The organism is Glaciimonas sp. OK215 (assembly GCF_057787885.1).
Window position 1 is genome coordinate 5,457,830 of sequence record NZ_CM173544.1, and the last position, 57,671, is coordinate 5,515,500.

Here is a 57,671-nt window from a genome sequence, read left to right on the forward strand (position 1 = left end):
GCGACAGCTCGATTTTTCTTCAATGGCGACGGAGCAAGCGTGGCTTCCTCAACTTGCCGGCGTGGATGCGGTGGTCAACTGTGTGGGCATCATTCGCGAATCCCGATCGGGCGACTTCGACCTGCTCCATCGCAGCGCGCCGGTCGCGCTCTTTGCCGCTTGCGAGCGACTCTGCATTCGTCGTGTCATCCAAGTCTCAGCATTGGGCAGCAAAGCCGACGCCTTGACCGGATACTGGCGCAGCAAGGGCGCAGCCGAAACGGACCTGCTGCGGCGCCGGCTCAGCGCCACGATCGTTCGGCCGTCGCTTGTGTATGGGGACCGTGGTGCCAGCAGCCAACTGTTTCTCGCGCTCGCTACCTTGCCCTTGCTGGCTATGCCGATGGCAAACCGGGCGAAGGTGCAACCGATACATGTCGATGACCTGGTCGCCGCGCTGGTCAAGCTGGTCATCATGGATGGAATAGTTCCGCGCGAAATAGCCGTCGTTGGACCACGTCCGCTAACCATGGCTGGCTATTTGACGGCATTGCGTAGCGGCTTGCGTGCCCCGCCGGCAATCGTACTTGACCTGCCAATGCCGATTGCCAGGATAGTTGCGCGCGCTGCCGCTCTGCATTCTGGCAGCGCCCTGACGCCGGATTCTCTCGTTATGCTGGAAAAAAGCGCCGATGGCAGCAACACTGCGGATGCCGGGCCGGTCTCGGCCTTGTTAGGACGCTCATTGCGCGACCCGGCTGCTTTCGCAAAGCCTGAGCAACGACCGGCGGCAGTGGTTGCCTGGGGCTTGCCATTGATCAGAATCGCCATCGCTGCGTTGTGGCTGATCACCGCTGGCGTTTCCTGGTTTGGCTGGCCGCACCAGGAAAGTGCCCGGTGGCTGGCGTCGTGCGGCGTACCAGCCGATTGGACGGAAACCGCCTTGCTCGCAACGAGCCTTCTGGATGGCGCTATCGGCTGCGTGCTCTTGTTTCATCGCCGCCGCTGGCTTTGGCCTTTGCAGATCGGCCTGGTAACGGGGTATACGGCGATCATGAGCATATGCCTGCCAGAATTCTGGCTGCACCCGTTTGGCCCTTTAAGCAAAAATCTTCCCATGCTTGCGTTGATGGCGGTGATGTGGCGAATAACCGGAAACAGGAATTGAGATGGATTACCTCGCAATCAAATGGCTGCACATATTGTCTGCCACTTTCATGTTCGGCACCGGATTCGGCACCGCGTTCTACATGTTCTTCACCAATCGCAGCGGCAATGTGCAAGCCATCGCCGTCGTGACCCGCTGGGTAGCGAGAGCCGACTGGTGGTTCACGCTGCCTGCCGTGATCATGCAGCCGCTGTCGGGTTTCTGGATGATTCGCATGGCAGGCTTTCCGTTAAGCGCAACATGGATCGTATGGACGCTCGTACTCTACGCACTTGCCGGAATTTGCTGGCTGCCGGTCGTATGGCTGCAATTGAAGATGCGCGATATGGCCGCAATCGCCGCGACCAACAATACTTCGCTGCCCGATCGCTACTGGCATTTCGAGAAAATCTGGACCGCGCTTGGTTTCCCTGCGTTCGGCGGGCTATTGATAGTGTACTGGCTGATGGTCCATAAACCTGCGTAACCGGTTCGTTAGGCGAGTTTCCAGAACCGGCCCGTACCTAATTCCGGATTTCCGCACGAAAAACGCGGACCGCGCTTTCCCCGCGATTGAATAAACGTCGACAAATCAATTACTTGGCTGTTCCGGGTTGGCTGGCACGAAGTCTGCAATGGCTTGTAGAAAAATTCAACCACAGGAGACAGCCATGTCCAAGCAAGCCCCCGCTACCACGGTAGATAACCGGAAACGCATTTTCGCCATTGTCGGCGCCTCGTCCGGCAATCTGGTCGAATGGTTCGACTTTTACGTCTACTCGTTTTGCGCGATTTATTTCGCACCGGCATTTTTCCCTCACGGCAACTCGACCACACAACTGTTAAATACCGCCGGTGTATTTGCCGCCGGTTTCCTGATGCGCCCGATCGGCGGCTGGTTGTTCGGACGGATTGCCGACAAGCATGGCCGTCGTACCTCGATGATGATCTCGGTCTTGATGATGTGCGGCGGCTCGCTGATGATTGCCCTGATGCCGACTTACGCCACCATCGGTGCGCTGGCGCCGCTGCTGCTGCTGGTTGCTCGCCTGTTTCAGGGCTTGTCGGTCGGCGGTGAATATGGCACCAGCGCGACCTACATGAGCGAGGTTGCCATCAAGGGCCGGCGCGGCTTCTTTGCTTCGTTCCAGTACGTGACGCTGATCGGCGGCCAATTGCTGGCGGTGCTGGTGCTGGTCGTTCTGCAGCAATTGCTGAGCACCGAACAGCTCAGGGACTGGGGCTGGCGCGTGCCGTTTCTGCTGGGCGCGGTGGGCGCGGTCGTTGCCTTGTATCTGCGTAAATCGCTGAGCGAAACCTCCACTGCGGAAACCCGCAAGAATAAAGATGCCGGCACGCTGGCGGGGCTGATGAAGCACAAGGGCGCATTTCTGACGGTAGTCGGTTTTACTGCGGGCGGTTCGCTGATTTTCTATACGTTCACGACGTATATGCAAAAGTATCTGGTGAATACCGCCGGCATGAATGCGAAGACCGCGAGTAGCGTCATGACCGGCGCGCTGTTGGTCTACATGCTGATACAGCCGCTGTTCGGCATGCTGTCCGACAAAATCGGCCGGCGCACGTCGATGATCTGGTTCGGCGCGCTGGCGACGCTGTCGACAGTGCCGATTTTGCACGCACTAAAGGATGTTTCCAATCCTTACGCCGCTTTTGGCCTGGTGGTGTTGGCATTGGCGATTATCAGTCTGTACACCTCGATCAGCGGCTTGATCAAAGCCGAAATGTTCCCGCCGGAAGTCCGGGCATTGGGCGTCGGGCTGTCGTATGCGGTGGGCAACGCAGTCTTCGGCGGTTCGGCGGAATTCGCGGCGCTGTCGCTGAAGTCGATCGGCATGGAATCGACCTTTTATTGGTACGTGACAGCGATGTGCGCGATCGGGCTGGTAGTGTCGCTGCGGATGCGCGACCCGAGCAAGGAAGGCTATCTCAGAAACGAGGCTTGAGCGTCAGAGGCTATCTCCAGACGCTATCTCATATCTCGCCGCCTTTATCGTAGGAGGTATTATGTCGGCACCTCCTATCGATGCATGCTTTGGCGAGTATGTTGACGAGCAAATGATATTTAAAAAACGCACGGGCTTTCTGGTGTTTGCCATCGGCTTTGCCAGCGCGGTGGTTTTTGCGACGTATGTTCTCGCCGCACAGAAAGCCGGCAACGATATTCGCGCGGCGGGCGAACGTCAATTGCAAATCATCGCACTCGACCTTGGGTCGGTGCTGGAAAAGTTCGAGTCCCTGCCATTCGCACTCGGTTTTCAAGCCGATGTCGAACAGGCGCTGCGCCATCCCGACGATCATGCCGTCATCGATCGCCTTAATCTCGCCCTGCAGTCGGTCCAGCGCCAATCGAAAGTGGTCGCGATCTATATGCTGGATCGCAACGGCACCACGCTGGCATCCAGCAATTGGGACCGGCCGTTCAGCTTCGTCGGCAAGGATTTCCGGTTTCGCCCGTATTTCCAGGAAGCCATCAAAGGCCAAGCCGGACGCTTCTACGGGATTGGCAACACCACTGGCGAACCCGGTTATTTCATCGCCCAGCCGGTCTATCCGATCGACGCCAGCCACGGTGCGGTCGCGCCGATCGGCGTGATGGCCGTGAAGATCGACCTGGCCGAATTTGAACATACGTGGCGCAGCAGCGAAGACCCGATCACTCTGGCCGATCGTCGCGGAGTGGTTTTTTTAAGCAACCGGCCCTCCTGGAAATACCACAGCCTGCAGCCGCTGAATGGCGCCATGCAGCGCGAGATTGCCGGCACGCTCCAATACGCCAACCAAACCATTACACCGATTGGCGCGCTACCGAAGGCGCTGCAGACTGGATTCGGCGCGCATGTCACACGCACAATCGGCCGTCTGGGCTGGCAACTCATGCTGTTTCCGTCGCAGGCACGGATCCAGCGGGTAGCGCTGCTGTGGACTTTGGCGGCGGCGCTGCTGCTGGCCATTGCGGGCATTGCATTGTGGGCCGCTTATCAGCGGCGGCGGCGGCTGGAGGAACGGCTGGAATCGCGCAATGCGTTGCAACGGGCGGCGGCGGATCTGGACAAGAAAATTGCCCAGCGCACGCAAGAGCTGCTGCTGGCGAACCAACACCTGGAAATCAAATACGTGAAGCTGAAGGAAACCGAGCATTTGCTGCGCTCGACCCAAAACGAACTGGTGCAGGCCGGCAAGCTGGCAATGCTGGGTCAGATGGCGGCCGGCGTGACGCATGAGCTGAATCAGCCGCTGGCTGCGATCCGCGCTTTCGCCGACAATGCACGCACCTTCCTGACGCGCGGCCAGGCCGACCAGGCCGCTGAAAATCTGGCACATATCAGCGCTGCCAGCGCGCGCATGGGAGCGATTATCGGGCAACTCAAAGGTTTCGCCCGCAAAAGTCACGAGACGGTCTCCACCGTGGACTTGCCGCATGCGATCAAGGCCGCAACCTTATTGCTGCAAAACGAATTTCAACTGCATGCAGTCCATCTCGCCGTCGATATCCGCGCGGCGCTGCAGGTGGTGGGCGATACGGTGCGCACCGAACAGGTGCTGATCAATCTGCTGCACAACGCGATCGATGCGGTCGCGACGGCACCGGTCAGATCGGTGTCGGTGCTGCTGGAGCGCGAGGCAGAGCACGCGGTGATCCGCATCCGCGACTCGGGGTCGGGCATTCCGGAGCAGGTTGCGCCACACCTGTTCGAACCGTTTTTCACCACCAAGCCATCCGGCAAAGGCCTCGGCCTCGGGCTGGCGATTTCATCGTCCATCGTGCAGGCCATGAATGGACACCTTACGGCGCATAATCACGCTGACGGCGGCGCGGAATTCGTGTTGCGCTTGCCCTTACTAACTTAGGACTTACGCAAAATTGTCCCAGCAACGAGCTTGTCAAAACCTGCCGACGAAGACAGTGCGAAGGTACGGCTAGGAGGCGTAACGCCGCTGGGGCGGTTTTGCGTAAGTCCACCAACTGTGGAGTCTTGATGGAAACCAGCGTGTCGGCACTAACAGCGGTATTAATCGAAGATGAAGATGCGCTGCGCCGTGCGACTGCGCAAACGCTGGAACTGGGCGGCTTCGCGGTACACGGCTGCGCCAGCGCGGAACAGGCGCAGCCGTGGCTGCATGCCGGCTTCGCCGGCGTGATCGTGACCGACGTGCGCCTGCCCGGCCGCTCCGGCCTTGAGGTACTGGCGCAAGTCGTCGCGCTCGACCCGGACCTGCCGGTGATCGTGGTCACCGGCCATGGCGACGTCGGCATGGCGGTCGAAGCGATGCGCGCCGGTGCCTACGACTTTATCGAAAAGCCGTTCGCCGCGGAACGACTGCTGGAAACCGCGCTGCGGGCGCAAGAAAAGCGCAGCCTGGTGCTGGAAAATCGCCGCCTGAAGGCGGCCTGGGCAGCGCATCCCGACATGCCGGCCCTGATTGGCCAATCGGCGGCGACCGAGCGGGTGCGGACCATGATTCGCAGCCTCGGCCCGACTGCGGTCGATATCCTGATCAATGGCCAGACCGGTACCGGCAAGGAAGTAGTGGCGCGCCAGTTGCATCTTGCCAGCGAGCGCAAGGGGCCGTTTGTTGCGATCAATTGCGGCGCGCTGCCGGAAGCGGTATTCGAAAGCGAAATTTTCGGCCATGAAGCGGGCGCGTTTACCAGCGCACAGAAACGCCGCATCGGCAAACTCGAATATGCCAAGGGCGGAACGGTGTTCCTCGACGAGATCGAAAGCATGCCGCTGGCGTTGCAGGTCAAGCTGTTGCGCGTGCTGCAGGAGCGCCAGCTGGAACGGCTGGGCGGCAATGAGAGCATTGATATCGATTGCCGCGTCATCGCCGCCAGCAAGGTCGACCTGCTGCGCCTGAGCGCGGAAGGAAAATTTCGCGAAGACCTGTACTACCGGATCGGCGTGGTCAGCATCGGATTGCCGCAGCTGGTGGAACGGCGCGATGATATCCCGCTGCTGCTGGCGCATTTTGTTCAGGGAGCTGCGATGCGCTATCAGCGCCCGGTCCCGCACTGGACAGCGGCGCAAATGGCGCAATGGCAGGCGCGCGACTGGCCCGGCAATGTGCGCGAATTGCGCAATTTCGCCGATCGGCTGGTGCTGGGCGTGGTGGAAGGATTGACAGACGCGTCCGATCCTGAGCAGGCAGCAGCATCGTTGCCGCACCAGCTCGATGCCTATGAGCGCGTGCTGATCGCGGACGCATTGACGGCCAGCGATGGCAATGTCGCGCTGGCCGCAGAGCGCCTCGGGGTTCCCAAAAAAACCCTGTATGACAAGCTCAAGAAATATCAGTTGGCAGCCGGGCGTACAAATGATTGAGCCCCGACGGCCTCAAGCCTGATTCATTCAACAACGCCCATGAACAGCATAAACAACGCTGCCTGCGTGGTGATTCCCAGCTTGGCGTAGATGTTGCGTCGATGCACTTTCACCGTATCCAGCGAAATTCCCAGCCGTTTAGCGATGCCCTTATTCGAGTGCCCGCTCAGCATCAGGAGTGCGATTTCCATCTCGCGCCTGGTGAGCGGCGCCGCACCGTGCTGCGCTAAAGCATGCTCAAATCGGGAGGTCATGTCCTCCCCCTGCGACGGGCTGTCTTCGATCACTGTCAGGCTGCGCTGGCAGTGCAGCCGCATCAATTCAATCACCCAATCTTTATACAGCGACAGTCCGCCGATATCCTGTGCGTCGAAACGGATCGCCTTTCCCAACGATAACGATACCGTGCCGATGCCCGGTACCGGTGCCAGGTACTGCACTTCATCTTCGACGATATTAATCAGGAAATAGCGGCGAAAGTACTCCGTCTGCCGAAAATCGTCTGGCGCCACCTCGTCCAGCCGATACAAGCCGCCAGCCGGATTGTCAGAGGTAAATTGAAAAAACGGGTCGAGCAGATAGACATCGCGCTGATACTCGGCAAACAGATCTTCGGCATGCCGGTTTGCATTGAAATCGGCAAGCACCAGCGGCGGATGATCCGGGCGGCACAACATTGCTACCCAGTTATCGAAGTGGGCGGCCTCACTAAGGCATTGCGCCAAGCGCTGCCAAAATATCGGCGTATCCAGATGTGCCAGCAGGCGCGCCAACTGCTGATGAAAAGCCAAATCGGAAACGGGTATCAGCAAGGAATTCTCCTGGCGCCAACGGAATTAGTTCCGCTGCATGCCGATATAACGGCGGTCAAGAAAAGTAGGTAGCTTTGGCAGCGTCGTTTTCCAGTAATTCGGTTGCGCTGCCACTCGCCGCCACTCGCCCCTTGACCAGGAAATAAGCCCGGTCGGCGATGGCCAAGGCTTTCTTTGCATTTTGCTCGATCAGCAGTACGGTCGCCCCGCGTTTGTGGATCTCGTCGGTGATGGCAAAATATTCGTCGATCAATTTTGGCGACAATCCCAGCGAGGGCTCATCCATGATGACCAATGCCGGTTTGGCAATGAGCGCCCGGGCCAGGGCAACCATCGCCTGCTCGCCGCCAGACAGGGTTCCGGCAGACTGATCGAAGCGCTCCCGGATGCGTGGAAACAATTCCGTCATCTCGGCAAGATCGGTGTCGAAATCAACTCTTTTCCCCAGTGCTCTCCAGCCGACAAGCAAGTTTTCGCGAACAGTCAATCCGCCAAAAAGTCTCCGCCCTTCCGGAACAAGGCCGACGCCGAGAGAGGCTACCCGCTCGGCGCCCACCGAAACTACGTCCTTGTTCGCGATGTGCACCGAACCGGATGTCGGTTTTATCAGACCGGCTATCGTACGAAAAGTCGTACTCTTGCCCGCGCCGTTCGGTCCCAGAATGCATACCAACTCGCCACGACGGACCTCGAGGTTGATGCCACGCAGCATCGGCACACCATCGTAAGCAGTATCAACCTGTTTCAGCTCAAGCATGGATTGCTCCTCCTAAATAGGCTTCCTGGACGCGTTCTATCGCACGCACTTCATCAAATGACCCTTCGGCTATCAAGGTGCCGTAGTCGAGTACCATCACACGGTCGGGAAGATCGGCAACAAGTTGCATATCGTGTTCGATAATGATGACCGACAGCTCGGGCTCCCGTTCGCGCACGCGGCGAATGTCGTTCACCAGTGCGGCGGTTTCTTTTTCATCCATCCCCGCAGATGGCTCGTCCAGCAGCAGCAGCATTGGCCGCGTTGCCAGCGCACGCGCGATTTCGAGCCTGCGCCGGTCTGCCTGCGCCAGTTCCCGCGCCGGACGGTAACGCTGTTCATACAGGTCCTTGCTGACGGCGGCCAGGAGTTTACCGGCTTCCAGTGCTGACTGCGCCATTTCGCTACGCGACCTGGCGGGATTGAAAATTGCGGTGAGTACGCCGGTATTGGTACGCGCGTGCATACCAATGATGACGTTGTCCAACACCGACAAGTCGACAAACAGCCGACTGTTTTGAAAGGTCCGCGCCACGCCCCTGGCCACGATTTCATGCGGTGCGAACTTGCCGATATCGGCACCGTCGAAAAGTAGATTGCCGGCACTGGGACGGTATATGCCCGAGATCATGTTGAAAATGGTGGATTTTCCTGCGCCGTTGGGTCCGATCAGGCAAAGGATCTCCCCCTTGTCCAGACTGAAAGACACGTCATTGGTGGCGACCAGGCCGCCGAATCGCATGACAAGGTTGCGGCATTCGAGTAGTAGTGTTGACTGTTTCATTATTTGCCCCCGTGCTTGCGTAAGCGCTACGGAAACAGTCCCTGCGGCCGGACAATCAGCATGGTGATGACGATGACCCCGTACATGAGCAGCCTGTAGTCGGAAAACGCCCGAAATTTCTCCGGCAAAATCGTCAGCAGCAAGGCGCCTACGATCACGCCGAATGTGCTGTCGAGGCCGCCGACAATCACCATCGTCATGATGGTCACGGACACCAGGAATGTGAAATTGTCCGGTGAGATATAGCTCACATAAAACGCATAGATGGTCCCCGCAAACGCTGACAGGAAAGCATCCACTGCGAAGGCGAGCACTTTATACCCTGTGACATTGATCCCCATGCATTTTGCAGCCAGTTCATCGGTCCGTAATGCATTCCAGGCCAGGCCCACCCGAGAATTGTGCAGGCGTTTTGACACGACAATGGCCAGCACCACCAGCAAACTGGCGAGGTAATAGAAATTGGCCTGGCTTGGGAGCGTTTGTCCGAAGATCGTCAGTGTGTCTGCAAAGGAGTGTCCGAAAAGCACCGGTGCCGGAATGCCGACCAGTCCGTTGGCGCCTCCGGTCCATTCAAAATTGGTGATCAATTGATGGATGACGACACCAAACGCAATGGTCACCAGGGCCAGATAGGACTCCCGGGTGCGCATGCAGGGAATGCCTAGCAGAAAGCCAAACGCGGTAGCCACCACTGCCGATGCCAGCAAGCCCCACCAGAAACTAACGCCAAAGTGGATGGCGAGAAGAGCGGACACATAAGCGCCGATCCCATACGAAGCACCCGTGGCGAAATTGGGAATATTGGCGCTGCCGAGCTGGAAGTTCAGCGCCAACGCCAGCACTGCGTATAGCTGCCCCATGATCAATAAATGCAGAATGTAGCTATCGCTGCCGACAAAAAACGGGAGCACTGCAACCAGTATCACCGTCGTTATCAGAACGGTGCGAGGCGCTACCTCCATCAACTCGCTCAGATGCCGCTCTACAGCAGGTTGCCGCTGCGCCCATAGAAATAGCGCGGTTGGCACCGCCAGCAACGCCATCAGGATTCGCCAGTCATCGCTTTTCAAGAACCCTAGCAACCAGGCGGCTGCGAAAAGTTCCAACAACACGATACGTAGCATAACCGCCATCTTTCCCAGCGTTGACATTGGCGTCATATGTGAAGCTGTTATTGCGTTCATTGCTAGACCTTTTCGATGACAGGTTTGCCAAAAATACCGGCTGGCTTAAACAGGAGAAACAGAATGACCAGAACGAAGGCCGCTACCAGTCGATAGGATGTGCCGCCTGGTACCGTCGCCTGCACCAGGGTTTCAACCCCTGCCAGCAACAGGCCGCCGACAATCGCGCCCGTCACGCTGCCGAGACCACCGATGACGGCAGCCGAAAAGGCCATGAGTCCCACCAGAATCCCGAAATCGAAACGCACTACGCCAATATGCGCGGTATATAACAAGGCGGCGATCCCGCCGGTAAAGGAAGTGATGAAAAACGTCACACGAAAAATGCGGCCGGGATGAATCCCCATCATGCGTGCTGCGTCCCGGTCCTGCGCTACAGCACGCACCTCGATGCCCAATGGCGTGCGATGCAGGAAATACCATATGGCGCTCAACAAAGTCGCTGTTACGCATAGATCCACGACAAACAGCCAGTTGAATGAGACCCCCGCCAAGCTGAATGCGGCGCCACTGAAGGGCGTTGTAAAAGCATAGGGATTGCTGCCGGCCGGATATACATGCCGGATCAATTCACGCACGACGATGCCGAGCGCCACGGTTGAAACCATCACCATCATTGCTGGAGCATTGCGGAATGGCTGTACAACCACCTTGTCGATGCCGATTCCGATCAGGCCAACCACTACGGACGCCATCACGAAAAGAAGAATCAACGATCCCGTATCAATGCCGGACATGAACATTTTGGCGCCGGCCAGCACCAAAAACGGCGCGATCAGCGACACATCTCCGTGAGAGAAATGAATGATGTTAAGTACGCCGAATAAAAGACTGAATCCGACCGCCAGCAAAGCATAAATGCTCCCCAGCACAAGCCAGTTCATCAGCTGTTGAAGTAACTCCTGTGTCATTGCGTCTCCTCGCATGGTTTGGCCCCTTGGGCCGGTTTGCATTTTTTTTGCAAATTTAATTGGTGTATTCGAATCCTAGTGATATATTTGATGAACGTCAACCGATATATCAGTTAAATTTGATGTTTCTTTTAAGCATTTCGTAAAGTCTTTTTACTCGGAAAGGATTCCAAAAATGACGTTTTCCATTGCAGGGCGTTGCGAGAGAACCGGCGCATTGGGAGCTGCGATCAGCAGTTCCAGCATTGCCGTGCCTAGTCGCTGCGTTTGGATTCTTCCCCGCACCGGCGTGGTGCTTAGCCAAAACGTGACGGATCCGCGTCTGGGCTTGTTGGGCACAAAGCTGTTGCAGGATGGCTTCGGCGCCGCAGCGGTATTGGACCAAATTCAGCGCGCCCGGCCCTATTCAGCCTGGCGGCAGTTGGCGGTATTGGATGCGGACAGCGCCTCAAGCTGGGTGAGCGGCGAGAACACGCTTGGCACACATGCCGGCGCTTCGGGACCGCATTGCGTAGCGGTTGGCAATATGCTCGCGAATGCCCGGATACCGCAGGCGATGGTCGATGCGTTTGCGGAGCATTCTGCCGACGACCTGCCGACGCGCCTGCTGAAAGCCATTCACGCAGGTGTGCAAGAGGGAGGGGAAGAAGGCCCCCTGCATTCAGCGGGCCTAAAGGTCTACATGGACGAGTCTTGGCCAACCGTCGATTTGCGTGTTGACTGGGAAGATGAAGGGCCGTTAGAAAAATTATCTGCACTGTGGGCGCTTTACCAGCCACAAATGGCGGATTATGTCCTCCGCTCGAAGGATCCATCCCGCGCACCCTCTTATGGGGTGCCCGGCGACCTTTAATCGCAAGATATAACCGACAAGGAAAGCATTATGAGCAATACACAAAGAGAACCTGAACCTATGGACAGCCGTACAGACCGTAGCTTGCTTCAGACAGAACAGGCTTACCTCAAAATCAAGGAAATGATTTTGCTGGGAGAGATAAGCCCGCTTGCAATGCTGGATGAAAAAAAACTCATGGCCGAGCTGGGTTTCGGGCGTACGCCGATACGGGAAGCGCTGCAGCGTCTGGCCCACGCGGAATTGGTAACCATCATTCCCTACCGCGGCATGTTTGTGGCCGGCATCGACATGGCCGACCTGGACGAAATCATGGAAATGCGGGTTCCCCTGGAAGTCCTGGCAAGCCGACTGGCGGCAGAGCGTATTACGGATGAAGATGTTAAGAATTTGCGCAAGCTGATAGCGCAATACGATGTGGAGGAACTATGTAAAAAAACTGATATCCCGAACTTACTGAAGTTGGATCACGAATTCCATCGGGCCGTCACAACCATCACCAACAATCGATTTATCGAAAAAACACTCGATAACCTGCGCGATTTCACGTGGCGCTTTCATATCTTGTTCTATCGCAGAAGGCGCCCGAATCCGCGTGACCACTTCAATAACTATATTTCAATCATCGATGCGCTGGAGTCCCGCGATCCCGATCAAGTAGAGAAATGCATCCTCGATCATTTTGGAGAGGAACAAACCGGCAATTAAATGACTTTTGTAGTTGCAGTCGATCCATAACGCGCAAGCCCCGTGCAGGTCAAAAATATAAATGGAGATTTTGATGAAAATGTTACCTCAACTAAAACTGGCTACAGGTGTTATCGCCATCGCAGCAGGATTGTTACTAGGCTCATCAGTACAAGCAAAAGACACGATAAAAATCGGCTTTATCGGCCCGCTCAGCGGCGGCAACGCTTACAACGGTGAAGGCGCGCGCAACGGATTCCTGCTGGCGCTGCAGCAAGCCAATCAAAGTGACTTCCCCTACAAGGTGGAAGCGGTCGTTCTGGACGACGCAGCCGACCCCGCCGTAGGTGTGTCGGCGGCATTGAAGCTGGTCAACGACAAGGATGTAGTGGCTGCGACCGGCCACTGGAACAGCGCAGTCGCCCTCGCGACAATTCCGGTGTTCAGCCGCAACAAGATGCCGTTTATCGTATGGGGTGCGATTAGTCCGAAAATCACGGAAATGAACGTCCCGGAGGTAACGCGTGTCGTGCCGACCCTTAGCGCAGAAAATATTCCGCTGGCCAAATGGGCAGTGAAGACGAAAGGCATGAAGACTTTTGCGATCGTATCGGATACCAGCGACTATGGTGCGAATAATACGAAAGCCTTCACAGAACTGGTCAATGCTGCCGGCGGCAAAATTGTTTCTGCCGATTCGGCCCCTGTCGGCACCACCGATTTTCTCGCGATTTTGACCAAGATACGCGTTGCCAAACCGGATGCGGTGTATTTCGGCGGCGTGGTCACCGAGGCGGCATTGGTGCGCAAGCAAATGGCGGACGTTGGCATGGGCAAAACGCCAATGCTTGGCATTTCCGGGATTTTTGACGAGAAATTTACTGAATTGACCGGCCGCTCAGGCGACGGGGCGATTGCGAGTATTACCAAAATCCGGGACAACGCCAAGCAGGTCGCGTTCAGTCAGGCCTATGACAAAGCCGGTTTCAAAGAACCGGCCGGTTCCTATGGAAAATTTGCTTACGACGCGGCAAATATTCTACTGACAGCCATTAAACAGAACGGCGCCAAAGACAAAGTAAAGTTAGCCAAAGCGATCCGCGGGATGGATTATCAAGGGGTGCTCGGTCGCACGCAATTTGATGCGAACGGACAAACCAGGTTGGAAATCGATGCGGACCGCCATATCGTCAAAGATGGCAAGTGGGCCGAGTTGGCCGATTAATCAAGCGCCATTTCTTGCGTAACAGGATCGGGGGAGATCCCCCATCCCTTTCTAAAATTTGACAATGAACAACCCCGCATCTTCTCGCGCGCTCGCCATTTTGGAAAGCCTGATCGCATTCGACACCACCAGTCGGAACTCGAATCTGGCGCTGATCGAATTCATCCGTGATTATCTTTTGCAGCATGACGTGACAAGCAACCTGATTTTTGACGAGAGCAAGAGCAAGGCAAACCTGTATGCAACGATCGGTCCGCACAACAAGCCAGGCATTTGCTTGTCCGGCCATACGGATGTTGTCCCCGTCGATGGCCAGAACTGGCATTCAAATCCGTACGCGATGACGCTACGCAATGGGCTGGCCTATGGCCGCGGCACGGCTGACATGAAAGGCTTTATCGCCTGCGTATTGGCAATGGTGCCGGAATTTACAGAACAAGCTCTCCAATTACCGCTTCATCTTGCGTTTAGTTACGATGAGGAGATTGGTTGCGTGGGCGTACGTGGCTTGCTGGCGGCACTCGAACAGGAGCCGGTACGGCCGCTCGCCTGCATTATTGGCGAACCAACTCTTATGCAGGTGGCCGTTGCCCATAAAGGGAAACAAGCCTACCGCTGCACCGTACACGGCAAGGCAGGGCATTCCGCATTAACCCACCTGGGCGTCAACGCGGTGGAATATGCCGCTAATTTGGTCGCCTTTGTGCAGCGCAAGGCTGACGAGATAAAAAATCATGGCGCGCACAACGCTGCTTTCGTGCCACCGCACACAACCTTGCACACGGGAAGATTCCGTGGCGGTATTGCCTTGAACATCATTCCTGAACATTGCGAATTCGATTTCGAAATTCGCAATCTTCCCGAGGAAGATCCGCACAGCATCATGAGCAGTATTCAATCCTATGCCCAGCATCGCCTTGAACCGGCGATGCGTGCAAAGCATCCCGACGCCCGAGTGAACTTCGAGAAACTTTCAGCGTATCCGGGGCTGCGGGGCGAAGGCTCAAAACCGCTGCAAAACCTGTGCTGTCAACTTGCGCAAAAACCCGACACGACCACGCTTTCCTTCGGCACAGAAGGCGGATTATTCGAAGCGATGGACATTCCTACCGTCGTCTGCGGTCCCGGCTCGATAGAACAAGCGCATCAGGCTGACGAATTTGTCGCGGTTGAACAGCTCAATCTGTGCCTTCAATTCCTTAGCGGCTTATGTGAGCAAATGTGCGTCCCCACTTTCTCCCTGGAGCCTGCCGCACAGCCTTCTTACTCCCATCAGTGAACCAGGCGAGGTATCTCGCTCGCACAGAAATCACTGAAGACCGTAACGATTTTCCGTGTGGGTGAGCTACCGATTGGTCATCACCAGGAATGAAAATCGTATTTTGCATCAGAAAATACTATTCAGGTTATCGATTTTCAATATTTTACATATGCACTTCAGAAGGTAATAATCCAGTCCTGATTTCGAATTTCAAACCTGCAATGGAATACGTTAAAAAATTGGCTGGTTTGTCGGATCAGGTAACCGCAGAACCAGTGCCAGAGACAGTTAAAAAAGTAACTTGAGGAGTAATGACCATGACACACAAAAGAATTCGAAAATTCAACACCAAGCAGACCTACCCTGAACAGAATCTGGACAATGATTTATGTCAAGCAGTCGTGGCCAATAATATTGTTTTTGTCCGAGGACAAATCGGGCAGGATCTGGATACCCGCGCTTCAGTGGGTATAGGTGATGTCGAAGCACAGGCAGATAAGGCCATGGCCAACATCAAGATGTTGCTGGAAGAGAGCGGAAGCCATCTGGATCATGTGTGCAAGATCACGATTTATCTGACTGATATCCGTTACAGAGAAGCGGTTTATAACGTAACCGGACGTTGGCTCAAAGGCGTATTCCCAGTCTCTACCGGTCTGGTGGTTACCGCACTGGCGCGTCCGGAATGGCTGGTGGAAATTGATGTGACTGCCGTCATTCCAGACAATAAATCAGTCGCTTGATTGAAACCGAATTATTAGTCGATGCCACCGGGCAGATGATGGAGCAGATTCACACCGCATTTAAGGACACAGACATGACAGTTGAAAAAATTGATACGCTTGTTATTGGCGCCGGGCAGGCCGGCGTGGCCATGAGCGAACACCTGAGCAATCTCGATGTGCCCCACCTCGTTCTGGAGCGCAATCGTATCGCCGAACGCTGGCGTTCGGAGCGCTGGGATTCTCTGGTTTGTAATGGTCCGGCCTGGCACGATCGTTTCCCGGGTCTTGAGTTCGACGACGTCGATCCCGACGCTTTTGCTTCGAAAGAAAGGGTTGCGGATTATTTTGAAGCCTATGCCAAGAAGTTCAACGCCCCCATTCGCACAGGCGTGGAAGTAAAGATGGTGAAACGCAATTCAGGCCGACCGGGTTTCACTATTGAAACCTCTGAAGGCGTGATCGAGGCCAAGCGCGTGGTTGCCGCAACCGGGCCTTTTCAGCGCCCTGTTATCCCGCCGGTCGCTCCTGCAGATGAGAAAATCAAGCAGATACATTCTGCCGAATATCGCAATCCTGAGCAATTGCCCAAGGGTGCTGTTCTGGTGGTTGGCGCCGGGTCGTCTGGGGTGCAGATCGCGGCTGAGCTGCAACGTGCCGGCAAGAAGGTCTACCTCTCGGTCGGAGCGCACGATCGTCCTCCGCGCGCATATCGTGACCGCGACTTCTGCTGGTGGCTGGGGGTTCTCGGCGAGTGGGATGCCCAGGCCATGAAGCCGGGAACGGAACATGTCACCATTGCAGTGAGCGGCGCTCAGGGCGGCCATACGGTTGACTTCCGGGTTCTTGCCAATCAGGGGATCAGTCTCGTTGGTATGACGAAATCGTTCAAAAACGATGTGGTGACCTTCCAGTCGGACCTTGCAGACAACATTGCGCGCGGCGATGAGAACTATCTGTCGTTGCTGGATGCAGCAGATGCCTATATTGAGCGCAATGGTCTCGACCTTCCGGAAGAGCCTGAAGCCCGCAATTTCCTCCAGGATCCGGAATGTTTGACCAATCCTATTCTTGAGCTAGACCTGGCCGGGGTTGGCGTTACCGCGATCGTGTGGGCAACCGGCTTTGCGGTTGATTACAGCTGGCTGAATGTCAACGCCTTCGATGAAAACGGCAAGCCGCAGCATCAGCGCGGAGTTTCGACCGAGCCTGGCGTCTATTTCGTGGGTTTGCCGTGGCTGTCGCGTCGTGGATCCACCTTCATCTGGGGCGTCTGGCACGATGCCAAGTATATTGCGGACCATATCGCCACGCAGCGCAAATATTTTGCCTATCGTGATGTCTCACAACGCAAGACAAAAGCAAAGGGCTGATCGAAAGGGTGGGCGACTGGCCGTGATGTTTTGTCCACCCCATTTCGTGTGAACCATCAATCTACGCGAGTCGAATCCACTTTCTCCCTGGAGCCTGCCGCACAGCCTTCTTACTCCCACCAGTGAACCAGGCGAGGTATCTCGCTCGCACAGAAATCACTGAAGATCGTAACGATTTTCCGTGTGTGTGAGCTACCGATGGTGGCGAGTCCAAGCGTGGTATGTCGCAGCCCCTTTTGTAGCGGGCGTACGATAAAACGCTGACCATCCAGTGCCTGGTCGCTCTTAAAAGGGAAATTCCAGATACTGTAACCAAAACCGTTCGCCACCATCGCCCGGACGACTTCCCCGTGTGCCGAGAGATAGGCAATATTTGGTTTTAGACGCGCTTCGGCAAACAGGGACAAAAAATATTCCTTGCTTAACGGCAGGTCAAGCAAGACCATCGGCTCATCGCACAGATCCGTGAGATTGATCATCTTTTTTTGCGCCAACTTGTGTTTCGTCGGCAGCAAAACATAAGGCGGCAAATCGACTAACGGCTGAAATTTCAATTCATTGGCAATGTTCAGATCGTAGGTCAGCACGCAATCAAGCGTGCCATCACCCAGTGCGGCCAACAGCGCTTTCTGGTCCCCTTCCACTATGTCAACTTTGGCGCCCGGATAACGGTCGGTAAATAGCTTGGTCAGCGACGATAAAAGGATCGGCGCAAATGTGACCAGGCAGCCAATGGCGATTGGCCCCGCAATCCCCTCGGAAAACTCATCCGCAACCGACATCACTTCCTGCGCATGCTTCAGCAACCCACGGGCTTCACGCAACAAGCGATGCCCGGCAGGCGTCAGCGAGATGCCCTGGGCATGATGCCGAATGAATAGCTGCACGCTAAACAGCGCCTCCAACTCCGCAAGCGCGGCCGAAATGGATGGCTGCGAGATATGCAACTGGCGTGCCGCCGCAGTCACGGACAGTGTTTCCGAGGCCGCCACAAAATAGCGCAACTGTCTCAGCGAAAAGGGAATGTGAGCTTTATCCATCGGTCGGCCTCCTGCAATAAATTCGTATTCTGCATCAGAAAATCCTATCTCAAAGATAAATATCTAATATTTTACATATTATTCGCGGAGAACAATAATGACCCAGTCAATTCGATCCGAACTTCATTTCAGATTTTCAGGAGGCCATGATGGCACCCACCGCGCAAGCAAACATGCAAGAGACAATGGATTTTCAGAAGACCGACCCGCAACTTCGTGCGCGCTTTGTTGAGGCTATGGGACTTAATGCAACATCGGTAAATGTTATTACCACCGCAGGAGAATCCGGTCGCTTCGAGCTGACTGTCGGCGCATTCAACTCCGTATCGGCAGATCCACCGACCCTATTGGTTTGTATCAACCGACGCAGCCCCGCCTGCAGCGCAGTGCTGAAAAACGGGAAATTTGCCATCAATATCCTCCATCAAAATCAGACCCACATTTCCGACACTTTCGCAGGCCGCCCGGCTTCAGGTGAGGCCTTTGATTTTTCCTGCTGCGAATGGATCGGCGGAGTAACCGGAATACCACTTATCAAGGACGCTGTCGCCTCGTTCGAGTGCCTGGTGGAAATCGTACACGATGTCGGATCTCACACCGTCTTTATCGGTCGTGCAGTAGCGGTAGAAAAATCGGAACAAAAACCACGCCTGTATTCAGGTCGTGGGTATGGTCATTTGTCTCTGGTTTAAGAGTTCATCAAAGAACAGTCGTGTCCCAACGTTCGTCATACGAAAGTGAGCTGAATTTCCATTTAGACGCTTGTCTGAATTTTCAGCGCCACCTCTATGTGATTTCTTCTCGTACGTTTCATTCCTGCTCCTAATACGCGCATCGCGCGTTCTCAATTGAGCAGAATTTCCACTTAGACGTCTGTCTGAATTTTCAGCGCCACTTCTGACATCTTGCGTCCGGAAGTTCTGACCCAACCACGCCTGCTGCCATCCCGCATGGCGCAATCGGTTGAAGGACGCCAAGGTGGGTTTTGTGGCTGCTCCAAGTCAGAAACAGGCACAAGCAGGCGCTCGCTCTAGCTCCAAATAGTTAATCACTTAGTCGCAGCTAACACGATCGGGTAATTACTATGCGCAACCACGACTGCTAGCATGTTTATGTCATTCCAATTCACCGTTTGAAGTCCGGATACCCACAATGAATTGCCAAATCACCTTACATCACACCAAAAGCATGCCAATCAATTTATGCGCTCAAATTCGGTAACCAGCGGTGAGTAAGGGTTGTCTAATTAGTCGTATTTCCATATTGATCCAAGAGGAGACAAACATGAAAGCATTAACGAAGAAGTTGAAGGCGAAGGCCCAGAGTGAATGGAACTTGAAAGGCCTGATTGGCGCCGTTGCATTGGGGGTGGCAGCTTTTTCCGCGATGCCCGCTCTGGCACAAGAAGAAAAAGCGCTGAATATTTACAACTGGTCGGACTACATCGGAGAGGACACGATCAAGAATTTCGAAAAAGAGACTGGTATCAAGGTCCGCTACGACAACTTCGACAGCAATGAAATCCTGCATGCAAAGCTGGTCGCCGGTAAGACCGGTTACGATATCGTGGTACCGTCCGCACACTGGGCACACCTGCAAATCGAAGCCGGCCTGGTGCGCAAGCTGGACAAGAGCAAGTTGCCCAATCTCGTCAATCTCGATCCCATCATCCAGGCCAATATCGCCAAGCTCGATCCCAACAATGATCATTTAGTCAGCTGGATGTGGGGCTACACCACGGTCGGCATCAATGTCGAAAAAGTCAAAGCCGCGCTCGGCGACCTGCCGATGCCCGACAATGTGTGGGATCTGGTGTTCGACCCGAAATATATTTCCAAACTGAAATCCTGCGGCGTCAATTTCCTCGATGCGCCATCGGAGATCATCCCGGCAGCCCTGCGCTATCTAGGTAAAAATCCCTATTCAAAAAATAGCGGCGATTATCAAGACGTGACCCGTTTGTTGCAAAAGATCCGCCCCTCCGTCACGCTGTTCAGTTCCTCCGGTTATATCAACGACATGGCGAATGGATCGATTTGCATGTCGCTCGGCTGGTCCGGCGATATGAACATCTCTCGTCAACGCGCGATTGAGGCCAAGAACGGCAACAACATCGAAGTGCTCATACCGAAGAACGGTGCAACATTGTTCTTCGATACGATGGAAATTCCAAGCGATGCGCAACATCCGAATAATGCATTGCTCTTCATGAATTACATCCTGCGTCCTGAAGTCCAGGCAGGACTGACGAATAAGGTGTTCTATGCCAATGCGAACATCCCCGCCCGCAAATTCGTCAAAAAAGAAATCGCCGAGAACAAGTCAGTTTTCCTGTCCGATGCCGACATGAAGAAGATGATTGCGCCGGAGTCCCTGAACAACGATATCCGCCGTCAAGTCACGCGGATTTTCACCCAGTTCAAGACCGGGCTCTGATCCACTGAGCAGGTCGTCCGGATTCGCCGGATGACCTGCAGCGTTTCCGACCAGACCTGCTTCCTTTCTTTTATTTTTTCGTATCGAGCCCGTCATGACCTCCGCTCCTCCAGTCATCTCCTTATCTTCTATCCCCATCGCCAACAGTGCCGGCCAACCGATTCTGCACATCCGCAACCTCGTCAAGGAATTCGACGGCGTGCGGGCAGTCGATGACGTCTCCGTCACCATCAACAAAGGCGAGATTTTCGCCTTGCTCGGCAGTTCCGGCTGCGGCAAATCCACGCTGCTGCGGATGCTGGCCGGGTTCGAGTCCCCGACCTCCGGCGAGATTTCGCTGGCCGGGCAGAACATCATCGGCATGCCGCCCTACCAGCGCCAGATCAACATGATGTTCCAGTCCTACGCCTTGTTCCCGCACCTGTCGGTCTGGGACAACGTCGCGTTCGGCCTGCGCCGCGACGGTATGCCGAAGGATGAAATCGCCGCCCGCGTCGACAAGATGCTGGACCTGGTGCAACTCAAGGCGTACGGCAAGCGCAAGCCGCACCAATTGTCCGGCGGCCAGCAGCAACGGGTCGCGCTGGCGCGCAGCCTGTCCAAGCGGCCGCAATTGCTGCTGCTCGATGAGCCGCTCGGCGCGCTCGACAAAAAGCTGCGCGAGCGCACCCAGCTCGAACTGGTCAACATCATCGAACAGGTCGGCGTGACCGTCGTGATGGTCACGCATGATCAGGAAGAGGCGATGAGCATGGCCTCGCGCATCGCGGTGATGAGCGAAGGACGGATTCTGCAGATCGGCAAACCGAGCGATATTTACGAAACGCCGAACTGCCGCTTCGTCGCCGATTTTATCGGTAGCGTCAATCTGTTCTCCGGCAAACTGATCGAGGATGAGCCCGACCATGTCGTCATCGCCTCGCCGGAATGCACCCATCACGTCGGGCATGGCATCACCGGGACCGTCGGCATGGCGGTGTCGGTCGGTATCCGCCCGGAAAAAATCGCGGTCAGCTTTGACATCCCCGGTGCGGCCAATGCACCGAATTGCGTGCAAGGCGAAGTGGTTGAGTTGGCTTATCTGGGCAGCTACACCGTATATCACCTGAAACTGGCCAGCGGCATGATCCTGAAGGCGACTTCCGCCAACACCGTACGCCATGCGACGCATCGGCCGAAGTGGGGCGACACAGTCTACGCCAGCTGGAATGACGACGCGATGGTGGTCTTGACCCAATAAGGAAGCAAACATGAAAAAATTACTTACCCGCCGTGCGTTCCAGCAGGCGGCGAAAGGCTTCGTCACGCTCCCGGACAGCCGCGTGAACGGTCTGCTGCGCGCCCCGTTGCGCTGGTTCAGCGGACGCCGCTTCGTCATCGGCGTGCCCTACATCTGGCTGCTGATCTGCTTTCTGGTGCCGTTTTTGATCGTGCTCAAGATCAGCATGGCGGAGATGGAAACCGGCAACCCGTTCGGCACCCTGCTGTCGTATGCCGATGGCGCTATCTCGCTGAAGATCAAGATCACCAACTACCTGTTCATTCTGCAGGACGACCTGTATTCGCTGACCTACCTCAGTTCATTGAAGTATGCGGCGATCACGACGCTGTTCTGTCTGCTGATCGGCTATCCGTTTGCGTATTTCATGGCGCGCGCCAAAGCGACGATCCGGCCGACCCTGATGATGCTGGTGATGCTGCCGTTCTGGACCTCGTTCCTGCTGCGCATTTATGCCTGGAAAGGGATCCTGGCCAACAACGGCCTGTTGAATCACTTCCTGCAGTCGGTGGGACTGACCGATGCGCCGCTGCATATGATGAACACGCCGTTTTCGCTGATCATCGGGATGGTCTACGCCTACCTGCCGTTCATGATTTTGCCGCTGTATGCGAACCTGGTGAAGATGGATGTGCGCTTCCTGGAAGCCGCCGCCGATCTGGGCGCGACGCCATGGCAGACCTTCTGGCGCATCACCGTGCCGCTGTCCAAGTCGGGCATCATCGCCGGCGCGATGCTGGTCTTCATTCCCTGTGTCGGCGAATACGTGATTCCGGAATTATTGGGCGGACCGGAGACGCTGATGATCGGTCACGTGCTGTGGGATGAATTCTTCACCAACAACGACTGGCCGATGGCGTCTGCGGTCACGGTCATGGTGATTCTGCTGATCCTGGTGCCGATGGGCATTTTCAATAAATATCAGACACAACAACACGCAGGGGGAAGAGCATGAACGGCTATCGCTGGTTCGGACGGAGTTGGCTGTCGCTGGGCTATCTGTTCCTGTATATCCCGATCCTGGTGCTGATCGTGTTTTCGTTCAACAGTTCGCGCCAGGACATGGTGTGGAGCGGCTTTTCCTTGCACTGGTATAGCGAGTTGCTGCAGGACACGGAAATCATCAGCGGGTTCGTGCTGTCGCTGAAGATCGCCGTGATGGCGGCCTGCGGCTCGGTGTTGCTGGGCACCTTTGCCGCCTACGTGCTGGATCGCTATCGCCATTTTTCCGGGCGCACGCTGTTCAACGGCATGGTCAATGCGCCGCTGGTGATGCCGGAAGTCATTATCGGGCTGTCGCTGTTGCTGATGCTGGTCTCGGTCGAGAAGCTGTTCGGCTTTCCGGACCGCGGCATGATGACGATCTGGCTCGGCCACACGCTGTTCGGCATGGCGTATGCCACCGTGGTGGTGCAGTCGCGCTTGCAAGAGATGAGCAAGTCGCTGGAAGAGGCGGCGATGGACCTGGGCTGCAAGCCGCATCAGGTGTTCTTTCTGGTGACCTTGCCGAACATCACGCAGGCGCTGGCATCGGCCTGGCTGCTGACTTTTACTTTGTCGCTGGACGATGTGGTGCTGTCCGAGTTCCTGACCGGCCCGGGCTATTCGACCATGCCGATCGTGATTTTTTCACGGGCGCGGCTGGGGCTCGACCCGCGCGTCAACGTGGTCGCCGCCTTGACGATTCTGGTGGTGAGCATCGGCGTGATTTTATCGAGCCTGTATATCGCCCGCGCCGAGCGCTTGCGCCAAAAACAGATTTCCGCTGCATTCCAGGCTGAAACGCTGCATTGAAATCCACACTATAACTACTCATAAGAGTCACAGGAGACAAGATGTTTAGCTTAAAAAAAACCGTCATCGCCATCGCGCTGGCCTTCCCGCTCGCGGCGTCCGCCCAGAGCATGCAGGAGATCAAGGCGGAACTCGATGCGTTGAAGAGCCAGGTAAAGAAACTCGAAGGGTTGGTGGAGCAGGCCAACGCCAAGGCAGATAGCGCCACCACTGCGGCCACTGCGGCCACTGCAGCGACGGCCACTGTTGCCGGCGGCGGATTCGATGACGATACCCGGGCCGATTTCAATCGCGTCAAGATGAAAACCGAAGGCCTGGAAGACCAGATGGAGGCGAGCGGTTTCAAGGGCCTGAAAATCTCCGGCTTCATGGACCCGACCTATATTTATAACCAGCGTCAGCAGACCAGCAGCTTCGTGTTCATGAAGAACTTTAACGATCAGCAGGCCAACGGCGGCACCAATAGCGCATACGCCTACGACAATGCCAACTTCGGTTCGGCACTGGTCAGGATTGAGAAGGAAATGGAAGGCGGCACCAAGTGGACGCTCGAATTGATGCCGCACAAGAGTGGTGGCGATGCGGCCGGCTTTAACAGCGGCTCGATCGTCAACCAGGCCTTCGTCAGCGTGCCGCTGGGTTCGCTCAACGATAAATTTCTGGCCGGTCAAATCAGCTCCTGGCCCGGTTATGAATTCGGGCTCTCTGGCGGTGGCATCAGTTCGAAAAAAACCATCACCAACAATTTGCTGTTTGATTTCACCGAACCGACTTTCATGACCGGTGCCGGCTACGAACATATCTCTGGCGCATGGGATTCGAAAGCCATCATTGCCAACCTGAACAATGGCCGCGTCACCGACCGCCGCGCTCCGGTACTGCACTGGCGCACCGATTACACCATCAATGAGTTCCAGGGCGTTGGTTTTTCCGGCTTGCATGGCAAGACTTCCGGCTCGACTTCGATCAATTATCTGGAGGCGGATACTTTCTATACCCGCGGCAGGGTGAATTTGCAGGGGCAGCTGGAGGTGGGACGGGCGCCAGGCGCCGCGTTTAATGGCGGCACTTCGCAATGGGTCGGCTTGTCGACGTTGGCCTCTTACAAAATGACGTCGCGTCTGGAAGGGATCGCCCGTTTCGATTACATCAAGAACGACAAAAACGGCGGTGGCGTGCCAGGCATCGGGTTCTCTCCCGGCTGCCAGAGCGCCGATCCGACGGATCCGACCGGGGCGACGACGATGCCTTCGAACTGCGGCGATTATCGCAACGGCTTTGGCCCGGGCATCAATAATGCCACCGGTCTGGTGGCCGATCCGAACCGGGGCGCCAACCGCATGGCGCTGACCCTGGGACTGGATTACGCATTGACGCCCAACGCCATGTTGAAATTTGAGGCGCGCTATGACCGGGCGACACAGAACACGTTCTTCGATGTCGGTTCCAATACCTATAAGAAGGACAATACCTTGTTGGGTGCTTCTACTGTAATCAGTTTTTAAGATGCTGGAAGGGGCCGGTCATTTTCAACATGCTGGCCCTGATAGCCAGACACGCTTCTTGATCAGGGAAACCAGTCGACGCCAGCAGATGACGGCGACTGGTTTTGACGCAATTCGATAGCAATAATGGCATCGCCAATATTGCTATCGTGCCGCTGAGAAAAAAGTTGAACGCCAGATGCGTTGTTGCCGATAGTCAGATAGCCGACATCCCCGGTCGCGTAAAAGCGCCCGGGGTTGAGAATGCGCGTAAAGGTGCGAGCTAAGCTGGCACGGTCATTTTCGCAGTGCGAACGACGTCACCAGCGCGCAATTGAGAATCAACGCAGTTGAATCCAGGTCGTTTTAAGCTGCGTGTATTTATCCAGTGCGTGCAACGACAGATCGCGGCCAAAGCCGGATTGTTTGCCGCCACCGAACGGGACGGTGACATCCAGCGCATCGACGGTATTCACCGATACCGTCCCCGCCTGTAGCCGCCGCGCAACCCGATGAGCACGATTCAGATTATCGGTCCAGACTGCCGCGGCCAGGGCATACAGTGAGTCATTCGCGATGGCGATCGCCTCTTCCTCTGTATCAAACGGAATCACCACCAGGACCGGGCCGAAAATCTCTTCCCTTGCCACGCGCATGCTGTTGTCGACGCCCGTGAAGATGGTGGGCTCGATGAAGTTGCCGGAACCGTTGATCTGCAACTGCCGTCCGCCGCAACGCAACGTGGCGCCTTCGGCACGGGCGATCTCAATATAGTCCAGCACCCGCTGCGTCTGCCGCGTATCGACGATGGCGCCTGAACGGCTGGCCGGATCCAGCGGATCGCCGGGTCGGCGCTGGTGCGCGTGCTGCAGCAGCTTTTCTACAAACACATCGTGAATGCTGCGTTCCACCAGCAGGCGTGAACTGGCCGAGCATACTTCGCCTTGGTTGGAGAAGATACCGAAGGCTGCCATTTCGGCAGCGCGGTCGAGGTCCTCGCAGTCGGCGAAGACAAGATTCGGGCTCTTTCCTCCGCATTCCAGCCATACCTGCTTCATATTCGACTGCCCGGCATACTTCAAGAATAGTTTGCCGATCTCGGTCGAACCGGTAAACACAATGCAGTCCACATCCTGGTGCAGGCCCAGGGCCTGCCCGGCAGTCTCGCCGTAACCCGGAACCACGTTGAAAACGCCGGCCGGAATCCCCGCTTCCAGGGCTAGTTCAGCCAGCCGCAGCGCCGATAGCGATGACTGTTCAGCCGGCTTCAGCACCACTGAATTACCTGCTGCCAGCGCCGGCGCCAGTTTCCATGCGGCCATGTCCAGCGGGAAGTTCCACGGCACTACCGCCGCGACCACGCCCAACGCTTCGCGCGTGATCATCGCCAGCGCGTTGTCGGCAGTGGGTGCGATCTGATCGTACAATTTGTCGATGGCCTCGGCATACCAGGCGAACACCCCGGCGGCCCCCGGCACATCGATGTTGTAGGCATCGCATACCGGCTTACCCATTTCCAGGCTGTCCAGCAGCGCCAATTCCTCTCTATGCGTGAGCACTAACTCGGACAGACGACGCAGCACCGCCTTGCGCTCTGCCGGCGCCAGGCCCGACCAGCGTCCCTCTTTGAACGCCTGGCGCGCAGACGCGACGGCAGCATTGACATCGGCGATATCGCAGGCCGCCACTTGGGTCAACTCTGCGCCGGTCGCAGGGTTGACGCTCGCAAAGGTTTTACCGGATTGGGCAGGAACGGGGACGCCATGAATGAATGCCAAATTGCGAAAGCGCATATTCTTTGCCTTCTCTTGCCAATAGCTCAGGTCTTTCAAAATATCTCTCCATAGGTTGATAGCTGCGTCAATAAGCTGATCAGGCGCGTTCGGCATTCGCCAACACGGCGCCCGCCAGGAGGATCAGGTTTACATGACACCAATCTCTTTGGCAGTGCGATCCACAGCCAGTTTGGTCTTGGCGACCAGTTCGTCAATGTCGGAACGGTTGGCCACCAGCGCCGGTGCCATGATCATGCGGCCTTGCGTTGATCGGATGATCAGGCCTTCGTCGAAACCGATGCAATGACAACGCCACGCGATATCGGCTTCGTTGTCGAAGCGCTTTCTGCGCACCTGGGATTGGGTGAACTGGAGTGCGGCAACTGCACCGACACCCTGGATTTCACCGATCAGCGGATGATCGGTGAACACGTCGCGCAATGCTTTCTGCAGGTAGGGACCGGTGTCGGTCTTGACCTGATTGACGATCCCCCCTTGGTCCAGCAACTTCAGGTTTGCCAACGCGACGGCAGCGGCAACCGGGTGCCCCTGATAGGTCAGGCCATGGGCGTAAACACCGCCTTTCTCGACCAGCGCCTGGCCGATACGGCGCGACAGCAGCAGGCCACCCATCGGTATGTAACCCGAGGTCAGGCCTTTGGCGATGCTGATGGTGTCCGGTTCGAAACCGAAGTGTTGATGCGCAAACCATTCACCGGTGCGGCCGAAACCGCCGATAACTTCATCGGCGCAGATGAGCACGTCGTATTTGCGGCAGATGCGCTGAATTTCCGGCCAGTAGGTCGACGGTGGAAAAATCATTCCGCCCGCGCCCTGGAACGGTTCCGCGACAAATGCCGCGACCTTGTCAGCGCCCAATGCGAGAATCCTTGTCTCCAGTTCCTGTGCCGCCTTCAGGCCAAAGGCCTCCGGCGACAGATCGCCATCGTGAGCATACCAATAGGGCTCGCCGATATGCTGTATGTTGACGATCGGCAGATCGCCCATTTCATGCATGAATTTCATGCCGCCGAGTGACGCACTGCCGACCGTGGAGCCGTGGTAGCCATTGTCGCGGCCAATCAGAATTTTTTTCTCCGGCTTGCCCATCACGTCCCAGTAACGGCGCACGGTGCGGATGAGTAGCTCGTTCGCTTCCGAGCCGGAATTGGTGTAGACGACGTGGCTGAAATCGCCCGGCAACAGCTCAAACAGCTTTTCCGTCAGATCGAGTACCGGCGCGTGCGTGGTGTGAAAAAACAGGTTGTAGTAGGACATATCTTGCAACTGCCGTGTCGCCGCTTCGATCAGTTCCTCGCGGCCATAGCCCACGGCAGTGCACCATAGGCCGGACATACCGTCGAGATACCGTTTTCCCTCGCTATCCCACAGGTGCATGCCCTTGGCCCGGACCATTACCCGGGGGCCTTCGGCGTTCAAGGCCTTTTGATCGAGAAAGGCGTGAATATGGTGGGCGGCGTCGATTGCCTGATATTTTCTGGTGCTGTGCAAAAGCGTGGTGTGGGCGTTCATCATTGAGATCTCTTTTCCAAGTTCGTGGGGCGAAATGATGTCAGCATCCTAGCAATCGTGGTGGCGATTGGTAATTACCCGCTCGTGTTAGCTGCGGCCAAATGATTAACCTGTTGATGTTAGGGGAGTGACGCTAACGGGATGAACGCATCCTTCCGGAAACGGCAGCAGAGTGCCAGAGTGGAAATGCGAGAGATCCGCTAACCGTGTTGACGGTCTAGACTATTTAATGCGCTGCTTTTCAAGCTTGCGCGCCAGCGTGCGCCGATGCATGCCCAGGCGGCGCGCCGCCTCGGAAATATTGAAGTCGGTCTCCAGCAGCACTTCGTGAATACGTTCCCATTCGAGGGTCTTGATCGATGTCGATCGGTTGGTCAGCTCGACCTCGGCAATCCCGGCAACATGGCCGAAGGCTGCTTCGATATCGTCGGTGTTGGATGGCTTGGCCAGATATTGGCAGGCGCCGAGTTTGATGGCCTCAACCGCCGTGGCGAGGCTGGCGAAACCGGTCAGGACCACGATCAACATCGTTGGATCACGCTTGTGCAGCATCTGCACGCAGGCCAGCCCGGAACTGTTGCCGCTCAACTTGAGGTCAACCACCGCATAGCCTGGCGCATGCTGTTGCAGCAGTGCGCTGGCCTCATCCAGGTTCGCTGCGAGCAATACCTTATAGCCGCGGCGCTCAAATGAGCGCCCGAGCGTGCGCGCAAAAGCCGCGTCGTCTTCAATGATGAGCAGCAGACGGTCAGCCGGCATGTTGTGTGTCCTGTTCAAGGCTAATCGCTGCAAGCGGCAGGGTAAGCTGGACCGCCGCTCCGCCCTCCTCCCGATTGCGGGCCGTCACGCTGCCGCCCAGTTTGCGGGCGACATTGACGACGAAGAACAGCCCCAATCCGCTGCCCGGCCGTCCCTTGCTCGACTGATAAGGCTTACCGAATTGCGCCAGCATCGCGGGCGCGAAACCGGGACCGGCGTCGGTGACCAGCAAGCTCAGCGCATCGACTTCGCGCGTCACTTCGAGGCGCACCCATTGCGGCGAAGCTTCGAGCGCATTGTCGAGCACATTGCAGATCATCTGCTTGAGGGCGGAATCGAACACCACGGGCATATCCTGCGCAATCCGATTTGCATAGACAAACGAGACAATCGGCCGGGTGGTGCGCCACTCTTCGGCCAGATCGTTCAGAAAAGTGCTGATGGTGGTCTTCACCGACGATTCGCCGCGCGCCTCGCCGGCTGACAGCAGGATGCCGCTGACGATGCTCTTGCAGCGCTGCAACTGGGTCTGCATTTCACCGATTTCCTCCTGCAATTCGATATTCTTGCTGAATTCTGGCATCCGCCGCCAGTCGCCCAGGATCACTGAAAGCGTGGCCAGCGGGGTGCCGAGTTCATGCGCAGCGCCCGAAGCCAACAGGCCCATGCGCACGATGTGATCTTCCTCGGCCGCGCGCTGGCGCAGGTCGGCAAGCTGGGCGTCGCCCGCGCGCAGATTGCGGCCGATACGCGTGATGAAGATCACCAGTAAGGCGGCGTTGAGCGCAAAGCAAAGGAGCATGCCATCGACGTACAAGCTGGATAAGCCATTGCCGTGATCGGGCGGCAGCGCCAGCGGCCTGGAAAACAGCGACAGGCCGGCCAGGCACGCGCTGGTGATGGCGACGATGGTCCAGGTCGACCAGGCTTCGAGCAGCACGGCACTCAGAATGACCTGCAACAGATAGAGAAAGGCAAAAGGATTCGCCGTTCCGCCACTGAGATACAACTGGGCCGTCAAGGTGCCGACATCCACCAACAGCGCCAGAAACAGCTCGCCGTTTGCCACGACCGGACGCTCGTGCCAGCGCAGCTGGCTGGCGATGTTGAATGCAATCAGGCATGCCAGCACCTCCAGCATGTGCGGCAGCGGAAGGCGAATGCCGAAGCCGAGCATCACGATGGCGATCGTTGTGATCTGTCCAATCACGGCGATCCAGCGCAGTTGAATCAGCTGCAGCATGTTCTCGCGGCCGGCAGCATTTTCAACGCCCGTAGCGGCTGCCCTTCCTTCTTTCAAACCTTCTGTATTTGCAAGAATTTCAACTTTGCTTGCCATCTTCACTTTCCCGGTCGATCCCATCAGCACTGGCGTCGGCGCCGCTGCGCTCCGCACGCGCGCCCCAGAGGCAGGCGCCCGCCACCATCAAGGCCAGAGCATACCAAGTAAGAGCATAAACCAAGTGGTTGTTGTGAAAGGCGATCACCGTCAAGCCGCCGATCGGACGCTCGGGCGAGCTGGCGCCGACTGCGCCGTCCGCCGCTCCTTGCGCCGCGTCGGCGTCCACAAAGTAAGGTGCAACAAGGGGCAGGCTGCGCGCCGCAGCAATGGCTTGCACGTCGCGCGAGTACCAGCGATTGGCAGCCGGATCGTTGTGGCGCAGAAAGGCGCCGCCGGGCTCGCTCATGCGCAGGAGTCCGGTAACGGTGGAAATGCCGGACACCGAAGCACCGTCGTGCCGGTCGCGCGCATCGGATGTTGCGTCGCGGGAATCATGGCGGCTCCAGTCGCCCGCCCTGGCGGGAACGAATCCACGGTTGACCAGCACCACGCTGCCGTCTGCGCTGCGCAGCGGCGTCAGCAGCCAGAAGCCGCTGCCAAGCTCGGTCACGGCCTGGACCCGGACGCTGAGTGCATACAGGAAGGTACCGGTCAGGCGCACATGCCGGTATTCGTCGGCCTCGGCATTGACCTGCGGCCAGCGCTCCCGGCCAGGTGCGGCAACGGCCGGCGCGTGCACCCGTTGTTCAACCCGCTCGATCAGGTCAAGTTTCCATTGCAGGCGCTTGAGCTGCCAGGTACCCAGTGCGACAAAGCCTGCAAAAACCAGCCCAGCGCAGACGGCCAGCATGCGCAGCACGGCCAGGGAGCGATGGCGCGGTCCCGGGTTCATCGCATATTTTTCATTTCGTGCATTTTTTGCATTTCGTGCATCGATTCCGGCATCGACTCCTGCGCCGATTCAGGCATCATGCCCGGCATCATGTTGTGGTTCAGGTGGTACATCACCCACAGCGAGCCGCTCAGCATGATGACGACCAGCATTACCGTAAAGATCAGCGCCAGCATCGACCAACCCTCTTCGGATTTCGTGTTCATGTGCAGGAAATACACCATGTGGACGACGATTTGCACGGCGGCGAAGCCAAGCAGGACAAACCCGGTGGTGCTGGACTTGTCGAATACCTTCCCCAACACCAGCCAGAACGGAATGGCCGTCAGGATCACGGCCAGCACGAAGCCGGTTGCATAGCTTTTGAGGCTGCCATGGTCGGCATGCTCGTGGTGACGCATGTGGTCACTATCGTGGCCGTGCTCGACCGCGCGCGCCGGGTGTTGTTGATGCCCGCTCATGGCAAAGCTCCCATCAGGTAGACAAAGGTGAAGACGCCGATCCAGACCACGTCGAGAAAGTGCCAGAACATCGACAGGCACATCAGCCGCCGGTTGTTCTCGGGGGTGAGTCCGTGCCGATTGATTTGAAACATCAGCGTGACCAGCCAGATGATGCCGAAGCTCACGTGCAGGCCATGCGTGCCCACCAGCGCGAAGAACGATGTCAGGAAGCCGCTGCGTTGCGGTCCGGCGCCTTCATGGATCAGATGGGCGAATTCATAGAGTTCAAACCCGATGAAGCAGGCGCCGAGTACGCCGGTGACGGCCAGCCAGATCAAGGTGCTGCGCAGGCGTTTGCGCTGCATCTCCAGCATGGCGAAACCGTAGGTAATCGACGACAGCAACAACAATGCCGTGTTCAGCGCGACCAGCGGCAGGTCGAACAGCTCGGCACCCGTCGGCCCGCCTGCATAGTTACGGCCCAGCACCGCGTAGGTCGCGAACAGGCAGGCGAAGATGAGACAGTCGCTCATCAGGTAGAGCCAGAACCCGAGCAAGGTGCCATTCTCTGGATGATGCTCCAGGACGTAATAGCGCGAGCTTGGAACAGCGGTGCCTTTGCTAGCGGTGCTGATGCCGGCGGAAGAAGTGGTGATCTCAGACATAGCTTTCCTCCAGCAGGCGTGTGCGCTCACCCTCGGTACGGACGACTTCGTCCGCCGAAATGTGGTAATCGCGGTTGTAGTTGAAGGTGTGGATGATGATTGCCGCCAGCATCGCAACAAAGCCGACACCGGCTGCCAACCACATCTGCCAGATCAGCGCGAAACCAATGACCGCACTGAGCGCGGCGATGATGAAGCCGGCAGCCGTGTTCTTCGGCATGTGGATCGCGACAAAGCCGTGTTGCGGCCGGACGTAATTGTTGCTCTTCATGTCAGCCCAGGCATCGTTGTCGTGAACGCGCGGGGTGAATGCAAAATTGTAGTCTGGCGGCGGCGAAGATGTCGCCCATTCCAGCGTGCGGCCACCCCAGGGATCGCCGGTCGTGTCGCGCAGCGATTCACGCCGCCGGTAGCTGACCACAAGCTGTACGATGAACGAGGCAATCCCGAGCGCGATCAACACTGCGCCAACGGCAGCAATCTGGAACCAGATCTGTAATGACGGGTCTTCGAAATGGCTGAGGCGCCGTGTCACGCCCATCAAGCCGAGTACGTAGAGCGGCATGAAGGCCACGTAGAAGCCAATGGTCCAGAACCAGAATGAGCACTTGCCCCAGAACGTCTCGAGCTTGTATCCAAAGGCCTTCGGGAACCAGTAGTTAATGCCTGCAAACATGCCGAAGACCACGCCGCCGATGATCACGTTGTGGAAATGCGCAATCAGGAACAGACTGTTGTGCAACACGAAATCGGCCGATGGCACCGCCAGCAGCACGCCCGTCATGCCGCCAATCACGAAAGTGATCATGAAACCGATGGTCCACAGCATCGGCAGCTCGAAGCGGATCCGGCCACGATACATGGTGAACAACCAGTTGAAAATCTTGGCGCCGGTCGGGATTGAGATGATCATCGTCGTGATGCCAAAGAACGAATTGACGCTGGCGCCGGAACCCATGGTGAAGAAGTGATGCAGCCAGACCAGGTAAGACAGTATCGTGATGACCACAGTGGCATACACCATCGAGGCATACCCGAATATCCGCTTGCTGCAAAAAGTGGAGACGACTTCGGAGAAGATGCCGAAGGCCGGCAGGATCAGGATATACACTTCCGGATGACCCCAGATCCAGATCAGGTTAACGTACATCATGGCGTTGCCGCCCATGTCGCTGGTAAAGAAATTCGTTCCGAATATGCGGTCAAGCCCCAACATGCCAAGCACGGCGGTGAGCACCGGAAACGCGGCCACGATCAATACGTTGGTGCACAAGGCTGTCCAGGTAAAGATCGGCATCTTCATCATGTTCATGCCGGGCGCGCGCATCTTGACGATGGTCGCGATCAGGTTGATGCCCGACAGCAGGGTCCCTACCCCGGCAATCTGCAATGCCCAGATGTAGTAGTCGACCCCCACATCCGGACTGGAAAGAATGCCCGACAGCGGCGGGTAAGCGAGCCAGCCCGTGCGCGCGAATTCACCGACGAACAAGGATGCCATGACCAGCATGCCGCCGAAGGTCGTCATCCAGAAGCTGAAGTTGTTGAGGAAAGGAAATGCGACGTCGCGGGCACCGATCTGCAGCGGCACGACATAGTTCATCAGCCCTGTCACCAGCGGCATGGCCACGAAAAAGATCATGATCACGCCGTGCGCCGTGAAGATCTGGTCGTAGTGGTGCGGCGGCAGGAACCCGGCCGCATCGCCAAAGGCGAACGCTTGCTGTAGACGCATCATCAAGGCATCGGCGAAGCCGCGCAGCAACATCACCAGCCCCAGCACGATGTACATGATGCCGATCTTCTTGTGATCGATGCTGGTGAACCAGTCGCGCCACAAGGGACCCCAGAGGCGGTAATACGTCAGCGCGGCAAGAACCGCCAGGCCGCCGATTGCCACCATGACAAAGGTCGCCAGCAGGATAGGTTCGTGAAAGGGAATCGCATCCCAGGTGAGACGGCCGAAGATCAGCTTCGTCAGATCGATATTGTCTAGCATCGTTACTTTCCGGGGAAAAAGGGAGTCGCGGCGCACGCTACAGCGCCTGCAGCGCCGCGCGCCGCCTGGCCCAAGCCTTGCTGCAGATAATTACTCATGGTGCTCGCCGGTTTTGACGTTTCCGTCGGCAGCCATCATCTTGTCCATGCATACCTTGTCGCGCTCGACACAACGATTGATGATCGCATGGTAGAGGTCGGCGTCAACGGCTGCGTAGCGGTGCACCGGCTCCCGTTGGCTGGGCTTTTCAAGCTGCAGGTAGTCGGCACGCTTCAGCGCTCCGCCCCCGGCTTTGGTTGCCTGCACCCAGCGCTCGAAGTTTTCTGCGCTCATGCCATGGAACTTGAAGCGCATGTCCGAAAATCCCGCACCGCTGTAGTTCGCCGAAAAGCCCTCGTACTCGCCCGGCCGGTTGATGACTGCATTGAGCGAGGTCTCCATGCCCGGCATCGCGTAGATCTGACCAGCCAGCGCAGGAATGAAAAATGAGTTCATCGCCGAGGATGCTGTGATCTTGAAGCGGATCGGCACGTCCACCGGCGCCGCCAGTTCATTGACGCTGGCAATCCCCAGATCGGGATAAATGAACAGCCATTTCCAGTCCAGCGCGACCACCTCGACCGTGAGCGTCCTGGTCTCGGCGGGAATCGGACGCTGCGCGTCCAGGCGCGACAGTGCCCGGTACGGATCCAGGGTGTGGGTGCTGATCCAGGTCAACAGGCCCAGCGCGATGATGATAAGCAGCGGCGCGCCCCAGATCACCAGCTCGAGCTGGGTCGAGTGATCCCAGTCCGGTTCGTAAGCCGCCTTGGTATTGTTCTGTCGATAACGCCAGGCAAACACTATTGTCAATGCAATCACCGGAACGATGATCAGCAGCATCAACAATGTAGAGACGATAATAAGGTGGCTCTGCTGGGCGGCAATGTCACCTGACGGATTCATCACCACCATGTTGCAGCCGGCCAACAAAATAGCGGGCAAGACGATCAGTCCGCGACGAGCTAGTAGGGAAAGCATGCAGGAAAAGTCCAGTCGAAGCAATTAAATCGTGCTAATGTACAGCGACTGATATGCGTTGGCGATTGGACGTTTTGTCCTACCCTTGCAAGCGACATCTGGCAGGGTTCGACGCGTTCACAGACCGAAACCCAATTTGAGAAATGACAATTATGTCCAGCATCCATAGCCATAATGGCGAACTTCCCGCCGATTTCCCACAACACTCGACCATCAGCGCCGCCCGCAATACCAATGCCGATCATTCTTCGATCGCGCCGGGCGAGATCGCCATCGGCGTGGTCATCGGGCGCGCCTCCGAATACTTCGATTTCTTCGTCTACGCCATAGCCTCGGTGCTGGTGTTTCCTTCCGTTTTCTTCCCGTTCGAGCAGCGCCTGGAGGGGACGCTGTATGCGTTTGTGATCTTTTCGTTTGCCTTTCTCGCGCGGCCCTTCGGCACAGTCGTCTTCATGGCGCTCCAGCGCCGCTTCGGCCGCGAGGTCAAGCTGACGGCCGCGCTCTTCTTGCTCGGCATTTCCACTGCCGGCATGGCTTTTCTGCCGACCTTTAAGCATCTGGGGTTCGCAGCTATCGTCTTGCTATCGCTGTTGCGCATCGGCCAGGGCATAGCGCTGGGCGGTTCGTGGGATGGCCTGCCTTCGCTGCTGGCACTCAACGCACCGCGCAATCGGCGCGGCTGGTACGCGATGCTGGGCCAGTTGGGCGCACCGGTGGGCTTCATGGTGGCCGGCGGGCTGTTCGCCTACCTGTTATCCAACCTTTCCTCTGAAGACTTTCTCGATTGGGGCTGGCGCTACCCGTTCTACGTGGCGTTTGCCATCAACGTGGTGGCGCTGTTCGCACGCTTGCGGCTGGTATCGACCAATGAATACGCCCGCTTGCTCAATGAACGGGAGCTGGAGCCGACCAATGCCATCGAAATGACACGCTCACAAGGGCGCAACCTGATCATCGGCGCCTTGGCGGCGTTAGCGAGCTACGCGCTGTTCCACCTCGTTACCGTGTTTCCGTTGTCGTGGATCACCTTATATTCGATGCGCTCGGTCAGCGACTTCCTGCTCATCCAGGTCATCGGTGCGGCGCTCATGGCCCTCGGCGTGATCGCCTCCGGCCTGATTGCCGATCGTTTCGGCCGGCGCACCACGCTGGGCGCCTGCGCCTTGCTCATCGCGCTGCTGAGTGCGTTCGTCCCCACGCTGATGAACGGCGGCGAGCTGGGACAGAACATTTTCATCTTGCTGGGCTTCAGCCTGCTCGGATTGTCCTATGGTCAAGCAGCAGGTGCCGTCACCGCCAACTTCCCTGCGAAGTATCGGTATACCGGCGCCGCCTTGACCTCCGATCTGTCCTGGCTCGTTGGCGCAGGCTTCGCGCCGCTGGTGGCGCTTGGCCTTTCCGCGCATTTCGGCCTGGCCTATGTCAGCTTCTACCTGCTATCGGGTGCCGCGTGCTCGCTGGCCGCACTGAGCCTTAATCGCGCCCTGGAAATCCGTGATTAATCAGTAATTTAATGCGCAGTAGTTAATGCGGCGGACGTGCCGTTGTTCCGGCCGTCCGGCGTTTGTCATCCCGGCTCAAGACTCCGGCTTTAACTCTGGCGTTCTGCCAGGCCCTTTGCCAATGATCAAGACAGTAGCTGCGCCGACCAGGGAGAGCGCGGCCAAGGGAATCAATCCCAAGGCGTAGCTGCCCGTGCTGTCTTTGATCACCCCCAGCAGAGAGGAGCTGGCGAATCCAGCCACATTCCCGATCGAATTGATCACTGCGATGCCAACCGCAGCGGAGCCGGCGGAAAGCCATTCGGTTGCCAATGCCCAGAAAGGCCCCTTGACGAGATAGGTGGCAGTGACGGTAATCACAAGGAAGAGTATCGTCGGCAGCAAGGCGTGGGTTACCGGCATTAATGCAAGTCCTGTAAAAATCAGCGCCAACGGAATAGCCACGTGCCAGATACGCTCTTTGGTACGATCGGAATGCCGTCCCCAGACCAGCATCAGCAGCGAAGCGACCCCAAATGGAATGGAGTTCAGCAAGCCGCTTTGCATGTTGCTAAGTCCGAACTCTTTGATGATCTGAGGTTGCCATAATGACAGGCATTGGCTTGCCCCTGACGCACCCGCATACACAAGGGCCGCGATCAAGACATACTTGTTTCGGATGATTTGAAAGAAACCAAGGTGGCCGACAGCATGTGTGTTGGTTTTCTCGGCATGGAGGCGCTGCAACAACCACTCGCGCTGGTCGCCTTGCAGCCACTTTGCGCTCGCAGGATCTTTAGGCAGTACGAACGGCGTCAGCATTCCCAATACGACGGCAGGGACCGCCTCGATCACAAACATCCATTGCCAGCCGCGCAATCCTAGCCAATGATCAAGCCCGAGCAAGGCTGCGGACAGCGGCGACCCCAGGAAGCTCGAAAGGGGGACCGCCACCATGAAAATGGCAATGATGCGTGCCCGATACGCCGCCGGAAACCAATAAGTGAGATACAACACGACACCTGGGAAGAAGCCGGCCTCAGCGGCGCCGAGCAACAAGCGCAGCGCATAATACGAATGCGGCCCGGCAACGAATACCATGCAAGCGGATGCGATGCCCCAACTGATCATGATTCGCGCAATCCAGAAACGTGCGCCAAATTTCTGCAAGGCCAGATTGCTAGGCACCTCAAGCAAGACATATGAAATATAGAACAGGCCACCGCCAAATCCGAAAGCCGACGCGGACAATCCGATGTCGGCGTTCATCTGGAATGCCGCAAATCCAACGTTGACCCGGTCTATGAATGCGATGAAATAACAAAGCATGAGGAAGGGCAGCAAACGCAGGGTCACACGCCGCATTGTCCGTTCTTCAATTTGGGAAATTATGGTGTTTTTCATGGGTTCCTCTTTTGAGATTCTCTAATTAAATAAGTCGGCCAGGACGGCCAGCATGACGCCAAGACCACGTACCGGCTAAGGAAAACCAAACAGATTGGCTGGCGTCTCAACCAGCACCATGCGGCGCTCTGCCGGGTCCGGCAGCCAGCTATCGAGCAACCTTCGGGCATGCGCGTAATTGGCGCTCTTTTCGAACTGGGTATGCGGCCAGTCGCTACCCCACATCAGACGGTCCATCCCGAAGCTGTCGCGCAGTAGCGGAATCGCCGCCAGCGCGATCCGCTCGCCGGCGCCGTTGGCCCCGTTCCGATAGGCGGCCGACAGTTTGACCCACACGCGCCGGCTGGCGGCGGCATCGAGCAGATAGCGAAAGCCGGGATCGTTCACGCCCAATTTCGGGTCGGGTCGGCCGAAGTGGTCGACCACTACGTTGACGCCGGACCGCAGCAACGGCGGCAGGATCAGCGGCAGGTCGCGCGCTTCGCGCTGCACCTCGACTTGCCAGCCCAGCCGCGCCATCTGCTCGAGAAAATCCGGCCAGCGGGCGGCGGAAAAATCCGGCAGTGCCGTGCCGACCAGGTTCAGGCGCACGCCCACCACCCCGGCGGCGTCAAGAGCGTCCAGCTCGGCCGCAGAGATAGCCGGATCGACCACGGCGATACCGCGCAGACGAGCGGGCGCCTGGCGCAGACCAGCCAGCATGAAGCTGTTATCGGTACCGAGAAAACTCGGCTGCACCAGCACGCCGCGCGCGATGTCGTGCCGCTCGAGCATGGCCAGATAATCTTCCAGCGGCGCTTCGTAGTCGGGGGCATAGCGGCGCGCATTGGCGAGTTTCAGTCCGCGCTTGAAAATATGGGCATGGGTATCCACAGCGATCAACTTCCCCTCCTTATCAGGCGCGCACCTTGAGCGCAGCCTCGGGCTGGCTTTCCTTGACAGGCAGGTCGCCGTTTAACTGTTTGCCGCGCGTTTCCGGCAAGGCCAGCACCGCCAGCACCACCAGCGAGTAAGCCAGCGCCGCGTCGATGCCAATGGCTGTCCCGAGCGACATCTTGCTGCTCATATGGCCGACCAGTACCGGAAAGCCGGCCGACACGATACGGCCGAAGTTGTAGCAAAAGCCCACCCCGGTGCCGCGCACGCCGCTCGGGTAGAGTTCGTTGAACAAGGCGCCCAGGCTGGCTGGAATGCCGGCAGCAAAGAAGCCGAGCGGAAAGCCGAGGAACAGCATGGCGGTATTCCCGAGCGGCAAGAACACGTAGGCGAGCACGGTGACCACGCAGCAGGCCGAGAACAGGATCAGGTTGAGACGGCGGCCGATGCGGTCCAGCAGATAGGCGCTGACCATGCAGCCGCACCAGAAGGCGACGATGATCACCGCCAGATAGCCGCTGGTGCCGAGCACCGACAGGTGGCGTTCGGTCTTGAGGAAGGTCGGCAGCCAGGTCATCAATGCATAGTAGCCGCCGTGTGCGCCCACGCCGATCAACGCACCGATCAGCGTCATGCGCAGCAATTCAGGCTTGAAGATGGCGAACAGCTCGGTATGGTTGAACTTGGCCTGCTTCTTCGCCTTCACGAAGGTTGCCGGTTCGGGAATATTGCGCCGGATGTAGACGATCAGGAAGGCCGGCAGAATGCCGATGCCGAACATCACCCGCCACGCCATATCGGGCGAGAGCAGCAGGAACAAGGTTGAATACAACAGGACCGACCCGCCCCAGCCCACAGCCCAGGCGCTTTGCACCATGCCCATCGCCTTGCCACGGTGTTCCGGGCGGATCATCTCGGCCATCAGCACCGCGCCGGCAGCCCATTCGCCGCCGAAGCCGAAACCCTGCAGCGCCTTGAGCACCAGCAATTGATTGAAGCTCTGGGCAAATGCCGACAACAGCGTGAACAGCGAGAACCAGACGATGGTCAGTTGCAGCGCACGCACCCGGCCGATGCGGTCGGACGCCGCGCCCATGATCCAGCCGCCCAGGGCCGATGCCACCAGCGTGACGCCGCTGATCAGCCCCGCTTCGGCCTTGTTGAGGCTGAAGGCGGCGATCAGTGCCGGAATCGCGAGGCTGAACATTTGCACGTCAAGCGCATCAAGCGCCCAGCCGCCAAAGCAGCCCCAGAATGTCTTGCGTTCAGTGGAAGTGATTTCCCGGTACCAATGAAACATTGCTTGTCTCCATGTCGGTCGGCGGGCGTTGCGTTGACGCCCGCCTTGTTAATGATTCAATGCGCTACAGCGCTGGCCCTGCTCAGCGGATTTCTACGTGATAGCGGAAACGGTCGGCCGGCCCGCGCGAACGGCGCCACTCGAGCGGCTGGCGGTCGTAGCCCAGCGCCAGACGTTCCACCACGATGACCGGCGCGCCGGGCTGCAGTTGCAGCAGGCGTGCGTGCAAGTCGCTGACCGCCTCGGCGATGAGCGTTTCTTCGGCCGAAGCGACTACCTGGCCGCAGCGCTCTTCGTACAGTGGGTACAGCAGATCGCCGAACTCTGAAGTGTCGATCTCCAGCAAGGCGGCAAACTTGTCCTTGGGCAGCCAGATCGACTCGGCCAGCAGCGGCTTCTGGTCAAGTAAGCGCAGGCGCGAGAGGTGAATAACCTCGGCACCGGCCGGCTGCCGCAAGGCCGCCGCAACCGCAGTAGGAGCCGGCATGACTTCGCGCCGCAGGATGCGGCCTTCCGGAATACGCCGCTCGCCCGCCTCGTTCTGGAAGCGGAAAAAGCGGAACAGCGAAGAATCGAAACGGGCACGCCGCACGAATGTGCCTTTGCCTTGAAAGCGCTCCAGCATCCCTTCAGCCACCAGCATGTCGATGGCCTTGCGGACGGTGCCAATGGACGCCGCGAACTGCTTTACCAGTTCAGCCTCGGTAGGAATCGCTTCGCCCGGGCGCCAGTGCTGATCGGCGATGCGGGCAGCAAGCTCGTCGCGCAGGCGTTGGTACAGCGGGAGGCGCTGATCGTGGGACATGGTGTAATTCATGCAATCCTCCAGTCATATATATGAATGTATGACTAGCGTTTTACGCTAGCAGTTTGCCGATGTCAAGCCGATTTGCGGATCATGCGATGTTGCGTCCGCATGTTTCGTTACTTGCAGTTAATTTGCGCCGGAAACGGCGGCCAATGCGAGCACGACCGGTTTGAAACGCGAGTCGCTACAGCCAGTGCCCTTGCCACTCTGCAATACCGCCATGCGGTTCCTCGGCGTTCCGCTCGGCTTCATGAGCACACTCAAGTGCAGTAAACGCTGCAAATTTGCCTTTATCTCACATTTTTGCAAGCAACTTCTCGATCACGTCGCAGGCCTGATGCTGACGTAACAGGGCTCGCAACAAGCGTTCTGGCGCGATCGACGGTCGAACACCAATTCAGGCGCTCAAGGAGTGGCAACGGAAGAAGCCAGAACTATTTGTTAAACGCGTCTACGATCAAACGGGACTGGACAAGTAGAAGCCTGTATTCGTCATTTTTGCTTAAAAAAATTATGCAGAAAAGTCCAATTTATTGACCGCCTGGGCCGGAAAATCGACTTTGCCTCGTGGTTGAATAGCATAGAAATGAATTATGTATAACTTGACGCGGTAAAGCAGATATTCCATTACTATTTTTTCAGAAAAACATTGAATGTAATCTCAGATATATCCGATATGCAATTTAAGTCACTTGCTGCATTCTGATAAACATTGAAAGCATGCTGGTTAAACGATGAAGGCCGATGTCGATTTGCCTATCCCTAACAGGCTGTTGAAAAAGTAATTTCTGGTGAGGAGAAATTTTAGCAATTTGCTGAAAAATTAAGCGATAAGCTGCTGCTTTTGCTTAGCTTTTCATCAGAATCGGAAATAATTACGTTATTTTTTGTTGTTTTGTGGGATGCATTCTAATTTTTCAACAGCCTGCTAGAAGAGCATTTTTACAATCATAATTTCGCCGAAGTCATTGACTGATCTGAATCCTATAACAAAATATGACTAGCTTTTCAACTGGTTCAGTTGACGCCACTCTTGACGGGCGTGAGTCCGTTCTGTCGTCCGACCTTTTTCGACCGCTTTTCTAGCTTTAATTTTTGGGGAATGCCTCCTACGAATAACCATAGAGGAGTTCTCGTCCTTTGAGTTTTTGTTTTTATTATCGGAATCTTGGTGCATCTGCTGGATGCGTTAGGACCCTGTGACGAATTGGTCGTTGCAGGATTTTTTGGAGAAAACTATGAATATTGAAGCGATGAAGCAACTGCAAAACCTCGTAACACTAACTAGTCAAAACAAGACTCGTGAAGGAGAGGAGGCGGTCGCAGGTTTCGATGCGGTTAGTGGTGAATATGGTAGCAATATCGTAATGGCAGGTTGCTGCGATAACAACCCCAACGGCTAACTAAGAGCGAGAATCCTGCTGATCACAGGATTCTATTCTGCATATTTAAAAATGAGGTTTTTGAGGGAATCAGTTTTAGTATAGAGACTATCTTATGTATTTTTCTTTTATGAAGCAGGCTACCTATTTTTCGACCGACATATTAACGTCGATTGAGAAAATCATCGAAGACAAAGCAGAGCCAGAGAGAATTCTTATTTATCACAATGGTTCGTATCAAGATCCTCGAACTTATACCTGTTTAAACGGTAATAAAATAAACTACTCCAAATTTTCTATTGGGGAGTATTTTTCCAACGGGGCCACCATTGTCATTAACAATGTCCATGAAAAAATACCTTCAATAAAACGTAGTTTGGGATGCGCAGAAGGGAAAATACCTGAAGCAGGAATGTCTTTCGACTTAAAAGCAAATTGCTATATTTCGGCTAAAAATGCAATAGGAGTAAAGCTGCATGAGGATGCTCATGATGTATATTTGTATCAGCTTGTCGGTCAGAAAAAATGGAATATCACCAGTGGACCTCATGGAAATAATCCTTCTCTACTGCTCGCAGGGCCGGGCGACATTCTATATATGAGAAAAGGAACCTTTCATTGCCCTATTACGGAGTCGGGCGTCTCCGTACACCTGACAATTCGAATTGGGAAACCTTCAGAAAATATCCTTCCTGAGCATTGGCTCAATAGCTTCAATTTTTCAATGTCGAAGACTTATCCCTCCTCTTCGTCTATCTCTTCTTACTTTGATTCTGTAATAAAGTTTAGAGATCAAAGCATCGTATCAGCGCAATGCGTTTCTAGCGGGAGAATGGCTGCGGAAAAGCGCCGCCTTCTTGAAATCATTGAAAGCTGCAGTGGCTCAAAGCGGGCGACTCAAGATTTATTGGAGACTTTTGGCATGAAAAGTCTTCTTCAAGATCTTGTTTACGCGGACGAGATTCGGATTCTTTAATGCTCAGTAAAATCTGGATAAGGAATCTAGCAACTCTTGATGTTATCGATAAGGAGTTTTTTGAATTGATGGTTGAATTGACTCCTTTATTGGCAGACTTAGTCAAGATGCCGATTGTCGATATATTGATATGTGGAAGCCTTCCTAGAAATAATTTTATTCCACAGAGATCAGATATGGATTTAATCGTCTTGGTGCAAAAAAATAACTATTTGCCCAGAGAATTTTCAGTAAGTCCCACGGCACTTACCTCCAAATTGGCGCATCAAATATTCAAGATCGATGTAAGTTTTCAATATGCCTATTCGTCAAATCAAATCCGCAATTTTTCAGATCTAATTCGCGTTTGTGATTCAGTATCGCTTTTTTTTGGGATTAAATATGACGGTTTAGAGATTGAAAAATTTCGGTTGCTTAATTTACTGACAAAATATCAAAAATGGCAGGAGGCGATGCAAGGAAATTCAGAATGGCCTCAAGCACAAAGGGATAGATTTGAAGCAAAAAAAATTGCACGTCAATATCAATTGACCCTGCTAAGAGATCGTGATTTTTTTTGCTTCAGTCTTCCCATTACGTTAGAGCGCTGTTACGAGTTTTATTCTGCTTCACGAAACGCCATCGACGATCTTCAGTTTCTATTAGGGTATAAAAAATGATTGCTCCCTCCCTAGATGAAAACCAATCATATCGAAGCGTGAAATGGCTTAGTGCAAGTCAATCCGGCACGCTGGTCGCTGGTAATATGGGCGTTACCACTATGGGCTGGTGGGCCGCAACGCAAGGAGGGGTAATAGATTTAAGTTTGATGACGTCCAGTTACCTTCTATTCAGTCTTTTACTAGGGCCGATTTTATCTCCTTTAGGAGACAGATATAGTCGAATTAATGTGTATGGCATCGCCTTGTTTTTTGGCTGGGTCTATTACGGAACTTGGGCGTGCGGTTTGTTTGGTTTTGGATATGGCAAGCCTTTGATCGTCGGTCTTGCTTTTGTCAATGCTTGTACCATGTCCATAGTAGGTCCAATACGTATGGCCATTTTTGTAGATGCGAAAGGTAGTTACGATCCAAAGGGCGTGATGGCTTTTCAACGGCTTACTGATAATGTTGGAAGATGTCTGGGACCTATCTTAGCGGGTCTGCTTTGCGCGACCTTTGGGTATAAATACGCGTATTTTTTCCAGCTGTTCTTTTTTTGTGTGGCTTTTATCTTTTACTTGCGCGCTCGCAATGGATTCTCTCAGATGCCGACAACTTCTAGTTCGAAAGGGAGAGGCATTCATGGATGGCTGTCGGACATAAGTTTTGGTTTCCATTTGAGATTATCAACAGTCGGACAACGAATTGTTACTGCCCTTGGTTTTTTTTATCTAGCCGTAGTCTCATCCTTTATTGCTATCTTGCTACCCCAAGTAATCGTCATGGGAGGGTATCCTAGTACTCTCTTGGGTATATCTACTTCAGCCTCTTTTGTAGGTGGTTTACTCACAGGTACCGCATTATTATCAAGTCGCTTTCCTGCTGGAAGGTTTGTGACCCCAGTTAGTATTTTATTGAGCTGTGTTGGAATCATTTCCCTGGTTTTTTTTCCGGGGAAAATACAAATTCCTCTTGCTTCGTTTTTAATCGGAAGCTGCACTGAAATTTATTTTCAAAGAATCGGGTTTCGAATGATTCTAAGTTTTCATACTCAACAGCGGGCTCGCTTAACAGCTTCAGGGCAATTTATTAATACCGCTAGCATCGCTCTATGGTGCTGGGCCTTGGTGCCCCTATATCATTACTATGGAGTTCGTGGGGTCGTATGTATCTTAGTAGGATCTAGCGCAATAAGTTTTGCACTGATACTTCATCCTGAGGTAATGGCATTTCTACGATGCCCAGACGAGGCGCTCGATGGTTTTTGGTTGAAATCTAACAAGGTTGTTAGCCCTATTTTAGAGGAAGCGCCCTAGGAATTCCGATGATTTGTACGAAAAACTAAATAGCCGCCGTTCAAAACTCTATAGAGAACCCTTGGACAATTCAAAATAGGAAATTCTTAGATGACAATGATATACGACACGATCCTTTGGCGGGGGATTACCCACCTCGTTATACACAAGTCTGACACTTCTCTGACCAGACACAAAAATCTCGTTAACTTTCAATGACTTGCCGCAGCCCTTGTAAACTGGCGCCGTTTCAGGTTTACTCTCGTCTTTTGAGTGAACGAATTGGCTATCGCACCGACACCCTGGACAGAGACAGAATTTGAACAACTCGACCTGGGCGATGCGCGCCTGAACAAGCGAGCGAGGATATTGATGGAGCGACTGGCAGCCGAGCCGACGGCGAGCGTGCCCAAAGCCTGCAATGGCTGGGGCGAGACGATGGGGGCATATCGCTTTTTTGACAATGCAGCCGTTGACTGGCGCGAGATTCTGGAGCCGCACTGGCAGCAGACGCAGGAGCGGATGAGAGCGCAGCCGGTGGTGTTGTGCCTTCAGGATAGTACCGAACTTGACTTCAATGGCCAGTCGGCCCGTGGCCTTGGCCCGCTGAGCTATGAGGCGCAGCGCGGCATGTACCTGCACCCGACCTATGCCGTCACGACCGAGCGCGAGCCGCTGGGCATTCTCGACGCCTGGATGTGGGCGCGTGAAAAAAAAGATGCTTCTGGAAAGCGCGGCGGACCGAAGGAAAGCCTGCGCTGGGTCGAGGGTTACGAACGGCTGGCCGAACTGGCGCCGCAATTGCCCGCCACCCGCTTGGTGTACGTGGCCGACCGCGAAGCGGACATGATGCCTTTGATGGCACGTGCGCTGCAATTGGGGACGCCGGCCGATTGGCTGGTACGCGCCAAGCACAACCGCTGCCTGCCGGACGGGGACACCTTGTGGGCACACACCTGCATCGGGGAAGCGCTGGGACAAATCGAGTTTGCGATGTCGGCGCGGCACGGCGTGAAGGCACGTACGGTCCGTCAGCAACTGTGGGCACGTCGCGTCGAACTGCCGGCCGGAAAAGGCAAGACGGTCAGCGCTACCTGCATCATTGCGCGCGAGATCGACGCGCCGGCCGACGTCAAACCGATCGAATGGCGTTTGCTCACTAACCGCGATGCAGAAACGGTCGAAGCTGTTGTTGAACTCATCAATTGGTATCGCTGCAGATGGGAAATTGAAATCCTGTTCGATGTGCTGAAGAATGCGTGCCGTGTCGAGGCACTCCAGCTTGGCGCGATCGAACGCATCGAGCGCGCGCTCGCGCTGTATCTGGTGGTGGCATGGCGAATCGCCCATCTGATGCGGCTGGGGCGAACGTGCCCTGACCTGGATGCGAAATTGTTCTTCGATCCGGACGAGATCCAGGCGGCTTACCTGCTGCGCAACAAGGTACCGCCGGAGAAGCCGCGGCTGAATGACGTCGTGCGCCAGATCGCATGCCTGGGTGGCTTCCTTGCCCGCAAAGGTGACGGCGAGCCCGGCGTCAAGACAATCTGGCTGGGTTTGAAGGATGTTCACGTGGCGGTCAAGACAATGCGTGCGCTACGCAGAAATGTCGCTCAGCAGACTTGTGTATAACGAGGTGGGGATTACCCTATCTTGTCAAAATGTTCTATATACGAAACCCCAACGCCACATTTTCTAAAGACAAAAAAACCTCTTAAACCTTTACAGGAATAAGAGGTTAATTTACTTTGATTTTCCGTATTAAATCAGTGACTTATATCAAAACATTCTGATCATAACTTAACAGAATTTCTTTTATCCGGTCAAAACGGAATATCGTCATCCATATCCGAAAAGTTCGGCGCCGGACGTGAGGCCGGTGCTTGTGCCGGGCGCGCTGGCGCGTTGCCGGATGGTGGTGCGTTGTACGAAGAGCCGCCGGCGTTTTGACGCGGCGCCGGGGCGCTGTCGTAACCGCCGTCGTCCATCGAGGCCCCGCCACCTTGGCCTTGACGACCGCCCAGCATTTGCATGGTGTCGGCGATGATTTCGGTGGTGTAGCGCTCTACGCCTTCCTTATCTTGCCATTTGCGGGTCTGCAGACGGCCTTCGACGTAGATTTGCGAACCTTTTTTCAGGTATTGGCCGGCGATTTCAGCCAGTTTGCGATAGAAAGTAATCCGATGCCATTCGGTCAACTCTTTCTTTTCACCACTATTCTTGTCTTTCCAGCTTTCGGTCGTCGCAACGGCGATGTTGGTAACCGCTTCGCCGTTCGGCATGTAGCGGGTTTCCGGATCGCGGCCCAGGTTGCCGACGATGATGACTTTATTGACCGATGCCATGTATTTCTCCTAAATCTTGATTAACTGTATTTAATGTGTAACCGCGGCGGCTGGCTGACCGCGACGCGGTAAATTCTGCATGCCGGAGGCGATTATAAGCCAAGCCAGAGTCGAGACACCGCCCAGTACGAATACTGACGACGCTCCAGCGTGTTGTTTAAGGAGGCCCCCTAAGGCGCCGCCGCAAAACAAGCCAAGCGCCTGCAACGTGTTGTAAACACCGAGTGCGGCCCCTTTGGCTGCGGGCGGTGCGATGCGCGATACCAGCGATGGCAGACTGGCTTCGAGCACGTTGAAGGCAATAAAAAACGCCAGCAACAAACCCGCCAGCAACGGCCAGTGCACTGCCGTTTGCGAGAAGGCCAGCCACATGCCGATCTGGACCGCCAGCAACATGGAGATCGCAGCGATGAATACCTGTTTCATCCTGCCTTGTTTTTCGCCGATGAAGACCGGCGGCAACATCAACACGAACGAGATCAGCACCACCGGCAAATAAATTTTCCAGTGTTCGGTGACCGGCAAGTTGGCGTATTGCACCAGCGCTGACGGCATCACCACGAACATCGCCATTTGCGTCAGATGTAGCGAGAACACGCCAACATTCAGGCGCATCAATCCGCCGTTACGCAGGATTTCCGACCAGGCGACGCGCTTGGCTTGCACCATCGGTGCGTCCGGCACCACGAAGATAATCATGGCAATCGCCGCCAACGACAACACGCCGGTGATGGCGAAAATCCCGCCCATGCCGATCCATTGATATAACAATGGCGAGGCCACCATCGACAAGGCGAAGGTCAGGCCGATCGAACCGCCGACCATCGCCATCGCCTTGGTACGGTGTTCTTCGCGGGTCGCATCGGCGATGAAGGCGGTCACCGCGGCGGAAATCGCGCCGGCGCCCTGCACTGCGCGACCGATGATGACCCAATAAATATCGGTCGCACCGGCGGCAATGAACGACCCCAGCGCAAACAGGAGCAAGCCGATGATGATGACTTTCTTGCGGCCGTATTTGTCGGAGGCTGCGCCAAACGGGATTTGGCCGAACGATTGCGCAAGCCCGTAAATCCCCATGGCAAGACCGACCAGCGTCGCGCTTTGGCCGCCGGGGAGCGTTTTAGCATGCACCGAAAACACCGGCAAAATCAAAAACAAACCCAACATACGTAAGGCGAAAATCGAGGCAAGCGAGGCGCTCGAGCGGATTTCGGCGCGGTTCATGCGATTACCGATGTCGGCGCCGGATGCAATAGCGGTAGAAGATAGCGAGCTGTTCATGTTGGAAGTAGTGTCATGCCTTGCGATCAAGGATCGGTAGTCAAACTGATTGGACTTGGTGTTGGAGCGCGTATTACTACGAGGTTCGAAACCCGTTATAGTATCAGGTTGATCCATTTTGGCCTGATGCTTGGTAGTTGAACAACACCAACTGAGCGGTAACGACGAACAAGTAAGCTGCAATTCCAACACAAACCACCGCGGCAAAAATTTACGCAGAAAGCTGTTCATGGAAGAAATTCGCATCCGGGGTGCGCGTACGCACAACCTCAAAAACATCAATCTGGATTTACCCCGCAACAAACTGATCGTCATCACCGGACTCTCCGGCTCCGGCAAGTCGTCGCTGGCTTTCGACACGCTGTATGCGGAAGGCCAGCGGCGCTACGTCGAATCGCTGTCGTCGTATGCCCGGCAGTTCCTGCAATTGATGGAGAAGCCGGATGTCGATTTGATCGAGGGTCTGTCGCCGGCGATTTCCATCGAACAAAAAGCCACTTCGCACAACCCGCGCTCAACGGTCGGCACAGTCACTGAAATTCACGACTATCTGCGCCTGCTGTACGCCCGCGTCGGCACCCCGTATTGCCCGGATCACCCGGAGAAACCATTGGCAGCGCAATCGGTGTCGCAAATGGTGGATGCGGTGCTGGCGATGCCGGAAGACACCAAACTGATGATCCTGGGGCCGGTAGTTGCCAATCGCAAGGGCGAGCACGTCGATCTGTTTGAGCATATGCAGGCGCAAGGTTTTGTCCGTTTCCGCATTCAAAGCGGCACCGGCAGCGCCAGGATCTATGAAGTCGATGATTTGCCCAAACTGAAGAAAACCGAAAAGCACACCATCGACGTCGTCATCGATCGCATCAAGGTCAAGGAAGATATCAAACAGCGGCTGGCAGAAAGTTTTGAAACGGCACTGCGGCTGGCCGAGGGCCGCGCCATTGCGCTGGAAATGGACGGCGGCACCGAACATCTGTTCTCGAACAAATTCGCCTGCCCGATTTGCGGTTATTCCCTGCAAGAACTGGAACCGCGCCTGTTCTCGTTCAACAATCCGATGGGGGCTTGTCCGGAATGCGACGGTCTTGGCCATATCGAATTTTTCGATCCCAGGCGCATCGTTGCATTCCCGAATCTGTCCTTGGCCAGCGGCGCGGTCAAGGGCTGGGACCGGCGCAACCAGTTTTACTTCCAGATGCTGTCGAATCTGGCCGCGCATTACGCGTTCGATCTCGACATGCCGTTTGAAAAGCTGCCGGAAAAAGCCCAGCAGGTAGTGCTGTACGGCTCCGGCCGCGAAACCATTCCGTTCACGTATATCAACGAGCGCGGCAAGGCGGTGGTCAAAGAACATACCTTCGAAGGCGTGGTCAACAATCTGCAACGGCGTTACCGCGAAACCGATTCGATGGCGGTCAAGGAAGAGCTGGCCAAGTTCATCAACGAGAAGGAATGCCCATCCTGCCATGGCGCCCGTCTGCGCATCGAGGCACGCTTCGTCAAGGTCGGCAACGGCAAACAGGAACGGGCCATTTACGAAATCGCGGCAACGCCATTGCGCGAGACCCTGCACTTCTTTGAGAAGCTGAAACTGACCGGCGCCAAGAAAGAAATCGCCGACCGCATCATCAAGGAAATCATCTCGCGCCTGACCTTTCTCAACAACGTCGGTCTCGATTATTTATCGCTGGAGCGCAGTGCCGACACGTTGTCCGGCGGCGAGGCGCAGCGTATCCGCCTGGCATCGCAGATCGGCTCGGGCCTGACCGGCGTCATGTATGTCCTCGATGAGCCGTCCATCGGTTTGCATCAGCGCGACAACGACAGACTGATCGAAACGCTGCGTCATCTGCGCGATATCGGCAACAGCGTGCTGGTGGTTGAACACGATGAAGATGCCATCCGCACGGCCGATTATGTGGTCGACATGGGCCTCGGCGCCGGCGTTCACGGTGGTGAAATCATTGCCCAGGGACCTCTTTCGGAAATCCTCAAAAGCAAAAAATCACTGACCGCCAAATATCTGAATGGCTCACTCAAGATTGCCGTGCCAAAAAAGCGCACCGCAGCCAATCAGGACAAGCAATTCATCATCGCCGGCGCCAGCGGCAACAACCTGAAACACGTCACGATGACATTGCCGGTCGGTTTGCTGACCTGCGTCACCGGCGTCTCCGGCTCGGGCAAATCGACGCTGGTCAACGACACGCTGTATCACGCGGCGGCGCGCCATTTGTACGGCTCCCAAGCCGAACCGGCAGCGCATGAATCGATCAGCGGACTGGAACATTTCGACAAGGTGATTTCGGTTGACCAGGCACCGATCGGTCGTACTCCACGTTCAAATCCGGCGACGTACACCGGCTTGTTCACGCCGATCCGCGATTTGTTTTCCGGCGTGCCGATGGCGAAAGAACGCGGCTACAGTGCCGGACGGTTTTCGTTCAACGTCAAAGGCGGCCGCTGCGAAGCCTGCCAGGGCGACGGCGTGATCAAGGTCGAAATGCATTTCTTGCCGGACGTCTATGTGCCGTGCGATGTCTGTCACGGCAAACGCTATAACCGCGAAACCCTGGAAGTTCAATACAAGGGCATGAACATCACCCAGGTGCTGGGAATGACGGTCGAAGAAGCGCATGAATTCTTCAAGCCGGTGCCGGTTATCGCCCGCAAATTGCAGACGCTGCTGGATGTCGGCCTGGGTTATATCCGCCTCGGCCAAAGTGCTACTACGCTGTCCGGCGGCGAAGCGCAACGCGTCAAGCTGTCGCTGGAATTGTCCAAGCGCGATACCGGTCGCACGCTGTACATTCTGGATGAGCCGACCACCGGCCTGCACTTCCACGATATCGATCTGTTGCTGAAGGTGATCCATCGCCTGCGCGATCAGGGTAACACCGTGGTCATCATCGAACACAATCTGGACGTCATCAAGACCGCCGACTGGCTGGTTGACCTGGGTCCGGAAGGTGGCGCTGGAGGCGGCCTGATTATTGCGACCGGGACGCCGGAAGATGTGGCGAAGAATCCGAACAGCGTTACCGGAAAATATCTGGCACCATTGTTAGAGAAAATATAAATAGACCGCGCAAGAGGATAATAAGCAGGGCGGACAGGTGCAGCGCGCATCCATCCTGCTTTTTAGCGTATTGCGCAGGTCTTCCAACCATAGGGACGTCGTGATGAACAGCAAGAACCCACTTTCTGCAACGCAGATCGCGGCATTTGAAACAGACGGTTATCTGGTATTGCCGGGCCTTGTATCGGCCGCAGACTGCGCACAGATGGTAGCAGTTACCAATCAACATTTGCACGCTGCGGTGGCGCCGCTGGAATACGAATCCGAGGTCGGCTACGCTGGCGCGCCCAGTTCGCTCGAAAGCGTTGGCGGCCGCACTGCACGCCGCTTGCGGGATGCCTATCAACGCCATGAATCGTACCGCCAGTGGGCCGTCGATCCGCACCTGGTCGCGATGCTGACGCAACTGCTCGGCGAGCAAGTCTGCCTGACCCTGGCCCATCACAATTGCGTGATGACCAAGCATCCGGACTTCGGCACCGCCACCGGCTGGCATCGCGATATCCGCTACTGGTCGTTTCCCCGCAATGAACTGATTTCGGTATGGCTGGCGCTGGATAGCGAAACCGAGAACAATGGCGGCCTGCGTTTTATTCCAGGCTCGCATCGCTTCGACATAGCACCCGCACAAATGGATGGACTGGACTTTCTGCGCCCGGACGTAGCAGAGAATCAAGCCTTGTTTGCGCAGGGCATTTCCCTGCACTTGAATCCGGGTGACGTCGTCTTCTTTCACAGCGGCCTGTTCCACGCGGCAGGCAGAAACAATAGCCTCAGGGTCAAGGAATCGGTGGTGTTTGCCTATCATGGCGTCAGCAATCCGCCGCTCGCCGGCAGCCGCTCGGCGGCGGCTGAAGACATCTTGCTCGACAACTCAGCCGCGCCATAAAAACGGCGGTCTATCGCCATCGCCTGTGGCGGTACCGGCGCTGCCGCCGGCACGCTATTCCTGACGCGTGCAGCCTATCAGGTCAGGGCTTGAACGCGTAGCAGCGCCGACTGCGGTCGGTGTCGGCATGACCCATTGTCACCCCGTAAACAAGCGCTCTTCCGCTTTCGAAATACCCTCGGCAACGCCGCGTAAAACAACAATGTCGCCGCTTTGCAACACCGTCTCCGGGCCGATATCGATGCGCTTCTTGCCGCGTCTGACGCTGCTGACTTCTGCTCCAAGCTTGGCCAGATCAAGCGTCGCCAGCGACTTGCCGATGGCTTTTGCGCCCTCCGGCAAAGTGACGGAATGCAGTCGGTCCTGCAAATGATCTTCGGAGTCAGTGGCGTCTCCGGCGCCATGAAAATAGCCGCGCAAGGAAGCGTAACGTTCGTCACGCGAGGCTTGTACCCGATGTACTACGCGCCGCAACGGTACCCCGAGCATCACCAGCGCATGCGACGCCAGCATCAGGCTGCCTTCCAGTGCCTCGGGCACCACCTCGGCCGCACCGGCAGCGCGCAATTTATCCAGATCGGTATCATCGTAACTACGCACAATCACCGGCAGCGTCGGCGCCAGCTCATGCACATGGTGCAACACCCGCAACGCCGATGGCGTGCTGGCATACGTGATGACCAGCGCCGCCGCCCGGTGCAAACCGGCCGCCACCAGACTCTCGCGGCGTGAGGCGTCGCCGTATGACACATGCGCGCCGGCTGCGCGCGCTTCAATCACACGGTCGGGATCGAGGTCCAGCGCGTGATAACCGATCCCCTCCTCTTCCAGCAGCGTGGCCAAACTCTGGCCGCTGCGGCCAAAACCGGCGATGATGACGTGCTTCTGGGTCGCCATGGTGCGCGTCGCCAATTGGGTCAACGCCAGCGATTGCATCATCCATTCATTGGCAGACAGCTTCATCACAATGGCATCCGACTTGTTCAAAATGAACGGCGCTGCCAGCATCGACAGTACCATCGATGCCAGAATCAACTGGATCAGCAACGGGTCCATCAGATGCAAGCCGCCAGCCTGGCTCAACAGCACAAAACCGAATTCACCCGCTTGCGCCAGCGCCAACCCGGTCCGTAATGCGACGCCGGTAGAAGAGCCGAAGACTTTCGCCAACGCCGCAATCAGGCCAAATTTGAGCAATACGGGTCCGCTCAGCAGCAGCAATACCAGCCACCAGTTTTCGATGACCAGGCGCACGTTCAACAGCATGCCGATGGTAATGAAAAACAAGCCGAGCAAGACATCGCGGAATGACTTGATATCCTCTTCCACCTGATGTTTGTATTCGGTTTCCGAAATCAGCATGCCCGCAATAAAAGCACCAAGCGCCAGCGACAACCCGGCACGCTGCGTAATCCAGGCCGCACCGAGCGTGATCAGCAGCAGATTGAGCATGAACAATTCTTGCGAGCGGCGCCTGACCACAATCTGGAACCAGCCGCGGATCAATTTCTGGCCGATGAATAACAGCAGCACCAGGACCATGGCCGCTTTGGCGCTGGCCCAGCCCAGCGTTGCCGCCAGATTGCCGGAATCTTTTGCCAGCGCCGGGACGATGATCAGCAACGGCACCAGCGCCAGGTCCTGGAATAGCAGCACACCCATGATGCGGCGACCATGTTCGGTCTCCAGTTCCAGCCGCTCCGTCAGGAGTTTCGAGACGATCGCGGTGGACGACATGGTCAGCGCGGCACCCAGTGCAAACGCCGCTTGCCAGCTGATATTCGTCAATTGCGGCAGGAGGTAGGCGGCGACCCAGCCGAACAACATGGTGGCGCCTATCGTCAGCAGCACCTGCGCCATGCCCAGCCCAAACACGATGCGGCGCATCGCCGACAGTTTGGACAGCGAAAATTCCAGACCAATCGAAAACATCAAAAACACCACGCCGAATTCAGCCAGCGCGTGCGTCGTCGCGTTGTCTTCGGCAAAACCGAGTGCGTGGGGACCAATCAGAATGCCGACCGCCAGATAACCCAACATCGGCGGCAAGTGCAACATGCGAAAAGCCACGACACCGAGCACGGCGGAGCCAAGTAACAAAATGGTAAGTTCTAATCCGGAAAGCATGCTTGTTCAGTTCGTAGTTAATTCATAATAAATAGAGATTTTGCAACACAGCATCCTAAGTTGGAAGGCCGCCCTCAGATTAATTGCAGCAGAATGACACTGGCAAGTTTTTTGCTTTGGGAATTCGTTTATACTTTCGAGATGAGTGTAACCGATGCCAAAATCTTGCCAAAATCTTTTAACGCCACCCGCGCGCTGGAACTTGCACGCCAAACGCTGCAAATCGAAGCCGACGCCATCCTCGCCCTGAAACACCGGATTTCCGACAATGCCGATGCGCCATTTGCGCAAGCGGTTGCGCTGTTGCTGAACTGCAGCGGCCGCGTGGTCGTTTCCGGAATCGGAAAATCCGGTCACATCGCCCGCAAAATTGCGGCGACACTGGCCTCAACCGGGACCCCCGCCCTGTTCATCCATCCAGCCGAAGCCGCCCATGGCGATCTTGGCATGGTGACGGAAAATGATGCTTTTATCGCCATTTCCAACTCCGGCGAAACCGCTGAGCTGATGGCGATAGTGCCTATCGTCAAACGCATGGGCGCAACCCTGATCGCGATGACCGGCAACGATGACTCCGGACTGGCGCAACTGGCAACGGTCCATCTCAACGTCAAGGTAGATCAAGAAGCGTGCCCGCTGAATCTGGCGCCGACCGCGAGTACTACCGCGACCTTGGCGCTGGGCGACGCGTTGGCGGTGGCTTTGCTGGATGCGCGCGGCTTTCGCGAAGAGGATTTCGCCCGCTCCCATCCCGGCGGCGCTCTCGGCCGCCGTTTGCTGACCCACGTGCGCGATGTGATGCGCAGCGGCGACGAGATTCCGGCAGTCACCGCCGATGTGTCCCTATCGGCTGCATTGCTCGAAATCACCCGCAAAGGGATCGCCATGACCGCCGTGGTGGACGACAAATTTCATCCTGTCGGCGTGTTTACCGATGGCGATCTGCGTCGTTTGATCGAACACGTACAAGATTTTTCCAAGCTGTCTATCGCTGATGTGATGCATGCCAATCCGCGCAGCGTCGGACCGGATCAGCTGGCGGTCGACGCGGTACAGATAATGGAGAAGTTCCGCATCAATCAGTTGCTGGTGACGGATCTCGACGGCACGCTGGTCGGGGCGCTGCATATCCACGACCTGACCCGCGCCAAGGTGATTTGATGGCTGTCATCGACAACACCGTCGGCGCGAGTGCGGAAGTATTGGTCCGCGCAGCGCAAGTCCGGCTGATGATTTTTGACGTCGATGGCGTTCTGACTGATGGCGGCCTGTTGTTTGGTGCTGACGGCGAACAGCTGAAACGCTTCAATGTGCTCGATGGTCTGGGCATCAAACTGCTGCAACAGGCAGGCATCGCCACCGCCATCATCAGCGCCCGTCAATCGGCAATTGTCAGCCGTCGCGCCAGCGATCTCGGTATCACGCATGTCCATCAGGGCGTGCATGACAAACATGCCGCGTTCCTGGCGTTATTGGCGCAGCTCAAGCTAACGGCGGATGGCTGCGGCTTTATTGGCGACGACATCATTGACCTGCCGATTCTGGCGCGCGCCGGCTTCGCTGTCAGCGTTCCTAACGGCCATCACGAAGTCAGATCGCGCGTGCACTACGTCACACAGGCCAGCGGCGGCCATGGCGCAGCGCGTGAAGTATGCGATTTGATTCTCCGTGCTCAAAACAAGTATGAAGCTGCTCTGGCACCGTATTTGAGCGCCATTCCCGGGTGCTGAAGGCTGTATGAAAAACCTGCGTTCAACCTTTCGCCTCCGTTTCATGTTGCTGCTGGCGCTGTGCGTGGCACTGACGCTGGGCAGCTTCTGGATCATGGAAGTGATGCGTAAAGATACTGAGCAAATGATGCCGCGCGCGCCGCGTGTTGCGCCTGACTATTACGTCGAAAAATTTAACTATGTGCAACTGGCCGTCAATGGCCAGCCGCGCTACAACATCTCCGGACAGCGCCTGACGCACAATCCCGGCGACGACTCATTTGACGTAACGCTGCCGGTGATCCACAGCCTGGACAAAGAAAGCCCGCCAATGACCTTGCGCTCCGACACCGCCAAGATCGAAGACAACAATAGCAAAGTCAATATGTATGGCAATGTCAACGCGGATCGCCCGGCAACCGCAAAGTCCTCGAAGCTCCATTTGCAGTCCGACTACCTGTTGCTGTTGCCTGACGACGACATCATGAAAAGCGACAAGCCGGTCGAGATCACGATCGACCAATCGAAAATGACGGGTACCGGCATGTATGCCAACAACGCGACGCGAGAATTGCGCCTGCTGAGCAATGTCCGCGGCACCTATCGCGCGGCACCGCGCCAACCG

General features: G+C 56.2%; 50 protein-coding genes (2 of these 50 running past the window's edge). 28 read left to right on the plus strand and 22 right to left on the minus strand.

Annotated features, from left to right (window positions below; genetic code table 11):
• The 5 genes from AC3CHX_RS25175 to AC3CHX_RS25195 all read left to right on the plus strand — a co-directional run.
• Positions 1-1,147 carry the 3' portion of an SDR family oxidoreductase gene (locus tag AC3CHX_RS25175; RefSeq protein WP_488630698.1) on the plus strand. It extends 128 nt beyond the left edge of the window, so only the last 1,147 of its 1,275 coding nucleotides appear in the window; its start codon lies beyond the left edge, outside the window; the stop codon is at positions 1,145-1,147.
• Position 1,148: 1 nt separating this feature from the next.
• Entirely contained in the window at positions 1,149-1,613 is a 465-nt protein-coding gene (locus AC3CHX_RS25180) for a DUF2269 family protein (RefSeq protein ID WP_488630699.1), read from the plus strand.
• 184 nt (positions 1,614-1,797) lie between these two features.
• The gene (locus AC3CHX_RS25185) at positions 1,798-3,093 is read left to right on the plus strand and encodes an MFS family transporter (RefSeq protein ID WP_488630700.1); all 1,296 of its coding nucleotides are present in this window, start codon (positions 1,798-1,800) and stop codon (positions 3,091-3,093) included.
• 61 nt (positions 3,094-3,154) lie between these two features.
• On the plus strand, positions 3,155-4,999 hold the full coding sequence (locus tag AC3CHX_RS25190; protein ID WP_488630701.1) for a sensor histidine kinase: 1,845 nt from the start codon (positions 3,155-3,157) through the stop codon (positions 4,997-4,999).
• 128 nt (positions 5,000-5,127) lie between these two features.
• Positions 5,128-6,474: a sigma-54-dependent transcriptional regulator gene (locus tag AC3CHX_RS25195; protein WP_488630702.1), complete on the plus strand. Its 1,347-nt coding sequence runs from the start codon at positions 5,128-5,130 to the stop codon at positions 6,472-6,474.
• A gap of 23 nt (positions 6,475-6,497) precedes the next feature.
• On the opposite strand, the gene AC3CHX_RS25200 is transcribed toward AC3CHX_RS25195, so the two are convergent.
• The 5 genes from AC3CHX_RS25200 to AC3CHX_RS25220 are packed head-to-tail and all read right to left on the minus strand — an operon-like array spanning position 6,498 to position 10,925.
• The gene (locus tag AC3CHX_RS25200; RefSeq protein ID WP_488630703.1) at positions 6,498-7,286 is read right to left on the minus strand and encodes a helix-turn-helix domain-containing protein; all 789 of its coding nucleotides are present in this window, start codon (positions 7,284-7,286) and stop codon (positions 6,498-6,500) included.
• 55 nt (positions 7,287-7,341) lie between these two features.
• Positions 7,342-8,043, minus strand: a complete 702-nt coding sequence (locus AC3CHX_RS25205; protein WP_488630704.1) for an ABC transporter ATP-binding protein — start codon at positions 8,041-8,043, stop codon at positions 7,342-7,344.
• Positions 8,036-8,827: an ABC transporter ATP-binding protein gene (locus AC3CHX_RS25210; RefSeq protein ID WP_488630705.1), complete on the minus strand. Its 792-nt coding sequence runs from the start codon at positions 8,825-8,827 to the stop codon at positions 8,036-8,038. The genes AC3CHX_RS25205 and AC3CHX_RS25210 overlap by 8 nt, the downstream gene beginning before the upstream one ends.
• 26 nt (positions 8,828-8,853) lie before the next feature.
• Positions 8,854-10,014 carry a branched-chain amino acid ABC transporter permease gene (locus tag AC3CHX_RS25215; protein ID WP_488630706.1) on the minus strand — a complete coding sequence of 387 codons (1,161 nt, stop codon included), beginning with the start codon at positions 10,012-10,014 and terminating at the stop codon, positions 8,854-8,856.
• A 2-nt stretch (positions 10,015-10,016) separates the two neighbouring features.
• Entirely contained in the window at positions 10,017-10,925 is a 909-nt protein-coding gene (locus AC3CHX_RS25220) for a branched-chain amino acid ABC transporter permease (protein ID WP_488630707.1), read from the minus strand.
• A 175-nt stretch (positions 10,926-11,100) separates the two neighbouring features.
• On the opposite strand from AC3CHX_RS25220, the gene AC3CHX_RS25225 reads away from it, so the two are divergent.
• The 6 genes from AC3CHX_RS25225 to AC3CHX_RS25250 all read left to right on the plus strand — a co-directional run bounded on the left by AC3CHX_RS25225 (position 11,101) and on the right by AC3CHX_RS25250 (position 17,046).
• Positions 11,101-11,778 (plus strand): DUF1028 domain-containing protein, encoded by a 678-nt coding sequence (locus AC3CHX_RS25225; protein ID WP_488630708.1) that lies wholly within the window; start codon positions 11,101-11,103, stop codon positions 11,776-11,778.
• 30 nt (positions 11,779-11,808) lie between these two features.
• The gene (locus AC3CHX_RS25230; RefSeq protein ID WP_488630709.1) at positions 11,809-12,486 is read left to right on the plus strand and encodes a GntR family transcriptional regulator; all 678 of its coding nucleotides are present in this window, start codon (positions 11,809-11,811) and stop codon (positions 12,484-12,486) included.
• A gap of 73 nt (positions 12,487-12,559) precedes the next feature.
• Positions 12,560-13,690 carry a branched-chain amino acid ABC transporter substrate-binding protein gene (locus AC3CHX_RS25235; RefSeq protein WP_488630710.1) on the plus strand — a complete coding sequence of 377 codons (1,131 nt, stop codon included), beginning with the start codon at positions 12,560-12,562 and terminating at the stop codon, positions 13,688-13,690.
• A 64-nt stretch (positions 13,691-13,754) separates the two neighbouring features.
• Positions 13,755-14,969, plus strand: a complete 1,215-nt coding sequence (gene argE / locus AC3CHX_RS25240; RefSeq protein WP_488630711.1) for an acetylornithine deacetylase — start codon at positions 13,755-13,757, stop codon at positions 14,967-14,969.
• A 299-nt stretch (positions 14,970-15,268) separates the two neighbouring features.
• Entirely contained in the window at positions 15,269-15,694 is a 426-nt protein-coding gene (locus tag AC3CHX_RS25245; protein WP_488630712.1) for a RidA family protein, read from the plus strand.
• Positions 15,695-15,768: 74 nt separating this feature from the next.
• A complete protein-coding gene (locus tag AC3CHX_RS25250) occupies positions 15,769-17,046 on the plus strand; it encodes a flavin-containing monooxygenase (RefSeq protein ID WP_488644928.1) in 1,278 nt (425 codons plus the stop codon).
• A 110-nt stretch (positions 17,047-17,156) separates the two neighbouring features.
• On the opposite strand, the gene AC3CHX_RS25255 is transcribed toward AC3CHX_RS25250, so the two are convergent.
• The gene (locus tag AC3CHX_RS25255) at positions 17,157-18,086 is read right to left on the minus strand and encodes a LysR family transcriptional regulator (RefSeq protein ID WP_488630713.1); all 930 of its coding nucleotides are present in this window, start codon (positions 18,084-18,086) and stop codon (positions 17,157-17,159) included.
• A gap of 146 nt (positions 18,087-18,232) precedes the next feature.
• On the opposite strand from AC3CHX_RS25255, the gene AC3CHX_RS25260 reads away from it, so the two are divergent.
• The 6 genes from AC3CHX_RS25260 to AC3CHX_RS25285 all read left to right on the plus strand — a co-directional run bounded on the left by AC3CHX_RS25260 (position 18,233) and on the right by AC3CHX_RS25285 (position 25,100).
• Positions 18,233-18,778, plus strand: coding sequence for a flavin reductase family protein (locus AC3CHX_RS25260; protein WP_488630714.1), 546 nt, complete (start codon positions 18,233-18,235; stop codon positions 18,776-18,778).
• Between the two features lie 694 nt (positions 18,779-19,472).
• Positions 19,473-20,522, plus strand: coding sequence for a polyamine ABC transporter substrate-binding protein (locus AC3CHX_RS25265; protein ID WP_488644929.1), 1,050 nt, complete (start codon positions 19,473-19,475; stop codon positions 20,520-20,522).
• A 94-nt stretch (positions 20,523-20,616) separates the two neighbouring features.
• Positions 20,617-21,762: an ABC transporter ATP-binding protein gene (locus AC3CHX_RS25270; protein WP_488630715.1), complete on the plus strand. Its 1,146-nt coding sequence runs from the start codon at positions 20,617-20,619 to the stop codon at positions 21,760-21,762.
• A 10-nt stretch (positions 21,763-21,772) separates the two neighbouring features.
• Positions 21,773-22,756 carry an ABC transporter permease subunit gene (locus tag AC3CHX_RS25275; RefSeq protein WP_488630716.1) on the plus strand — a complete coding sequence of 328 codons (984 nt, stop codon included), beginning with the start codon at positions 21,773-21,775 and terminating at the stop codon, positions 22,754-22,756.
• Positions 22,753-23,595: an ABC transporter permease gene (locus AC3CHX_RS25280; RefSeq protein WP_488630717.1), complete on the plus strand. Its 843-nt coding sequence runs from the start codon at positions 22,753-22,755 to the stop codon at positions 23,593-23,595. The genes AC3CHX_RS25275 and AC3CHX_RS25280 overlap by 4 nt, the downstream gene beginning before the upstream one ends.
• A gap of 41 nt (positions 23,596-23,636) precedes the next feature.
• A complete protein-coding gene (locus tag AC3CHX_RS25285; protein WP_488630718.1) occupies positions 23,637-25,100 on the plus strand; it encodes a DUF3138 family protein in 1,464 nt (487 codons plus the stop codon).
• Positions 25,101-25,420: 320 nt separating this feature from the next.
• Here the strand turns inward: AC3CHX_RS25285 and AC3CHX_RS25290 are convergent, their stop codons facing one another.
• The 9 genes from AC3CHX_RS25290 to cyoA all read right to left on the minus strand — a co-directional run bounded on the left by AC3CHX_RS25290 (position 25,421) and on the right by cyoA (position 35,447).
• Positions 25,421-26,872, minus strand: coding sequence for an aldehyde dehydrogenase (locus AC3CHX_RS25290; RefSeq protein ID WP_488630719.1), 1,452 nt, complete (start codon positions 26,870-26,872; stop codon positions 25,421-25,423).
• Positions 26,873-27,001: 129 nt separating this feature from the next.
• Positions 27,002-28,390 (minus strand): aspartate aminotransferase family protein, encoded by a 1,389-nt coding sequence (locus AC3CHX_RS25295; protein ID WP_488630720.1) that lies wholly within the window; start codon positions 28,388-28,390, stop codon positions 27,002-27,004.
• 219 nt (positions 28,391-28,609) lie between these two features.
• Positions 28,610-29,146: a response regulator transcription factor gene (locus AC3CHX_RS25300; protein WP_488630721.1), complete on the minus strand. Its 537-nt coding sequence runs from the start codon at positions 29,144-29,146 to the stop codon at positions 28,610-28,612.
• Positions 29,136-30,485, minus strand: coding sequence for an ATP-binding protein (locus AC3CHX_RS25305; protein WP_488630722.1), 1,350 nt, complete (start codon positions 30,483-30,485; stop codon positions 29,136-29,138). Before AC3CHX_RS25305 ends, AC3CHX_RS25300 begins: the two co-directional genes overlap by 11 nt.
• Positions 30,469-31,320 carry an SURF1 family protein gene (locus tag AC3CHX_RS25310; RefSeq protein ID WP_488630723.1) on the minus strand — a complete coding sequence of 284 codons (852 nt, stop codon included), beginning with the start codon at positions 31,318-31,320 and terminating at the stop codon, positions 30,469-30,471. Before AC3CHX_RS25310 ends, AC3CHX_RS25305 begins: the two co-directional genes overlap by 17 nt.
• Positions 31,317-31,781, minus strand: coding sequence for a cytochrome o ubiquinol oxidase subunit IV (gene cyoD / locus AC3CHX_RS25315; RefSeq protein ID WP_488630724.1), 465 nt, complete (start codon positions 31,779-31,781; stop codon positions 31,317-31,319). Before cyoD ends, AC3CHX_RS25310 begins: the two co-directional genes overlap by 4 nt.
• A complete protein-coding gene (cyoC, locus tag AC3CHX_RS25320) occupies positions 31,778-32,428 on the minus strand; it encodes a cytochrome o ubiquinol oxidase subunit III (protein ID WP_488630725.1) in 651 nt (216 codons plus the stop codon). Before cyoC ends, cyoD begins: the two co-directional genes overlap by 4 nt.
• Positions 32,421-34,427: a cytochrome o ubiquinol oxidase subunit I gene (gene cyoB, locus AC3CHX_RS25325; RefSeq protein ID WP_488630726.1), complete on the minus strand. Its 2,007-nt coding sequence runs from the start codon at positions 34,425-34,427 to the stop codon at positions 32,421-32,423. The genes cyoC and cyoB overlap by 8 nt, the downstream gene beginning before the upstream one ends.
• Before the next feature lie 90 nt (positions 34,428-34,517).
• Complete coding sequence (gene cyoA, locus AC3CHX_RS25330; protein ID WP_488630727.1) at positions 34,518-35,447, minus strand: ubiquinol oxidase subunit II; 930 nt, start codon at positions 35,445-35,447, stop codon at positions 34,518-34,520.
• A 152-nt stretch (positions 35,448-35,599) separates the two neighbouring features.
• On the opposite strand from cyoA, the gene AC3CHX_RS25335 reads away from it, so the two are divergent.
• Positions 35,600-36,949, plus strand: a complete 1,350-nt coding sequence (locus AC3CHX_RS25335) for an MFS transporter (protein ID WP_488630728.1) — start codon at positions 35,600-35,602, stop codon at positions 36,947-36,949.
• A gap of 75 nt (positions 36,950-37,024) precedes the next feature.
• Here the strand turns inward: AC3CHX_RS25335 and AC3CHX_RS25340 are convergent, their stop codons facing one another.
• The 4 genes from AC3CHX_RS25340 to AC3CHX_RS25355 all read right to left on the minus strand — a co-directional run bounded on the left by AC3CHX_RS25340 (position 37,025) and on the right by AC3CHX_RS25355 (position 41,313).
• Positions 37,025-38,332 carry an MFS transporter gene (locus AC3CHX_RS25340; RefSeq protein WP_488630729.1) on the minus strand — a complete coding sequence of 436 codons (1,308 nt, stop codon included), beginning with the start codon at positions 38,330-38,332 and terminating at the stop codon, positions 37,025-37,027.
• A 75-nt stretch (positions 38,333-38,407) separates the two neighbouring features.
• Positions 38,408-39,214 carry an amidohydrolase family protein gene (locus AC3CHX_RS25345; RefSeq protein ID WP_488630730.1) on the minus strand — a complete coding sequence of 269 codons (807 nt, stop codon included), beginning with the start codon at positions 39,212-39,214 and terminating at the stop codon, positions 38,408-38,410.
• A gap of 13 nt (positions 39,215-39,227) precedes the next feature.
• Positions 39,228-40,508: an MFS transporter gene (locus tag AC3CHX_RS25350; protein WP_488630731.1), complete on the minus strand. Its 1,281-nt coding sequence runs from the start codon at positions 40,506-40,508 to the stop codon at positions 39,228-39,230.
• An 82-nt stretch (positions 40,509-40,590) separates the two neighbouring features.
• Positions 40,591-41,313: a GntR family transcriptional regulator gene (locus AC3CHX_RS25355; RefSeq protein ID WP_488644930.1), complete on the minus strand. Its 723-nt coding sequence runs from the start codon at positions 41,311-41,313 to the stop codon at positions 40,591-40,593.
• Between the two features lie 1,241 nt (positions 41,314-42,554).
• Between AC3CHX_RS25355 and AC3CHX_RS25360 the strand changes: the two genes are divergently transcribed.
• The 5 genes from AC3CHX_RS25360 (at position 42,555) to AC3CHX_RS25380 (ending at position 47,242) form a co-directional block, all read left to right on the plus strand.
• Positions 42,555-42,719, plus strand: a complete 165-nt coding sequence (locus AC3CHX_RS25360; RefSeq protein ID WP_488630732.1) for a hypothetical protein — start codon at positions 42,555-42,557, stop codon at positions 42,717-42,719.
• 94 nt (positions 42,720-42,813) lie between these two features.
• A complete protein-coding gene (locus AC3CHX_RS25365; protein ID WP_488630733.1) occupies positions 42,814-43,674 on the plus strand; it encodes a JmjC domain-containing protein in 861 nt (286 codons plus the stop codon).
• The gene (locus AC3CHX_RS25370) at positions 43,674-44,333 is read left to right on the plus strand and encodes a hypothetical protein (protein ID WP_488630734.1); all 660 of its coding nucleotides are present in this window, start codon (positions 43,674-43,676) and stop codon (positions 44,331-44,333) included. Before AC3CHX_RS25365 ends, AC3CHX_RS25370 begins: the two co-directional genes overlap by 1 nt.
• Positions 44,330-45,631 carry an MFS transporter gene (locus AC3CHX_RS25375; RefSeq protein ID WP_488630735.1) on the plus strand — a complete coding sequence of 434 codons (1,302 nt, stop codon included), beginning with the start codon at positions 44,330-44,332 and terminating at the stop codon, positions 45,629-45,631. The genes AC3CHX_RS25370 and AC3CHX_RS25375 overlap by 4 nt, the downstream gene beginning before the upstream one ends.
• Before the next feature lie 261 nt (positions 45,632-45,892).
• Positions 45,893-47,242 carry an IS4 family transposase gene (locus tag AC3CHX_RS25380; RefSeq protein ID WP_488630736.1) on the plus strand — a complete coding sequence of 450 codons (1,350 nt, stop codon included), beginning with the start codon at positions 45,893-45,895 and terminating at the stop codon, positions 47,240-47,242.
• Between the two features lie 191 nt (positions 47,243-47,433).
• On the opposite strand, the gene ssb is transcribed toward AC3CHX_RS25380, so the two are convergent.
• Both ssb and AC3CHX_RS25390 read right to left on the minus strand, forming a co-directional pair.
• On the minus strand, positions 47,434-47,955 hold the full coding sequence (gene ssb / locus AC3CHX_RS25385; protein ID WP_488630737.1) for a single-stranded DNA-binding protein: 522 nt from the start codon (positions 47,953-47,955) through the stop codon (positions 47,434-47,436).
• A gap of 30 nt (positions 47,956-47,985) precedes the next feature.
• Positions 47,986-49,239 (minus strand): MFS transporter, encoded by a 1,254-nt coding sequence (locus tag AC3CHX_RS25390; protein WP_488630738.1) that lies wholly within the window; start codon positions 49,237-49,239, stop codon positions 47,986-47,988.
• A gap of 229 nt (positions 49,240-49,468) precedes the next feature.
• On the opposite strand from AC3CHX_RS25390, the gene uvrA reads away from it, so the two are divergent.
• Positions 49,469-52,321 (plus strand): excinuclease ABC subunit UvrA, encoded by a 2,853-nt coding sequence (gene uvrA, locus AC3CHX_RS25395; RefSeq protein ID WP_488630739.1) that lies wholly within the window; start codon positions 49,469-49,471, stop codon positions 52,319-52,321.
• A 103-nt stretch (positions 52,322-52,424) separates the two neighbouring features.
• Complete coding sequence (locus AC3CHX_RS25400; RefSeq protein ID WP_488630740.1) at positions 52,425-53,210, plus strand: phytanoyl-CoA dioxygenase family protein; 786 nt, start codon at positions 52,425-52,427, stop codon at positions 53,208-53,210.
• Between the two features lie 138 nt (positions 53,211-53,348).
• On the opposite strand, the gene AC3CHX_RS25405 is transcribed toward AC3CHX_RS25400, so the two are convergent.
• Positions 53,349-55,337, minus strand: a complete 1,989-nt coding sequence (locus AC3CHX_RS25405) for a monovalent cation:proton antiporter family protein (RefSeq protein WP_488630741.1) — start codon at positions 55,335-55,337, stop codon at positions 53,349-53,351.
• Positions 55,338-55,478: 141 nt separating this feature from the next.
• Here AC3CHX_RS25405 and AC3CHX_RS25410 point away from each other — a divergent pair, with 141 nt between their 5' ends.
• The 3 genes in view from AC3CHX_RS25410 to lptC are tightly spaced (at most 7 nt apart) and all read left to right on the plus strand, a layout consistent with a single transcriptional unit that may run on beyond the window.
• Positions 55,479-56,498 carry a KpsF/GutQ family sugar-phosphate isomerase gene (locus tag AC3CHX_RS25410; protein WP_488644931.1) on the plus strand — a complete coding sequence of 340 codons (1,020 nt, stop codon included), beginning with the start codon at positions 55,479-55,481 and terminating at the stop codon, positions 56,496-56,498.
• A complete protein-coding gene (locus AC3CHX_RS25415; protein ID WP_488630742.1) occupies positions 56,498-57,067 on the plus strand; it encodes a KdsC family phosphatase in 570 nt (189 codons plus the stop codon). Before AC3CHX_RS25410 ends, AC3CHX_RS25415 begins: the two co-directional genes overlap by 1 nt.
• Before the next feature lie 7 nt (positions 57,068-57,074).
• Positions 57,075-57,671, plus strand: partial view of an LPS export ABC transporter periplasmic protein LptC gene (lptC, locus tag AC3CHX_RS25420; RefSeq protein ID WP_488630743.1) — the 5' portion only. Its footprint extends 3 nt past the window's final position; the window shows 597 of its 600 coding nt (coding positions 1-597); its start codon is at positions 57,075-57,077; the stop codon falls past the right edge of the window.

What these genes read in the sequence shown, in the direction of transcription:
- AC3CHX_RS25180 (WP_488630699.1), top strand. Translation starts at nt 1,149, where the DNA reads ATGGATTACCTCGCAATCAAATGGCTGCACATATTGTCTGCCACTTTC.
- AC3CHX_RS25185 (WP_488630700.1), top strand. Translation starts at nt 1,798, where the DNA reads ATGTCCAAGCAAGCCCCCGCTACCACGGTAGATAACCGGAAACGCATT.
- AC3CHX_RS25190 (WP_488630701.1), top strand. Translation starts at nt 3,155, where the DNA reads ATGTCGGCACCTCCTATCGATGCATGCTTTGGCGAGTATGTTGACGAG.
- AC3CHX_RS25195 (WP_488630702.1), top strand. Translation starts at nt 5,128, where the DNA reads ATGGAAACCAGCGTGTCGGCACTAACAGCGGTATTAATCGAAGATGAA.
- AC3CHX_RS25205 (WP_488630704.1), bottom strand. Translation starts at nt 8,043, where the DNA reads ATGCTTGAGCTGAAACAGGTTGATACTGCTTACGATGGTGTGCCGATG.
- AC3CHX_RS25210 (WP_488630705.1), bottom strand. Translation starts at nt 8,827, where the DNA reads ATGAAACAGTCAACACTACTACTCGAATGCCGCAACCTTGTCATGCGA.
- AC3CHX_RS25215 (WP_488630706.1), bottom strand. Translation starts at nt 10,014, where the DNA reads ATGAACGCAATAACAGCTTCACATATGACGCCAATGTCAACGCTGGGA.
- AC3CHX_RS25220 (WP_488630707.1), bottom strand. Translation starts at nt 10,925, where the DNA reads ATGACACAGGAGTTACTTCAACAGCTGATGAACTGGCTTGTGCTGGGG.
- AC3CHX_RS25225 (WP_488630708.1), top strand. Translation starts at nt 11,101, where the DNA reads ATGACGTTTTCCATTGCAGGGCGTTGCGAGAGAACCGGCGCATTGGGA.
- AC3CHX_RS25230 (WP_488630709.1), top strand. Translation starts at nt 11,809, where the DNA reads ATGAGCAATACACAAAGAGAACCTGAACCTATGGACAGCCGTACAGAC.
- AC3CHX_RS25235 (WP_488630710.1), top strand. Translation starts at nt 12,560, where the DNA reads ATGAAAATGTTACCTCAACTAAAACTGGCTACAGGTGTTATCGCCATC.
- argE (WP_488630711.1), top strand. Translation starts at nt 13,755, where the DNA reads ATGAACAACCCCGCATCTTCTCGCGCGCTCGCCATTTTGGAAAGCCTG.
- AC3CHX_RS25245 (WP_488630712.1), top strand. Translation starts at nt 15,269, where the DNA reads ATGACACACAAAAGAATTCGAAAATTCAACACCAAGCAGACCTACCCT.
- AC3CHX_RS25250 (WP_488644928.1), top strand. Translation starts at nt 15,769, where the DNA reads ATGACAGTTGAAAAAATTGATACGCTTGTTATTGGCGCCGGGCAGGCC.
- AC3CHX_RS25255 (WP_488630713.1), bottom strand. Translation starts at nt 18,086, where the DNA reads ATGGATAAAGCTCACATTCCCTTTTCGCTGAGACAGTTGCGCTATTTT.
- AC3CHX_RS25260 (WP_488630714.1), top strand. Translation starts at nt 18,233, where the DNA reads ATGATGGCACCCACCGCGCAAGCAAACATGCAAGAGACAATGGATTTT.
- AC3CHX_RS25265 (WP_488644929.1), top strand. Translation starts at nt 19,473, where the DNA reads ATGCCCGCTCTGGCACAAGAAGAAAAAGCGCTGAATATTTACAACTGG.
- AC3CHX_RS25270 (WP_488630715.1), top strand. Translation starts at nt 20,617, where the DNA reads ATGACCTCCGCTCCTCCAGTCATCTCCTTATCTTCTATCCCCATCGCC.
- AC3CHX_RS25275 (WP_488630716.1), top strand. Translation starts at nt 21,773, where the DNA reads ATGAAAAAATTACTTACCCGCCGTGCGTTCCAGCAGGCGGCGAAAGGC.
- AC3CHX_RS25280 (WP_488630717.1), top strand. Translation starts at nt 22,753, where the DNA reads ATGAACGGCTATCGCTGGTTCGGACGGAGTTGGCTGTCGCTGGGCTAT.
- AC3CHX_RS25285 (WP_488630718.1), top strand. Translation starts at nt 23,637, where the DNA reads ATGTTTAGCTTAAAAAAAACCGTCATCGCCATCGCGCTGGCCTTCCCG.
- AC3CHX_RS25290 (WP_488630719.1), bottom strand. Translation starts at nt 26,872, where the DNA reads ATGCGCTTTCGCAATTTGGCATTCATTCATGGCGTCCCCGTTCCTGCC.
- AC3CHX_RS25295 (WP_488630720.1), bottom strand. Translation starts at nt 28,390, where the DNA reads ATGATGAACGCCCACACCACGCTTTTGCACAGCACCAGAAAATATCAG.
- AC3CHX_RS25300 (WP_488630721.1), bottom strand. Translation starts at nt 29,146, where the DNA reads ATGCCGGCTGACCGTCTGCTGCTCATCATTGAAGACGACGCGGCTTTT.
- AC3CHX_RS25305 (WP_488630722.1), bottom strand. Translation starts at nt 30,485, where the DNA reads ATGGCAAGCAAAGTTGAAATTCTTGCAAATACAGAAGGTTTGAAAGAA.
- AC3CHX_RS25310 (WP_488630723.1), bottom strand. Translation starts at nt 31,320, where the DNA reads ATGAACCCGGGACCGCGCCATCGCTCCCTGGCCGTGCTGCGCATGCTG.
- cyoD (WP_488630724.1), bottom strand. Translation starts at nt 31,781, where the DNA reads ATGAGCGGGCATCAACAACACCCGGCGCGCGCGGTCGAGCACGGCCAC.
- cyoC (WP_488630725.1), bottom strand. Translation starts at nt 32,428, where the DNA reads ATGTCTGAGATCACCACTTCTTCCGCCGGCATCAGCACCGCTAGCAAA.
- cyoB (WP_488630726.1), bottom strand. Translation starts at nt 34,427, where the DNA reads ATGCTAGACAATATCGATCTGACGAAGCTGATCTTCGGCCGTCTCACC.
- cyoA (WP_488630727.1), bottom strand. Translation starts at nt 35,447, where the DNA reads ATGCTTTCCCTACTAGCTCGTCGCGGACTGATCGTCTTGCCCGCTATT.
- AC3CHX_RS25335 (WP_488630728.1), top strand. Translation starts at nt 35,600, where the DNA reads ATGTCCAGCATCCATAGCCATAATGGCGAACTTCCCGCCGATTTCCCA.
- AC3CHX_RS25340 (WP_488630729.1), bottom strand. Translation starts at nt 38,332, where the DNA reads ATGAAAAACACCATAATTTCCCAAATTGAAGAACGGACAATGCGGCGT.
- AC3CHX_RS25350 (WP_488630731.1), bottom strand. Translation starts at nt 40,508, where the DNA reads ATGTTTCATTGGTACCGGGAAATCACTTCCACTGAACGCAAGACATTC.
- AC3CHX_RS25355 (WP_488644930.1), bottom strand. Translation starts at nt 41,313, where the DNA reads ATGTCCCACGATCAGCGCCTCCCGCTGTACCAACGCCTGCGCGACGAG.
- AC3CHX_RS25360 (WP_488630732.1), top strand. Translation starts at nt 42,555, where the DNA reads ATGAATATTGAAGCGATGAAGCAACTGCAAAACCTCGTAACACTAACT.
- AC3CHX_RS25365 (WP_488630733.1), top strand. Translation starts at nt 42,814, where the DNA reads ATGTATTTTTCTTTTATGAAGCAGGCTACCTATTTTTCGACCGACATA.
- AC3CHX_RS25370 (WP_488630734.1), top strand. Translation starts at nt 43,674, where the DNA reads ATGCTCAGTAAAATCTGGATAAGGAATCTAGCAACTCTTGATGTTATC.
- AC3CHX_RS25375 (WP_488630735.1), top strand. Translation starts at nt 44,330, where the DNA reads ATGATTGCTCCCTCCCTAGATGAAAACCAATCATATCGAAGCGTGAAA.
- ssb (WP_488630737.1), bottom strand. Translation starts at nt 47,955, where the DNA reads ATGGCATCGGTCAATAAAGTCATCATCGTCGGCAACCTGGGCCGCGAT.
- AC3CHX_RS25390 (WP_488630738.1), bottom strand. Translation starts at nt 49,239, where the DNA reads ATGAACAGCTCGCTATCTTCTACCGCTATTGCATCCGGCGCCGACATC.
- uvrA (WP_488630739.1), top strand. Translation starts at nt 49,469, where the DNA reads ATGGAAGAAATTCGCATCCGGGGTGCGCGTACGCACAACCTCAAAAAC.
- AC3CHX_RS25400 (WP_488630740.1), top strand. Translation starts at nt 52,425, where the DNA reads ATGAACAGCAAGAACCCACTTTCTGCAACGCAGATCGCGGCATTTGAA.
- AC3CHX_RS25405 (WP_488630741.1), bottom strand. Translation starts at nt 55,337, where the DNA reads ATGCTTTCCGGATTAGAACTTACCATTTTGTTACTTGGCTCCGCCGTG.
- AC3CHX_RS25410 (WP_488644931.1), top strand. Translation starts at nt 55,479, where the DNA reads ATGAGTGTAACCGATGCCAAAATCTTGCCAAAATCTTTTAACGCCACC.
- AC3CHX_RS25415 (WP_488630742.1), top strand. Translation starts at nt 56,498, where the DNA reads ATGGCTGTCATCGACAACACCGTCGGCGCGAGTGCGGAAGTATTGGTC.